Genomic DNA, 57,671 nt, shown 5'->3' on the forward strand with positions numbered 1-57,671 from the left:
GCGCCCCCCACCGCTCTCGTGTCCGCACCCCAGCCGTCCCGGGCAGGTCAAGCCCAGGGTTAAGAGGGTGAGAATCGGGTGAGAGGCGCCCTCGGATCCCCGTGAACCGGCCACCCCTTCGGGCTCCGGGTGGTGTGATGGCGGTGTCCCGGACGCGTGGCCGCCCGCCGTGCTCTCCGGTTCCGACGCCCTGTGCCACAAAGTCACTACACACAGTAGGCTTTGTTTCAACACGAAGAGCGACCAGGCGCGCACCCAATGGCATGAGCGCGAACGACCGACCCCCACTCCCGAAGGCCTCGCAGATGACGGAAACCCACGACGACACCCCCACCTCCCGGCCCACCGGCCGCTGGGAGACCGTCCAACCCTGGCTCACCCTCGCCTGCCGGGTCGGACTCGCCGCCGTCCTCATCACCGCGGCCGTCACCAAGTTCCCGCCCGCCCTCTCCGTGCAGGCGGTCGAGGCCTACGACCTCTTCCCCACCGAGATCGCCCAGTTCATCGGCCACGTCCTCCCGCTGTTCGAGCTCGCCCTCGCACTGCTCCTCCTCGTGGGCCTGGCCACCCGGCAGGTCGGAGCCGTCGGCGCCCTGCTGATGATCGTCTTCATCGCGGGAATCCTCTCCGCCATGGCCCGGGGCCTCAACATCGACTGCGGCTGCTTCGGCGGCGGCGGACAGGTCGACCCCGGCGAGACCACCTACGGGCTCTCCATCGCACGGGACATCGCCTTCGGGGCCATGGGCGCCTTCATCGCGCTCTGGCCCAGGTCCCCCTTCGCCCTCGACCGCGCCCTCGGGCTCTTCCGCTAGTCCCGGAACACGGTGCCCCGGCACCCCCGACGCGACGGTCGACCACCTCCAGAGAGCCAGAAACAGAGGAACACCATGGGGAGTGAAGCGCGCAAGCGCTCCCGCGAAAAGCTCAGGGAACAGCGGGAGAAGGAGAAGCGGGCCGCCAAACGCAACCGGACCCTCATCGTCGTCGGCGCCGCCGCGGCCGTGGTCCTGCTCGTCGTCGGGATCGGCTACGCCGTCCTCACCTCCGGCAGCAGCGACGGCTACGAGGGCCCGCTGGCCGCCCAGACCCTCCAGGACGACGGCAGTGTCGTCATGGCCGAGCCGGACGCCTCCGCCCCCGTCGTCGAGGTCTACGCCGACTACCAGTGCCCCGCCTGCCGCCAGTTCGAGCACTTCGGCGGCGACGTCCTCAAGGAACAGGCCGCCGCGGGCACGGCGATCGTCCACTACCGGCCGGTCAGCATCTTCGCCCAGCAGCCCGTGCCCATCAGCTCGAACTCACTGCGAGCCGGTTCCGCGGCCCGCGCAGCCGCCGACTACGGCGTCTTCGTCGAGTACAACGACACCCTCTTCGAGAACCAGCCCACCGAGGGCAAGGACGGCTTCACCGTCGACGAGCTCAAGCAGTGGTTCCGCGACACCGAGCCCTCCGACGAGGACGGGCAGGCCTTCGACGACCGCGTAGACGGCGAAGCGGAGATCGTCAAGGAGTTCACCGAGGAGTACCTGCCGGCCCTCACAGCCGACGCCACCGAGCAGATCGGCGAGGAGAACATCGGAACCATGGTCCTGTCCGACCTCATCAGCTGGGGAGCCAGCAACGGACACGACCCCGCCTTCCTGGAAGGCACCTACACGGGCGAGATCATCGACGCCACAGGGAAGGCCTACACTCGCTACAGCGGAGCCAACGAGTTCCGCGCCACGCCTTCCGTCTACATCAACGGCGAGTTGCTCGACGGCAACACCGCCATGTCCGCCAGGGGCCTGTCCGACGCCATCGCCGAGGCGGGCGACGGCGAGGTCAGCACCGAGCCGATGGACTCCGACGGCGGGGGTGACGCGGAGGAGAACCCCTGATCACCACCCCCGCACGCGGGGCGAACCCGAGAGCAGAGCAGTGACATTGTCGTCGACAGCTTCCGAGGGCGCGGCCGAGTTCGGCCGCGCCCTCGCGGCCATTCCCAGCCCTGAGATCAACTCGATCCCCATCGGGCCGTTCCAGATCCACTTCTACGCCCTGTGCATCCTCGCCGGGGTCATCGTCGCGGTCTACTGGAGCGAGCGCCGCTGGAAGGCGATGGGCGGTGAGCCCGGCACCATCATGGACATGGCCGTGTGGGCCGTGATCCTGGGTCTGGTCGGCGGACGCCTCTACCACGTCATCAGTGACGCCCACCTGTACTTCGGGCCGGACCGCGAGGCCATCCGGGCCCTCTACGTGTGGGAGGGCGGACTGGGCATCTGGGGCGCCATCCCGCTGGGCGCCGTGGGTGTGTGGCTGGTCGCCCGCAAGCGCGGGCTGTCCATGTCCAAGCTCTCCTTCGCGATCGCACCCACCATCCCGCTGGCCCAGGCCATCGGCCGCTGGGGCAACTACTTCAACCAGGAGCTCTTCGGGCGCCCCACCGACCTGCCCTGGGCGCTTGAGATCTACCCCACCCCCGAGGGCCACATGCGGGCGGGCATGGAGGTGGGAGTCACCACCTACCACCCGACCTTCCTCTACGAGTCCCTGTGGTGCCTGGTCCTGGCGGTCCTGCTGGCCTACCTCGGCCGCCGCTTCGAGAGCACTCTCCAGGGCGGACGCCTCTTCGCCGTCTACGTCATGGGCTACTGCGTCGGCCGCTTCTGGATCGAGTACCTGCGCGTCGACCCTGCCAACGACTTCTTCGGCATGCGCCTGAACAACTGGACCTCCATCGCGGTCCTCCTCGGAGCCCTGGCCTACTTCGTCTGGGCCGGTCGCCGCCTCGACTCCTTCTCCACCGCGGTCGTCCCCCACGGGCAGGACGCCGGGACCCAGGTGTTCGGCGACACATCCGCCGGCGAGAAGGCCGACGAAGGCACCGTCTACAGCGCCGTCGACAGCGACGACTCGGTGTTCGACCAGGCCACTGGTGGTTCCGAGGGAGCCGGGACGGAATACCACCCGAGCCCTGAGCGATCTAGTAGCGAGGGCTCGGCGGAGGACGGCGCCGACGGCGCGGAAGGCAACTCCGGGTCGAAGCCCGAGTAGAGCGGGACATTCCGAAAACCGGCGCACCGGCCCGTGGCCGTGCGCGCCGTACGACGAAGCCCGCAACAGTCGAGCAGACCACGGGTTGACGATTGAGAAAGACCGTGAGCAGAGCCGAGTCCGGTCACGGACGCAGACGTCGGCGCGGCGGATCCCGCCGTGCCGACAGCGCCCACACCGAAGAGCACGTCGAGGTACACGGCCCCGAGGACGGGTACGAGGAGCAGTACGACCCGGAGGAGGACTTCTCCGAGGAGTACGGCCACACCCAGGCCCGCCCGGACGCCGAGTACGACGACTACGACGACCCCGACACCGGGTACGAGGACGAGGAGGACCCGGAACACGGGGCCACTCGTGCCGAGGGCCGCAAGGGCCGACGCAAGGACAAGAAGGGCGTGGGACTCGTCTCCGCCTTCTCCGCGTCCGCGATCAAGAAGGTGTCGGTCCTGGGCGACAGGCCCAACCAGATCGTCTACACCCTTGCCGAACAGAGCAAGCGCAAGCGCGGCACCGCCGTGCTCGGAGTGCTCCTGGGCGCCTTCAGTATCGCCCTGGTCGCCCTTCTGGGACTGCTGACCTACCAGCTCGTCACCGGGACCGGCGGCAACACCGACCGGGGTGAGGAGACAATCGTCGCGCCGCCGGAGGGGCACAGCACCATCACTCCGGAGCTGTACCTGTCCGAGCCCGACCGGCCCGAGGTGTTCGGTTCCATCGAGAACCGTCCCGACGACGTCGAGCCCATGACCGACGAGTCCGTCTTCGGGCCCGTCGAGGAACTCGACATGGCCGGGATGAAGCTGGAACTCCAGGAGTCCGAGGTCACCGACTCCTGCACCTCACTGGTGTGGGGCGAACAGCTCGGCCAGAGCCTCCTGGACGCCAACTGCCTCAACGCGGCCTCCGGTGTGTACACCGACTCCGACGATGACTACGTCGCCCAGGTGACCCTGTTCGACCTCTCCGACAGCGCGGGCGCCACCGAGGTGGCCGCCGCCATGGACCCGACCAACGCGGAGACCGGGGCGGGCTTCCTGCTGTCCCGTGAACTCGACGGCGTCGAGGGACTCCAGGAGGGCTACAGCCAGGCCACCACCCAGGTCATGGGTCACTACCTGGCCGTCTACTGGGTCGCGCGCACCGACGGCTCCCTGCCGGGGGACGACTCCGGTCTGGCCACCGCGAGCGTGGTCTCGCAGAGCGCCTTCGGGTTCGTCTACGACGAGGTCGTCGCGCACAAGCCCGAGGAAGAGGAAGAGGGAGAGTAGGAGCGGATCTGTCCGGCCCCGTCGGGCGCCCCGATAGGATCTCGGACAGATCGATCCGCCCGCCGGGGTGTGTTCCACCGATTTATGGGAACACGGCCCCGGGGTCGACACCAGGCGGGAGGCGTCCCCCCGCCGTTCCCGAGCGCAACCGGGCCGGTCACCTCACGTGACCGGCCCGCATCCACGGAAAGGTCCTTTGGGTGTCCCCTTCTGAACCGTCGACGCCTGGCAGGCCGGGCCGCCGGAGGAAAAACAGCGAGCCAGCCGAACCCCCCGCCCAGGAGGACCAGAGCCGGTCCGAGAACCGCGAGGGCGGGCGCCGCAAGAGCGGCGGCCGACGCAAGAAGGAGCCCCGCCGCCTCGGCGGGATGCTGACCCTCCTGGTCGGCGCCCTCGTCGTCGCGCTCATCGCCCTGGGCACGGTGCTGTTCTTCCAGTTCTCCGGTGACGACGGCGAGGAACAGGCCGCCCAGGAGACCCGACCCGCCCTGTACAAGGTCCAGGACTCCCAGGACAGCAACATGAACGCGGTGCTGTCCTCCCGGGAGCAGGACACCCGGCCGCTCAACGAGGGCGAGCTCTTCGAGCGCCACAACTCCGAGATCTCCGGGCAGAGCCTGGGCTTCACCCTGCGCGACTCCGATCTGACCGAGGACTGCTCCGCGGCGGTCTGGGGCGAGCAGGTGGAGCAGGCCCTGGCCGACGCCGACTGCACGCAGGCGGGCCGCGCCACCTACCTGTCCGAGGACGACGTCTTCGGTGTGGTCGCGGTGTTCAACCTCGCGGACATCGAGGGCAGCCGTGCCGTGGCCGAGGCCATGGAACTGCCCGAGGCCGAGGAGGGCGAGGAGCCAGCCGACCCCGGTTTCGTGCTCTCCCCCTCCGGTGAGGACCCCCTCAACCGCCTCGGCGTCGGCTACAGCGCGGCCGACGCCATCATCACCGGCCACTACCTGGTCGTGGTGTGGGTCCAGCCCACCGACTCCGAGTCGGTCGACGAGCGGGTCAGCCTGGTCACACCGCTGGTGACCCTGGCCAACTTCCGCAACCCCTTCTTCCGCAGGATCGGTGAGCTCGGCGGCGACGCGCCCGCCGGTACCGAGGAGGGCACCGGTACGGAAGAGGGCACCGGTACTGAGGAGGTGCCCGGCGCGGGCGACGGCACGGGGGAGGGCGCCGGCCAGGAGACGGTCGAGGACCCGCCCCCGGCGGAGGGCGCGGTGGAGGCACCCGCGGTACCCGGCGAGTAGCGGCCTCACCCCTGGAACACACGGGCGGGGCCCGGTGGGAACGACCTCCCACCGGGCCCCGCCCGCGTTCGTGGAGACGGACCGATCCGGGTCAGTCCTCCCCCTCGGCCCGCGACTCCGTCGCGGCGGACTCCTCGACCCGGGCCAGGAGTTCCGAGGCCACCCCGCGCAGCTCCGCGAACCGGTGCTCGGGCAGGTCCAGCAGGGCGTGCCCCGCCACCCACTCGGGGGCCGAGGCCACCGCGTGCCGGGCCGTGCGCTTGTTGATCGGCCGCCCCAGCCGGGCCGCCGCCTCCACGAGCCCCGTACGCAGGGTCGCCGTCAGCGTCCCGTGCGCCCGCGCCCGCACGTGCGCCAGCACCTGGTCGGCGCCCTCGCCCGACTCCGGGTTCCGGGTGCACCGGATCGCGGTGAGGTCGGCGGCGCCCACCCCCCGCAGGAACCGGACCCGGCACCCGGGCTCCACCAGGGCACGGAACCCCTTCTGGCCCGCCTCGTCACGCACCCAGCGCGAGGACGAGGGCACCAGGACGAAGGTGTCGTCGGCGGTGGAGGCCAGCGCCACGCGGGGCGCCAACCGCTCCCACCCACCGGTGAGGTTGACCACGGCGTGCGCCCCCACGGCGGTGGGGGATTCCATCCAGGTGGACAGACGCACCCGGACCTCCCCCGACACCTCACGCGGCCAGTCACCGACGAGAGCGGGCGCGGGGCCGCCGGTGTCCGACCCGCTCAGCTCCGCGATCCGCGCCAGCACCGCGGCGGCCCGCTCCACGTCGAGACCCCCGCGCGCCTCCTTGGCGTTGACCCCCTGGCTGTACACCCGCGAGGCGTCACCGCCGGGGGAGGGCAGGGTGCGCGCGAGGGGACGCAGCACGTACAGGTCGCTGGCGGCACCGATCGACTCCGCCCCCAGATAGCGGTTGAAGTCCGGCCACACCGCCTCCAGGAGGAGTCCCGAGCGCACCATCCGCGCCTGGGTGGCGGCCGCGAGCTTCGGCGTGGTCTCGCTGGCTCCGTAGGCCACGAGCACCCGCCCGCGCCTGGGATCGGTCAGACCCTCCACGCCGCGTCGCACGAACAGGTCCACCCCGTCGGGGGTGTAGGGCGGATCGGTGAAGACCAGGTCGGCGCCCTCCCGCAGCGACGAGGGCAACCCCAGGCGCAGGTCGGCGGTGTGGGTGCGCACCGGCAGTCCCAGCCGCTCGGCCACCGCGTCGATGTGGGCCAGCACCCGCTCGTCGAGGTCGACCACCCGCACCCGGGCCTCCGGACGCACCAGCGCCAGTGCCAGGGACGTGAGGTCGTGATCGCCCACGCACAGGAGCGTGCGCTGGCGGAGGTCGAACCGCGTGGCCAGGAACAGGGCGCGGCGCAGCGCGGTCTCGGCGGTCGCGGACACGTGGTCCAGGTCCAGGTCGGAGGCGGGTCCCTCCGAGATCGCCCGCGCCAGCTCGGCGGTGGCCCAGGCGTGGGCGGGGAGCAGGTGGGCCACCGGGTCGGCCAGCGACGGCGCGGTCGCACTGTTGTACGGGGCGGGTCGTGACAGGCGGTGCCGCTCGCCAGCGGGCTCGCGCTCCAGTTCCCCAGCCGCCTCCAGGGCCCTGAACAGGGAAGCCACCACGGCGTGCGCCACGCCACTGGCGCGTACGAGTTCGTTGGCGCTCCACCAACGGCCGTCGGAGAGCAGCGCCAGGACCGTCCGGGGGCGCGTGGCGTCGGGCCCGTACTCGCGCAGGAAGTCCTCCACCGCCTCGGGGAGGGGCGGGGGGTCGTCGGGCCGAGAGGGTGTCTGAGTCTCCGGGGCGCCGGGTACGCGGGCGGCCTCGGGGGAGTCGGCGGCTCCGGGTTCGACCGGGCCGGGGGAAGTCGGGTGTCCTGCCATTCCGTGATCCTCCCACGTCGCGGACGCCCCGGCGGTGCCTCAGACGGGACCGTTCCCGCCGGATGAGGGGGATATCACTCCCCGGCGCGTTCCTCCCTCCCTTGGGAGTGGCGCCACCCCCGGGGTAACGTGGGAAGGCAGTGCTCAGCGCCCTCGCGCGATGGGTGAAGAACCGGCCAACGATCGGTCTTTCATCCCCTTTGGGAGGTTTAGCGGGTTTCCCTCGTGGAAAAACCCGCAAGGCCAGCCTTCATCGGACCCCGGGTCCGAGAGGGACCCACGCCACTCCCCAGGGAGCGGGCACACCACGGGCCACGGCGCACCGCGGCGCCTTCTGGTCTAGACCTCCGATTCGCATCGGGGCCCGACCAGCCTGTATAAGAGAACCTGCCCGACACGGGCCGCCCACCGGCACCGGCGACACGAGGACGTGTACGCGACACGGTGCCACGGAACGGGCGACCCACACCGTCGGGACCGCCCCAGGGCGGAACAACAGAATCACGCACGCAGCAGGGCCAACGTCGTCCCGGATGCGCTTTTCACGAAGCCGACGAGAGACGACTGGAGGGCAGATGCCCGCTGGAAACGTGCGGCGTTCGTCCGTCCGAACGAACGCAGACGCCACCCCCCAGGGCCTGTACGACCCCGCCTTCGAGCACGACGCCTGCGGAGTGGGCTTCGTGGCCGACCTCACCGGTCGTCAGAGCCACGACATCGTCAGCAAGGCGCTCACCGTCCTGCGCAACCTCGACCACCGGGGCGCCTCCGGAGCCGACCCCGACGACGGCGACGGCGCCGGCATCCTCACGCAGATCCCGCACGAGCTCTACACCGAGGTCTGCGACTTCCCGCTCCCCGCCGCGGGCGCGTACGCCACCGGCATCGGCTTCCTGCCCTCCGACGCCGCCGAGCGCGCCGCCGCCGTGCGGACCATCAACACCATCGTCGCCGACGAGGGCCTCACCCTCCTGGGCTGGCGCGAGGTCCCCTTCGAGCCCCAGTACAGCGGCCCCGCCGCCCGCGAGGCCATGCCCTACTTCGGGCAGCTCTTCGTCACCGGCACCCCCGGCACCGCCACCGAGGGCCTCACCGGGATCGACCTCGAACGCCACGCCTACTGCGTCCGCAAGCGCGCCGAGCACGAGGCCGACGTCTACTTCCCGAGCCTGTCCCCGCGCACCATCGCCTACAAGGGCATGCTCACCACCCCGCAGCTGGAGCCGTTCTTCCCGGACCTGTCCGACCGCCGCTACGCCTCCGGCCTGGCCCTGGTCCACTCCCGGTTCTCCACCAACACCTTCCCATCCTGGCCGCTCGCCCACCCGTTCCGCTACGTGGCCCACAACGGCGAGATCAACACGGTCAAGGGCAACCGCAACATGATGCGGTCCCGTGAGGCCAAGCTCGCCACCGAGCTCATCCCCGGCGACCTGTCCCGCGTGTTCCCGATCGTCGACCCCGACGACTCCGACACCGCGTCCTTCGACGACGCCCTCGAGCTGCTCCACCTGGGCGGGCGCTCGCTGCCGCACGCGGTCCTCATGATGATCCCGGAGCCCTGGGAGAACCACACCGAGATGGACCCGGCCGTCCGGGCCTTCTACGAGTACCACTCCACCCTCATGGAGCCCTGGGACGGCCCCGCCTCGGTGTCCTTCACCGACGGCACCGTCGTCGGCTCCGTCCTGGACCGCAACGGACTGCGCCCCGGGCGCTACTGGGTGACCGACGACGGCCTCGTCGTCCTCGCGTCCGAGGCCGGCGTCCTCGACATCGACCCCGCCACGGTCGTGCGCAAGGGACGGCTCCAGCCCGGCCGCATCTTCGTCGTCGACACCGCCCAGGGGCGGATCATCGAGGACGAGGAGATCAAGGCCGAGCTCGCCGCCGAACACCCCTACCAGGAGTGGATCGACTCCGGCGTCCTGCGCCTGGCCGACCTCCCCGCCGCCGAACCCACCCCGGTCACCGAACTCAACCTCGCCCAGCAGGTGTTCGGCTACACCGAGGAGGAACTGCGGATCATCCTCACGCCGATGGCCCGCACCGGCGCCGAACCCATCGGCTCCATGGGCACCGACACCCCGGTGGCCGCCCTGTCCGCGCGCTCGCGCCAGCTCTTCGACTACTTCTCGCAGAACTTCGCGCAGGTCACCAACCCGCCGCTGGACGCCATCCGTGAGGAGATGGTCACCAGCCTGTCCACCCTCCTCGGAGCCGAGGGCAACCTCCTCCAGGCGTCCCCGGGCGACACCCAGCGCCTGGTCCTGCCGACCCCGGTCGTCGACCAGGCCCAGCTCGCCGCGATCGTCGCCGCCGGGCGGGACAACCCCGCGCTGCGCACCTTCACCGTCGACGGCACCTACCCCGTCGACGGCGGCGGCGAGGCCCTCTCCGCCCGCCTGGACGAGATCAACACCGAGGTCTCCCGGGCGATCACCGACGGCGCCCACATCCTCGTGCTCAGCGACCGCCGCGCCGACGCCGAACGCGCGCCCGTCCCGTCACTGCTGCTCACCGGCTCCGTCCACCACCACCTGGTCCGCGAGAAGACCCGCACCGAGGTCGGCCTCCTCGTCGAGGCCGCCGACGTCCGCGAGTGCCACCACGTGGCCCTCCTCGTCGGCTACGGAGCCTCGGCGGTCAACCCGTACCTGGCCCTGGAGACCGTTCGCGACCTGGTCGAACGCGGCACCCTCGGCGGCGTGGAAGCCGACACGGCCGTCCGCAACACCGTCAAGGCGTTCGGCAAGGGCGTCCTGAAGGTCATGTCCAAGATCGGCGTGTCAACGGTCAGCTCCTACACCGGCGCCCAGATCTTCGAGGCCCTCGGCCTGGGCCAGGAGGTCATCGACCGCTGCTTCACCGGCACCACCTCCCGCCTGGGCGGCGTCGGCTTCGACATCCTCGCCGAGGAGGTCGCGCTCCGCCACCGCCGCGCCCACGCCGCCAACCCCAACGCCCACCGGCGCCTGGAGGTCGGCGGCGAGTACCAGTGGCGCCGTGAGGGCGAGCCCCACCTGTTCGACCCCGAGACGGTCTTCCGGCTCCAGCACTCCACCCGCGACCGCAAGTACGACATCTTCAAGGAGTACACGAACAGGGTCGACGACCAGTCCGCCCGGCTCATGACGCTCCGGGGACTGTTCCGCCTCAAGGAGGGCGTCCGCGAACCCGTCTCCATCGACGAGGTCGAGCCCGTCTCGGAGATCGTCAGGCGCTTCTCCACCGGCGCCATGTCCTACGGCTCCATCTCCGCTGAGGCACACGAGACCCTCGCCATCGCCATGAACCGCCTCGGCGGCAAGTCCAACACCGGTGAGGGCGGCGAGGACCCGGCCCGCTTCACCCCGGACGCCAACGGTGACCTGCGTCGCAGCGCCATCAAGCAGGTCGCCTCCGGCCGCTTCGGCGTCACCTCGCACTACCTCAGCAACGCCGACGACATCCAGATCAAGATGGCCCAGGGCGCCAAGCCCGGCGAGGGCGGCCAGCTGCCCGGCCACAAGGTCTACCCGTGGGTGGCCAACACCCGCCACTCCACCCCCGGCGTCGGCCTCATCTCGCCGCCGCCCCACCACGACATCTACTCCATCGAGGACCTCGCCCAGCTGATCCACGACCTCAAGAACGCGAACCCGTCCGCGCGGGTCCACGTCAAGCTGGTCTCCGAAGCCGGTGTGGGCACCGTCGCCACCGGCGTGTCCAAGGCGCACGCCGACGTCGTCCTCATCTCCGGCCACGACGGAGGCACCGGCGCCTCGCCGCTGACCTCCCTCAAGCACGCGGGCACCCCCTGGGAGCTCGGCCTCGCCGAGACCCAGCAGACCCTGCTGCTCAACGGACTGCGCGACCGCATCGTCGTCCAGGCCGACGGCCAGATGAAGACCGGCCGCGACGTCGTCGTCGCCGCCCTGCTCGGCGCCGAGGAGTACGGTTTCGCCACCGCGCCCCTCGTCGTCTCGGGCTGCGTCATGATGCGCGTCTGCCACCTCGACACCTGCCCCGTGGGCGTGGCCACCCAGAACCCCGCCCTGCGCGAGCGGTTCTCCGGCAAGGCCGAGTACGTCGTGAACTTCTTCGAGTTCATCGCCCAGGAGGTGCGCGAGTACCTCGCCCAGCTCGGCTTCCGCAGCCTCGACGAGGCCATCGGCTCCGTCGACCTGCTCGACACCGTCGAGGCCGTCGACCACTGGAAGGCCCAGGGCCTGGACCTGTCGCCGATCCTGCACGAGGTCGAGCCCATCGCCGGGGACCACCGCGCCCACCGGCGCATCCAGGACCACGGCCTGGAGAAGGCCCTGGACAACACCCTCATCCAGCTCAGTGAGGGAGCGCTCGACTTCGGCCAGCCGGTCCGCCTCGAACTGCCCGTGCGCAACGTCAACCGCACCGTGGGCACCATGCTCGGGCACGAGGTCACCAAGCGCTACGGTGCCGACGGCCTGCCCGCCGACACCATCGACGTGTCCTTCACCGGATCCGCCGGACAGTCCTTCGGCGCCTTCGTGCCCCAGGGCATCACCCTGCGGCTGTCCGGCGACGCCAACGACTACGTCGGCAAGGGCCTGTCCGGCGGCCGCGTCATCGTCCGCCCCGCGCAGGCCTCCACCCTGGCCGCCGAGGAACACATCATCGCCGGAAACGTCATCGGCTACGGCGCCACCTCCGGGGAGATCCTTCTCCGGGGCGTCGTCGGCGAACGCTTCTGCGTCCGCAACTCCGGCGCCACCGCGGTGGTCGAGGGCATCGGGGACCACGGCTGCGAGTACATGACCGGGGGGCGCGCCGTCATCCTCGGCCGCACCGGGCGCAACTTCGCGGCGGGCATGTCCGGCGGTATCGCCTACGTCCTCGACCTGGACACCCAACGCGTCAACCCCGAGATGGTCGAGGTCGAGGACCTCACCGACGAGGACCGCGAGTTCCTCACCGGCGTCCTCACCCGCCACCACGACGAGACCGGCTCCACCGTCGCCGAACGCCTCCTGGCCGAGGGCAGCAAGGGGCTCGACCGCGTCGCCAAGGTCATGCCGCGCGACTTCAAGCGCGTCCTGCTCGCCCAGGCCGAGGCCGAACGCGAGGGTCGCGACGTCAACGAGGCCGTCATGGCCTCCGCGCAGTCCTGAAGTCAGCACACGAGAGGAGGAGGAACCATGGCTGACCCCAAGGGTTTCCTGAAGATCACCGAGCGCGAGCTCCCCAAGCACCGCCCCGTCGACGTCCGCATCCAGGACTGGCGCGAGGTCCACGAGGACTTCGACCGAGGAACCGTCACCAAGCAGGCCTCGCGCTGCATGGACTGCGGCATCCCCTTCTGCCACAACGGATGCCCCCTCGGGAACCTGATCCCCGAGTGGAACCACCTCGTGTACACGCACGACTGGGCGGAGGCGATCGAACGGCTGCACGCCACCAACAACTTCCCCGAGTTCACCGGGCGCCTCTGCCCCGCGCCCTGTGAGTCCGCCTGCGTGCTCGGCATCAACCAGCCCGCCGTCACCATCAAGAACGTCGAGGTCTCCATCATCGACCGGGCGTGGGAGGAGGGCTGGGTCAAGCCCCTGCCCCCCACCCACCGCACCGGACGCAAGGTCGCCGTCGTCGGCTCCGGCCCCGCCGGACTGGCCGCCGCGCAGCAGCTCACCCGCGCCGGACACGACGTCACGCTCTACGAGCGCGCCGACCGCGTCGGCGGACTGCTCCGCTACGGCATCCCCGAGTTCAAGATGGAGAAGCGGCACATCGACCGCCGCCTCGCCCAGATGACCGCCGAGGGCACCACCTTCCGCACTGGCGTCAACGTCGGCGTGGACGTCACGGGCGACCAGCTCAGGGCCGACCACGACGCCGTGGTCCTCACCGGTGGCGCCACCAAGTGGCGCGACCTGCCCGCCACCGGCCGCGAACTCAGCGGCATCCACCAGGCCATGGAGTACCTGCCCCTGGCCAACCGGGTGCAGGAGGGCGACCTCGACCGGGCGCCCATCCACGCCGAGGGCAAGCACGTCGTCGTCATCGGCGGCGGCGACACCGGCGCGGACTGCGTCGGCACCGCGCACCGGCAGGGGGCCGCCTCGGTCACCCAGCTGGAGATCATGCCCAAGCCCCCCACCACGCGCCCCGACAACCAGCCCTGGCCCACCATGCCGATGCTGTACAAGGTCACCAGCGCACACGAGGAGGGCGGCAAGCGGATCTACTCCGTCAACACCCTGGAGTTCCTCGGGGACGAGGAGGGCAACGTCCGCGCCCTGAAGCTGGTCGAGGTCAAGCGCGGCCCCAACGGCTTCGAGCCCGTCGAGGGAACCGAGCGCGAGATCCCCGCGGACCTCGTCACCCTCGCCATGGGCTTCGTCGGCCCCGAGAAGGAGGGCCTGCTCGACCAGCTGGGCGTCGAGCTCGACGGCCGCGGCAACGTGGTCCGTGACGCCGACTACCGGACCACCGTCGACGGCGTCTTCTGCGCCGGGGACATGGGCCGGGGCCAGTCGCTCATCGTCTGGGCCATCGCCGAGGGCCGCTCGGCCGCAGCCGGGGTGGACCGCCACCTCACCCGGGACACCGTCCTGCCCGTGGCCATCCCGCCCACCGAGCGCCCGCTCGTGTAGGAGACCACCGCCCGGGCGCGGGGGTCTGTCCCCGCGCCCGGCCCCGCCCTACCATCGACCCATGGTGTACCGCGTCATCGGTGAGGGGGCCATGGTCCTGCACCTGGTCTTCCTCGCCTACGTCGCGCTGGGCGGCTTCCCGGCCTGGCGCTGGCCCCGCCTGTTCTGGCCCCACCTGGCCATCGCCCTCTACGGCCTGGGCATCACCGTCATCGGCTGGCAGTGCCCCCTCACCCACGTGGAGGACTGGGGCCGCCAGAACGCCGGACAGGCCGGGCTCCCGCCCGAGGGGTTCATCGCGCACTACCTCACCGGTGTCATCTACCCCGCCGAGCACCTCCTCACGGCGCAGCTCCTGGTGGCCCTGAGCGTCGCCGTGTCCTGGGCCGGGGCGCTTTACCTGCACCGCCAACGCAAGCGCCCCGAGAACGCCGCGTAAAGATCGCGAATGGATCAGGGCGAGGCTGTTCTCCCTGCCCGGACCCCGCCGTACCGTCGAATCATGACCGTTGTGACCTGGGATTCGTACCGCGCAGCAGAACACTTCACCATGCGCAGCGCCCGGCTCGTCGACCGGCACCGCTTCGCCTACCTCTTCCAGAGCGGACCGGCCGAACCGGTCCGCGCCACACTCTCCGCCTACCGCAACCTCGACGGCGGCTACGGCAACGGACTCGACCCCGACCTGCGGGGCCACGCCAGCCAGCCCGTGGCCACCGAGATCGCCCTGCGCTACCTCGACGAACTCGGACCTGTCCCCGCCCAGATCGGTGCCGGCGTCTGCCGGTACCTCTCCACCGTCAGCAACGACGACGGCGGGCTCCCGACCTCGCTCCCCAGCGCCCGCTACACCGAATCCGCGCCCTGGTACCGCCACAACCACGACTTCGGCAGTCGCCTCGACATCACCGCGATGATCACCGGGCTCCTGCACAAGAACAACATCACCCACCCCTGGCGCGACCTCGCCACGGCCTTCTGCTGGAAGCACGTCGACTCGCTCAAGTGGACCAACCCGCACGAGGCCATCGGCATCTGCTCCTTCCTCCAGCACGTCCCGGACCGCCCCCGTGCCATCGTCGCGATGAACCACCTCTCCCACATGATCCGCGCCGTCATCGACGTCCACCCCCGTGCCACCGGGCACGTCCACACGCCGCTGGACCTGGCCCCGGACCCCGGCCACATCGCCCGGCCGCTCTTCACCGACCAGGAGATCGAACGCAACCTCCAGGCCTTCGAGGACCAGCAGCGCCCCGACGGGGGCTGGGACGCGTGCTGGGACGACTGGGACACCGTCGCCACCCTCGAACGCGAGGGCATGCGCACCATCCAGCGGCTGCGCATCCTGCGGGCCTACGGGCACGTGCAGCCCGACCTGCCCCGACCCCGCCGCGCAGGCTGAGCGCAACGCTCGGCGAGCGGCCGAACCGGGGGAGAGGGCGAACAGGGCAGGGGCGGCGGTCAGCCGGAGCGGACCGCCGCCCACGGCGACGCGATCCCGCTCAGCCCAGAGCCAGCAGGCGCACCCCGGCCGCCGTCAGCACCGCCCGGTCCACCTCGGAGCCCGACCGCCCGGTCACCGCGCGCACCGCCGCCAACGACGGCCCCCGCTGACCCACCTCCTGCGGCAGCACCCGCCGCAGCTCCTCCGGGTCCGCCGACCCGAACAGCACCCCACGGACCACGTCCAGCGCGGCCCCCGACGTCCACGGCTCCCGACCGAGCGCGTCCGCCAGGTCCAACCCGTGCAGCACCAGCTCCACCACCCGGGTCACCAGGTAGTCCGTCAGCAGCATCGGGTCCCCGTGCCGCGTCACGATCCGCCGGTCCACCGGCTCACCCGGAAGACGCCCCGCCAACGCGTCCCAGGTCCCGCGCAGCACCCGGCCCGGCTCCGCCGCGTCCTCACGCCGCGAGGCCCGCTCCACCGCGCCCGCCACCCGCGCCGCGTTCACCTCCGGCGAGAACCGCACCTCCGGCACGTAGTACCCCGCCGCGGAGACCGACCCCTCCGACACGCCCGGCCGACCCTGGTCCAGAGCCACCAACACCTGGTTCAACGAACCCACCGTGTGCACCGACAACGCCGCCACGTCCCACGGAGCGCATCGTGTTGGCAACATCACCTCGGACTCCGACAGGCCCAGCAGGACCTCCTCCAGCGCCGTGACCTCAGCGCCCAGAGCGGGCTCCACCACAGAACGATCGAACACCGACAACCCCTCCGCCAGACACCGAACACGGCCCCACGGCCGCGCCCACATCCAACACCCCTTACGCAGGGTCACCACGTTCGCCCCAACTCCACCTCAGATACGTGTATTCGCAACCTGGTTTAGACCACTCCATCCCCCAGACGCTCTAAAGTGATAGTCGTGACACGTCGAGCAAAAATCGTTGCGACCCTTGGCCCCGCCACATCGAGCCCGGAGACCCTCCGGCGCCTCGTCGACGCGGGCCTCGACGTCGCCCGTCTCAATCTCAGCCACGGAACCCACGACGACCACCGCGCCAGCCTCGTCAATCTCAGGCAGGCCGCGGCGGACGCCAAACGAGCAGTGGGGGTCCTCGCGGACCTCCAAGGACCCAAGATCCGCGTGGGAACCTTCCCCGACGGACCCGTCGAACTCGCCGCCGACGACGAGTTCACCATCACCATCGAGGACGTGCCCGGCGACCGCCAGCGCGTCTCCACCACCTACAAGGGCCTCCCCGGCGACGTCCGCCCCGGCGACCGCGTCCTCATCGACGACGGCCGCGTCGTGCTGGAGTGCACCAAGACCACCAGCACCGAGGTCCACACGCGCGTCATCTTCGGCGGCACCGTCTCCAACCACAAGGGACTCAACCTCCCCGGAGTCGCCGTCAGCGTGCCCGCCCTCACCGACAAGGACGAGGCCGACCTGCGCTGGGCCCTCGCCCAGGGCGTCGACATGGTCGCCCTCTCCTTCGTCCGCAGCCCCGCGGACGCCGAGGAGTGCCACCGCATCATGGACGAGGAGGGCGTCACCGTCCCCCTCATCGCCAAGATCGAGAAGCCCCAGGCGGTCGAGCGCCTCCAGGACATCATCGAGGTCTTCGACGGCGTCATGGTCGCCCGAGGCGACCTCGGTGTCGAGCTGCCCCTGGAGAACGTTCCGATGGTGCAAAAGCGCGCCGTCGAACGCTGCCGCGACAAGGCCAAGCCGGTCATCGTCGCCACGCAGATGCTCGAGTCCATGATCAGCGCGCCCCGACCCACCCGGGCCGAGACCTCCGACGTCGCCAACGCCGTCCTGGACGGTGCGGACGCCGTCATGCTCTCCGGCGAGACCAGCGTCGGCCAGTACCCCATCGAGACCGTCGAGACCATGGCGCGCATCGTCAGCGCCGCCGAGCAGGAGTCCCTGCGCGCCTCGCACATCCTCAACCGGGTGCCGGAGACCACCGGCGGGGCCATCGCCCGCGCCGCCGCCGAGATCGGCGCCACCGTCGGCGCCAAGGCCCTGGTCGCCTTCACCATGTCCGGTGAGACCGCCCGGCGCCTGGCCCGCTACCGTTCACCCATCCCGCTCCTGGCCTTCACCACCGAGGATGAGACCCGGGGCAGGCTCTGCCTGACCTGGGGCACCGAGAGCAACCAGGTCCCGTGGGTCGACAACACCGACGACATGGTCCGCCAGGTCGAGAACGAGCTCCTTCAGCTCGGCGACTACCACAAGGGTGACAAGGTCGTCATCGTCGCCGGCAGCCCGCCCGGAACCACCGGTTCCACCAACTCCCTGCGCGTCCACCGACTCGGCGACGCCGTCGCCCTCGGTACCAGCTGAACCAGCTGACGCGTGAACGGGCGCCCCGACCGGGCGCCACCTGACGGGCCGCATCAGGTCCGGCCCGGAGGAAGGCGTACTGAGCCGCGCCGACCTCTCCGGGCCGACCGGTGCGGCCGATGTCATGTCCGGGGTCGGGCCCCACACGGGGCTGGGGCGCCCACCGGAGCGCGCGGGAGCGCCACCGCGGCTCTCCGGGTTCGCGCTCCCGGGTCACTGCTCCTGGTTGGAGGAGACCCCGCCCTCGAAGGTCACCCGGTCCAACGGCATGTCCCAGGGCAACAGGTTCCAGGGGCTCCTCGGGTCCTCGTCCAACAGACCCAGCGCCACCCACACACGGTCGGCGTCCGGCCGGTCGACCTCCACCGGGTCGCCGTCCACGCCCTTGTCCGGCCAGAGCAGGTAACCGGCGTGGAAGGCCGTGGACAGCTGGCCCCACGACGAGTAACGGCGCTGGAGGTCGGAGGCCACCCGCCGCAGCAGCGTCTGCGTCTCCACCGGGCTCAGCCAGTCCAGGGACGCCCCGCCGCACACCAGCCGGATGACGTGCACCGACTTCCACCACTGGTAGGCGCCGATGATCACCGTCTCGTCGGCCTCGGTCACGCGCGTGACCGCCCGCAGGCGGGCCACCTGGTCCGGGGACAGCTCCACCGTCTCGCCGGTGTCCAGTCCGCCCTGGTCCAGTGGCAGTCGGGACCGGGCCGTGCCCGCGCGCAGGTCCACCGCCAGGTCCAGGCTCGGTCCCTGGTGCAGACCGGCCAACAGAGTGTCGACCGCGGTCAGCAGGGACTCCCGGTCCACCACCGACCACTGGCGCTCCAGCATCCGCCGGTACCGGCGTCGCAGGCTCGGCCGCGCCACCACGTCCCAGGGCTCGGCCAGTGCCACACGGAACGGGGCCGCCGCCGCGGCGGCCCACCGTTCGGTGCTCAACGGGGCCTCGGGGTCCTTGGTCCGGATCGTCGGCGACTCATGCGAGCCCACCACCAACTCGGCGAACGAACCCGCGGCCAGGACCAGCAGGGGCAGGAACGACCAGCCGGGCAGGTCCACGGCGACGAGCAGGACCGCGGACAGGGCCACCGGGGTCCACAACCACGGCTGCCGCCGCCGGGAGCCCCAGGCCACCACGACCCAGGCCCCGATCACCAGCGCGCCGATCAACCCGGCCACCGCGGTCAACAACCGTCGCCCCTCCCTCGCTGCGTGCCCGATCCGACCGGGCTTTCCGCCATCAAGGATCAGGGACGCGGCGGCTCCCGGGCGACCGAACCCACGGGTTGTGCTCAGGTTGTGGCCGTGATGTGACCGGTTCAGCCCGCTTGTAGCTACATAAAGTGACAAAAGGCCTATTTAGGGTCGAATGGGTCGGGTAGTTACAGAGGTTCTGGCCAGTCTGTCCCGACCTGGCCAGAACCCCCGCCCCACCAGCCGAAACTCCTAGCCCAGGGCCTCCACGACCACCTCGGTCGCCTCCGCGATCAGCGCGTCGTCGTGCTCCGCGTCCTCCACGCCCACGCTGGACATCACGGCAAGCACGATCGGGTCGCCCTCCTCGGGCCACAGCACCGCGATGTCGTTGCGCGTCCCGTAACCGCCGTTGCCGGTTTTGTCACCGACGACCCAGCCCTCGGGCACGCCCGCCCGGATCAGGTCGTCACCCGTCGTGTTCCGCACCAACAGGTCCACCAGCACCTCGCGACGGTCCTCCGGCAACACGTCCCCCAGCGTGAACGCCTCCAGGCTCGACGCCATCGCCTCCGGAGTGCTCGTGTCCCGCACCTCGCCCGGGACGGCCGAGCTCATCTCCACCTCGTACCGCTCCAGCACCGTCACGTCGTCGCCGGTCAGCTCACCCAGCCGCTCCGTGAACCCCGCCGGACCGCCGATCTCGTCCAACAACAGGTTCGCCGCCGCGTTGTCGCTGAACCGCACCGTCGCGTCGCACAGCTCCAGCAGCGACATCCCCGAGTCCAGGTGCTCCTCCACGACCGGTGAGTGCGGGACCAGCACCTCCTCGTCGAAGGTCACCACCCGCTCCATCTCCTCCAGCGAGTTCTCCGACAACACCACCCCGGCCAGCAGTGCCTTGAACGTGGAGGCGAACGCGAAGCGCTCGCCCTCCTGGAACGCCACCTCGTCACCCGACCCCGTGTCCAGCGCGTACACGCCCAACGTGGACCCGTACTCCTGCTCCAGGGCCTCGAACTCCGCCGCGAAGTCCACCGTCACCGAAGCGGACTCCGCGGGCTGCCCCGCGTCCCCCGCGCCCTCGGAGGCGCCACAGCCGACCAGAGGCACCAACGCCACCGACGCAACGAAACCGCGCCACCACACACCGCGCACAGCAAACCCCACGAAAACCCCCATAAGCACAGGAATCAGAAGAGAGGCGAACCAGAACCGGCCCGCCACCGCAGTCTCACCAACCGCGACCCATGCTGTCCAAGACACAAACAGCCACACCCATGCGGATTCGACATAACCTCAGACCATGGACCTCGTCGGAGCCTGCACCGCCTTCATCCACGTCAGCGACCGAGGCAGCTTCACCCTTGGAGCCGCCGCCGCGCGCATCCCCCAACCCGTCGCCAGCCGTCGCATCGCCGCCCTGGAGAAACACCTCGGCGCACCCCTCTTCGACCGCACCACACGACGCGCCACCCTCACCCAGTTCGGCCACACCGTCCTGCCCACCGCACGACGCCTCGTCAACCTCGCCCACACCCTCGAACACGACGCCGCCCAGGCCCGCCACACTCCACTGCGCCTCGCCGTCCCCGCCACCTGCACCACCCACGACCTCGCCCACCTCACGGCCCAGGCCCGCCACCACGGCCTCCACCTCGACCCCCACCCCGCACCACCCGCCCAACGGGAGGAACTCCTCCACGCCCGGCAGGTCCGCACGGCGATCACGGCCGTGCCACCCGACCAGGCACACTGGACCGTTCCCCTCGGCCTCGCCACCCACCAGCCACCCCAGGCCAACACCCACTACCTCGAGAGCCTGCGCCCCCACCGGGACGACACCGACCCACCCCGCCGCCTCTGGATCCAACCCGAGGACGACACCCCCCACATCCGCGACCCCCTCACCCACACGGGCGACACCGTCGGCCTCCATCCCACCCAGATCACCCGAGCCACCACCCTCACCACCGCCACCGCCGAAGTCCTCACCACCCACGATCTGCTCCTCTGCTCCCCCCGACAGGCAGACGACCTCAACCTCCACTGGCGCCCCATCGGCGAGATCCAACCCGCACGCACCTACACCGCCACGGGAGAACAGTCCGAGACCCTGCGCACCCACCTCCACCCACACATCGCCCACTGCCTCGGAGCACCCACCCCGTGATCACCCAACGACTCCGGACCGAACTCGAACAGGCCGGGCTCCACGCCTCCCTCCTCGTCCGCGACCTCAACACCGGCCACGAGATCGGCATCGACCCCGACACCCCCTACGCCACCTCCTCCCTCGTCAAACTCCCCCTCGCCCTCGCCACCCTCCAACGCCTCCAACAGGGCGAACTCGACGGCGCCACCCCTGTCCGCGTGGAACCCGGCGGCCCCACCACCGGGCCCCTCGGGCTCGGCCGCTTCCGCCACCCCGCCACCGTCGCTGTCGACGACCTCCTCTACCTGGCCATGTGCGTCAGTGACAACGTCGCCGCCGACATCCTGTTCGGCCTCACCCCACCCGCCCGGGTCACCGACACCCTCCGCGAACACGACATCCACGGGATCGCCGTCCGGCACATCGTCCGCGACCTCAACCAGACCCCCGCCGAACGCCTCGCTCCGGACGAGACCCACCTCGCCCACACCCTCGCCATCCAGGCCGCCAGCGCCGGACGCGGCCACCGCATCCCCCAACTCGACGTCACCCGCGCCAACTCGGGCTCCGCCCGCGCCCACGTCGACCTCCTCCAGGCCATCTGGCGACCCACCACCATCCACCCCGACACCGCGGCCCGCCTGCGCTCCCTCATGGCCGACAACGTCATCCGCCACCGCCTGGCCCCCGAGTTCAGCACCGACGCCAGCACCTGGTCCTCCAAGACCGGCAGTGTCCTCAACCACCGCCACGAGGTCGGCGTCGTCGAACACAGGGGCGGCGAGGCCTACGCCATCGCCGCCCTCACCGCCTCCTCCGTCCCCGCCCGCCACCAACCCGCGGCCGAGGCCCTCATCGGCCGCGTGGCCCGTTCGCTGCGGGACCACCTCCGGGCGTCCTGACCACACCCTGACGTGGCGTAGAGGGACGCAAGACCAGGTCAGACGTAGCGTTGGAGCATGCTCACACAGATCGCCATCCACTCCGTGACCGTGCTCGACCAGGACGAGGCCCTCGACTTCTACGTCGGCAAACTCGGCTTCGAGGTCGGCGACGACGTCGACATGGGGTTCATGCGGTGGCTCACCATCACCCTGCCCGCCGACCCGGACCGCCACATCCTCCTGGAGGTGCCCTCCCAGGACGAGAACGGCGCCCAGGTTCGCGAACTCCTCACCAAGGGCGCCCTCGGCGTCGCCGCCATCATCAACACCGACGACTGCCAGGCCACCTACGACACCCTGCGCGCGCGAGGAGTCCAGTTCACCGAGGAACCGACCCAGCAGCCCTACGGCATCGACTGCGCCCTGCGCGACCCCTTCGGCAACCACCTCCGCATCACACAGCCCGCACCCATGCAGGAGATCACCGAGGAGGACCTCAGGCGCTGGCGGGGCGAGGGCTAGGCCGCGCCGCCCGCACACGCGTCCGCCGCGTGGGCGTCCTCAGTACTTGGGCCCCACGAACGCGTCCATCCGCGCCACCGCGTCCCGCTGGGACACCGACACGACGTGTTTGTCCCGGTAGCGCGGTTCCCGCCTGCTCACGTGGACCTTCCAGGCGATGTCCAACCGGTCCAGGGCCTCGGTGAACAGTCCGACGATGTCGGTGGAGACGTTGGTGAAGTGGTAGCGCGGGTACTCGTAGAACCTCACCCCTCCGTCGGGCAGTGTCCTCCTGATCCGGTTGAGCACCCTGCTCCCGTCGGAGTGGATCAGGCCGCGTACGAACTGCTCGGGGTGCTCCTCGACGACGGCCCGCTGCCAGGGTTCCAGGAGGATGGCCCTGTCGTGCTTCCTGCCCGGCCCGTGCTGGGGGAAGAGGCACGGCCAGTGCTTCCAGTTGCTGTGGACCTCGGTGCACCCGGTGGAGGGGACCCGGGAGACCCTGTGGTCGGGGCGGATCGCGGTCATACTCCCCGCGCAGAGTTCTATGAGTCCGGGCCAGGTGTCGGAACACATGACGCGCAGCCGCCAGACCCCCTTCGTGGGGTCTCCGGCGGGGGTGAGACACCCGTCGCCGAGGTAGAGGCCCAGGAGGTACCCGTACGCATCGGTTCGTCGGGGTGGGACGGGTACCGGTTCACACCGGGGACACAGGTCGGTGCCGACGTACCTGTCCACGAGTGAACGGTCGAGGATCCACGTCCGAAGCGTGGACCGGTTGATGCCGGTCCGACGGCTGACCTCCGCGCAGGAGATCCCGGAATCGATGAGGGAGACGGCCTCGCGCCTGACATGCGGTGAGTACATACGGTGCATGTTCGCTCACGCCTCGGACATTCCCGGATGGCCTCGAACGCAGAAAAGCCACCCGTGGGGGTGGCTGCTGGTGCCCCGAGTGGGATTCGAACCCACACTTGATGGTGTTTGAGACCATTGACTCTGCCGGTTGGTCTATCGGGGCGTTTGAGTTATTGGTTCCGATTGTCCGTTTTGCCTGCTCGGCGTCCCGGGAGCGACGCTCCGTCAACGGTGCAGTCACGATTGACGCGCATTGCCGGGGCCAACGGTCAGCATACTAGCGGATCTCGGTAACCTCGTGTACGTGACGAGGACGCAGAGCCGTGTGGTGATCGCGGAAGACGAGGCCCTGATTCGCCTGGATCTCAAGGAGATGCTCGAAGAGGACGGTTACGCCGTCGTCGGGGAGGCTGGCGACGGTGAGGCCGCCATCCGGCTTGCCCAGGAGCTCAAACCCGACCTGGTGATCACCGACATCAAGATGCCGGTGCTCGACGGCCTGTCGGCCGCCGAGCGCATCGCCGGGGAGCGCATCGCCCCGGTCGTGATCCTGACCGCCTTCTCCCAGCGGGAGCTGGTGGAGCGGGCACGCGAGGCCGGGGCCATGGCCTACCTGGTCAAGCCGTTCAGCAAGTCGGACCTGGTGCCGGCGATCGAGATGGCCACCTCGCGCTACGCCGAGTTGGCCGCACTGGAGGCCGAGGTCGGCAGCCTCCAGGAGCGACTGGAGACCCGAAAGCTCGTGGAGCAGGCCAAGGGCCTGCTCCAGAGCCGCCACGGGATGAGTGAGCCCGAGGCGTTCCGGTGGATCCAGAAGAACTCCATGGACCGCCGGCTGACCATGCGCAAGGTCGCCGAGACCGTCGTCGAGACGCTCGGGGGAGGACAGTCCTCCTGACGGACCGCCCACCCCAGCGCTGAACCGGGGCCGTACCCGAACGGGTGCGGCCCCTTCGTGTGTCCCGGGGGTTCGGCCCGAGAAAACTAACAGATTGGCAGGTTCCGGCTCCGGAACGTGTCCGGGTGTTCAGGGTCAACGCGCATCCAGCACCAGTTTGATCTCGGTTGCACACGATGGGGTGACGGTTGGGTCACGTGGTTTAAGTGACACTGAATGCCCGGCATAAATCGGGCTAAACTCACCGCACCGAACAGCTAAAGGACAGCGGCGCTCGAATGCCTCCCATTCGGGTGCCGCCAACCTCAGATGCGCAAGGAGCGCGCGTGCGCACACGCCTCGTGACCGTGTTGCTCGCCCTGATCACCGCATTCCTGGTGATCCCCGGGGCGGCGGCGACGGCAGACGAACAGGGCGGTGAGACGCTGCACGGTCAGATCGGTCAGCCGGACGACCGGGACCAGGGTGTCGAGGGCATCCTGATCACGGTCCTCCAGGGTGACGACGAGATCGATGCGGTGGAAACCGACTCTGATGGAATTTGGGAAGTGGAGTTGCCCGGACCGGGTGACTACCGCGTAGTGGTGGACCAGGAGTCCGTCCCCAGCGAGTTCGCCGTACGCGAGACGTCCCTCATGGCAGAGGGTGAGGCCCAGGTCGAGGTCGAGACCGGCCAGCAGCGACTGCTCCTCATCGGGTTGGAGAACCCGGGCGAATCCGCAGGCGGCCAGGACGAGAGCTCCCCCTCCCCGGACGCCGAGGCGACCGAGGACGCCGAGGGGGACACGGCCGCCGAGGACGAGTCCGTGGCGGTCGAGGGCGTCAGTGGCGGGTTCGGTGAGCGCTTCGCGCAGCTCACCGCGGCCGGTCTGCTGTTCGGCCTGGTCATCGCGATCTCCGCGATCGGCCTCTCACTGATCTTCGGTACGACGCAGGTCATCAACTTCTCGCACGGTGACATGGTCACCTTCGGCGCGATGATGGCCCTGCTGTTCAGTACCGGCGCCGCGGGACTGGGCAACTCCCTGCTGGCGATCTTCGCCGGTCTGGGGATCGCCGTCCTGCTGGGCGCCTTCCTGGAGCACCGGCTCAACCGGACGACGCTGATCGTCCTCCAGTGGTCCTCGGTCTTCGGCGGTATCGCGCTGGCGACGCTGATGGGCGTGCTCGGTGACGACCTCGGCTGGCAGGTGCCGCTGTGGGCGGCGGCCGGCATCGCGGTGGTCATGGGCGGTGTGCTGGGCAGCACCATGGAGCGCTACCTGTGGCGTCCGCTGCGCAGGCGCAACGTCGCCCTGATCCAGATGTTCATCGTCTCCATCGGCCTGGCCCTGGTGCTGCGGCACGTGCTGCTGGTGCTCTTCGGCGCCAACCGGCGCCGCTACGCCGGGTTCCAGGTGCAGGAGATGGTGCACTTCGGCCCTATCTCCATGCCCCCGCGCGACCTGGTGATCATGGCCGTCGCGATCGTGGTGCTGGTGCTCGTGGCCTGCATGCTCCAGTTCACCCGTATCGGCAAGGCGATGCGCGCGGTCTCGGACAACCGGGACCTCGCGGAGTCGTCGGGCATCGACGTCGACCGGGTGACGCTGTACGTGTGGTTCCTCGGCGGCGGCCTGGCGTCCCTGGGCGGTGTGCTCTTCGGCCTGAACCAGGTCGTGGACTACGAGATGGGCTTCCGTCTGCTGCTGCTCATGTTCGCCGCGGTGATCCTGGGTGGCCTGGGCACGGCCTACGGCGCGATGGTCGGCGGCATCGCCGTGGGCCTGGTGGCGATGCTGTCCACCCTGTGGTTCCCCGCACAGCTCATGCAAGCGTGGGCTCTGGCCCTGATGATCCTCATGCTGCTGATCAGGCCCCAGGGCTTGCTCGGTCGGCGCGAGCGGGTCGGCTAGGAGAGGTAGACGATGGATATTTTCTTGATCCTCGCCGAGTCCGCCCGATCCGCGGTGGGACCGGTGGCCGCGATCTACGCGCTGGCCGCGATCGGCCTGAACATGCACTTCGGTTACGCGGGGTTGCTGAACTTCGGTCAGGTCGGCTTCATGCTGGTGGGCGCCTACGGCGTCGGTATCAGCGTCGCGGTGTTCGAGTTGCCGTTGCTGGTCGGGTTCCTGGTGGGCCTGGCCTGCGCGGTGGTGTTGGCGTTGTTGTTGGGTATCCCGACGCTCCGGTTGCGGGCGGACTACCTGTCGATCACGACGATCGCCGCGGCCGAGGTGCTGCGGTTGGTCTACCGGGCGGGCTTCGCCGAGCCGGTGACCAACGGCGTGTACGGGTTGCAGAACCTGTCCACCGAGTTCCGTGAGTGGAACGAGGCGTTGGGGCTGTTCGACCCGGCCGGCCGTTACGGGATCGGTTCGTTCTCGTTCAGCGGCAACCACATGTGGATGATGACGGTGACGTGGGGTCTGGTGGCGCTGATGGCGGCACTGACCTGGGCGCTGATCCACAGCCCGTGGGGCCGTGTGGTGAAGGGCATCCGCGAGGACGAGGACGCGGTTCGCAGCCTCGGCAAGAACGTCTTCGCGTACAAGATGCAGGCGCTGGTCCTGGGCGGCCTGATCGGTTCGCTGGCCGGTTGCATGATGGCGGTGCACCAGGGTGCGATCGCGCCTGACCAGTTCAAGCCGCAGGTGACGTTCTTCCTGTGGGTGATCCTGCTGCTGGGCGGTGCGGGCCGTGTTCTGGGTCCGATCGTCGGGTCGATGGTGTTCTGGTTCCTGATGAACTTCACGGACAAGCTGCTGCGCGGGTTGGGCAGTGAGGGTTACCTGCCGTTCCTGTCGGGTCCGGACTTCGGCGCCATCCAGTTGGCGTTCGTCGGTGTGCTGCTGGTGCTGCTGATCGTCTTCCGGCCGCAGGGTCTGATCGGTGACCGCAAGGAGATGTTGATCAATGTCAAGTGACGAGGTGAACGCCTCCGGGGCGTATGTCGAGGTCGACCGGATGGCCGGGGCGGTCCCGGAGCCGGGTTCGGCCAAGCCGGATCCGATCCTGGTGGCTGACGGGGTGAAGCGTTCGTTCGGCGGTCTGACCGCAGTGGACGTGGAGCACCTGGAGGTGCAGCGGGGGACGATCACGGCGCTGATCGGTCCGAACGGCGCGGGCAAGTCCACGCTGTTCAACCTGCTGACGGGGTTCGACCGGGTCGACGGCGGCCAGTGGTCGTTCGAGGGCCGCGGCATCAACGGTCGTCGGGGTCACCAGGTGGCCCGGGCCGGGATGGTGCGGACCTTCCAGCTGACCAAGGCGCTCACGCGGATGACGGTGCTCGACAACATGTTGTTGGGCGCTCCGGGTCAGACGGGTGAGCGCATGGCGGGGTCGTTCCTGCGTCCGGTGTGGGGCCGTCAGGAGAAGGCCAACACCGTGAAGGCCCTGGACCTGCTGGAGCGGTTCAAGCTGATCGACAAGCGCCAGGACATGGCGGGCGCGTTGTCGGGTGGTCAGCGCAAGCTGTTGGAGATGGCTCGCGCGCTGATGACCGATCCGAGCATGATCATGCTGGACGAGCCGATGGCGGGTGTGAACCCGGCGTTGGTGCAGTCCCTGTTGCACCACATCACGTCGTTGCGTGACGAGGGCAAGACGGTCCTGTTCGTGGAGCACGACATGGACGTGATCATGGGCATCAGTGACTGGATCGTGGTGCTGGCCCAGGGTCAGGTGATCGCGGAGGGGCGTCCTTCGGACATCCGGTCCAACCAACAGGTGATCGACGCCTACCTGGGTGCCCAGGAGGTCGAGGGTGAGACCCAGGGGAGTGGCGATGAGTGAGGAGAACGGCGGGGTCCGTCCGGAGCCGGAGGAGGTCCCGGAGGAGGCTGAGGAGGCCGCGGCCGTGCAGGAGCACCGCGAGGAGGTGCTGGAGCAGGCCCAGGCGGAGTCGCTTGAGGTGGGTGGTCCGGACGACTACCTGCTGTTGGCCAAGGACCTGGTGGCCGGTTACGTGCCCGGGGTGAACATCCTGAACGGGTGCACGCTGACCCTCACCGAGGGTGAGGTCGTGGCGATCATCGGTCCGAACGGCGCGGGCAAGTCGACGTTGATCAAGACGATCTTCGGTCTGATCCCGGTGCGTGAGGGCGGTCTGACGCTGCGGGGTTCGAGCATCGCGGGGTTGGCAGCGCACTCGTTGGTGGAGCGGGGCGTTGGTTACGTTCCGCAGACGCGCAACGTGTTCCCGTCCCTGACGATCGAGGAGAACCTCCAGATGGGGGCGTTCCTGCGGCCGAGGTCGTTCTCGGAGCGGTTCGAGGTGGTGGCGGGTCTGTTCCCGTTGCTCGCGGACCGGCGTCGGGCGAAGGCGGGTTCGCTGTCGGGTGGTCAGCGTCAGATGGTGGCCATGGGCCGGGCGCTGATGATGGACCCGTCGGTGCTGCTGCTGGACGAGCCGACCGCCGGGTTGTCGCCGATCTACCAGGAGGAGGTCTTCCAGCGGGTGAAGGAGGTCAACGCCGCCGGGGTCTCGGTCGTCATGGTCGAGCAGAACGCGCGGCGGTGTCTCCAGATCTGTGACCGCGGTTACGTGCTGGACCAGGGCCGGAACGCGTACACGGGTTCGGGTCGGGACCTGCTGAACGATCCGAACGTGATCGAGCTGTACCTGGGGACGCTCGCCAAGGGCTGATCCGGACGTGTGTGGGGGGCGGGACCCGTCGAGGGTCCCGCCCCCTTTTCGTGTGTCCGGAGTGTGCGGTGCCCGGTGTGGTGGGCGCGGGGTCAGTCGTTGGTGTACTCGACGTATTCGAGGATCTCGTAGCCGTCGTCGCCGAAGTGGAAGATCTCGAAGGTGGCGGAGGTGGGGTCGCCGTTGTCGTCGAGGTCGATGTTGCCGCTCATCCCCTGGTAGTCGATGGACCGGCCGTCGTTGAGGAGGTCGCGGCACTCCGCGAACGAGCTGCACTCGGTGCCTTCGGGGCGGGTGACCTCGGCGACGTGGTCCACGTACCGGGTGGGGTCCGTGGAGCCCGCGGACTCGGCGGCCAGGGCGATGGTGGTGACGCAGTCGAAGATGTGCGGGGCGAACTGGAAGGCGTCGAGTTCGGGGTCGAAGGCGCGCAGGTCCTCGCTGAACTGGGGGTTGTCGGCGCTGGGGGCGACGCCGGTGGTGCCGGTGATGGCGTTGGTGGAGGCGGCTCCGATGGTCGCCTCCAGGTCGGGGTCGTTGAGGCCGTCCGTGAGGTAGAACTGGCTCTCGGTGCCGCTCTCGATGAGGGCGGCCATGAGCTGGGTGCCCTCCTGGAAGGAGATGAGGGCGACGGCGTCGGCCCCGGAGGTGACGGTGGAGCTGATGACCGCGCCGAAGTTGGTGGCGTCGGGGTCGTAGGTCTCGGTGAGGACGACGTCGGCGCCGAGGGCGTGGAGTTCGGCCTCGACGGCGTTGAGGTAGCCGTTGCCGTAGTCGTCGGCGCGGGCGATGACGGCGACGTCGAGGTGGCCGTCGTCGACGATGCGCTGGGCGAGTACGGGTCCGGCGAGGAGGTCGCTGGGGGCGGTGCGGAAGAAGTAGCCGTTGTCGTCGACGCTGGTGAGGTCGGGCGCGGTGCTGGAACCGGAGCACTGGGCGATCCCCGCGCCCGTGATGGTGGCGTAGCTGGCCTGGGTCATCACGGAGGCGGCGGCGCCGATGACGGCGTTGACGTCGGCGGAGACGAGGTCGTTGGCGGCCTGGTTGGCCTGGGCGGCGTCTCCGGCCTCGTCGGCCACGACCGGTGGTGGGACGGTGGTGCCGAGGATGCCGCCCGCGTCGTTGATCTGGTCGATGGCGTAGTCGACGGCGGCGGTCTGGGGTCGGCCGAGGAAGCTCAGGTTGCCGGTCTGCGGGTAGAGGAGGCCGAACGTGAACCCGGTGTCGTCCGCGGTGTCGTCGCCGAGGTCCAGGGTGCCGCCGCAGGCGGTGAGTGCGAGGCTGACGGTGAGGGCGGCCGCCGAGAGGGAGAGGGCCCTGTGGGTGGGCATGGCGTGGTCGTCCGTTCAGGTGGCGTGGTGCGTCCGGGGGTGGGGACGCGTGGGCGTCGGGCCCCGGTGCGTGCGGTGCCGCTGTGCGGCCGCCTGGCCCGTGTACGACGAGGCACGGCGCGCGGGGTGCGGCCGTGCCGGGGTCTCGCGGTGGTCGTGTTCGGACGGTTCGCGTGGTGTGTGGCGGACGGCGCCTCCGCCCAGGGGTCGTGGTGTGGCCCCCTGGGAGGAGACGGGGTCATCCGTCGTTACTCGTCGACGGAGTACTCCTCGAAGCCGAGGGTCTCGTAGCCGTCGTCACCGAAGTGGAAGACCTCGAAGGTGGCGGAGGTGGGGTCGCCGTTGTCGTCGAAGTCGATGTTGCCGCTGGTGCCCTGGAAGTCGATCTCCTCGCCGTCGTTGAGGAGGTCGCGGCACTCCTCGAAGCTGCCGCACTCGGTGCCGTCGGGGCGGCTGATCTCGGGGAGGTGCTCGACGTAGTCGGCGGGGGAGACGGACCCGGCGGACTCGGCGGCCAGGGCGATCGCCGTGACGCAGTCGAAGACCTGCGGGGCGAACTGGAAGACGTCGAGCTCGGAGTCGAAGGCGCGCAGGCCCTCGTTGAACTCGGGGTTGTCAGCACCGGGGGCGACGCCGGTGACGCCGGTGACGACGTCGGGGTCGTCCGAGTTGACGGTGTCGCCGAGCTCGGGGTCGTTGAGACCGTCGGTGATGTAGAGCTGGTCGCCCGAGATGCCGGACTCGATGAGTTCGGCGATGACCTGGGCGCCCTCCTGGAAGGAGATCAGGGCGACGGCGTCGGGGTCGGCGCTGGACACGGAGTTGACGACGGAGTCGAAGTTGGTGGCGTCGGGGTCGTAGTTCTCGGTCGCGACCACGTTCGCGCCGAGGGCCTCGAGCTCGGCCTCCACGGCGCTGCGGTAGCCGTCGCCGTAGTCGTCGGCGCGGGCCACCACGGCGACGTCGAAGGCGCCGTCGTCGACCATCTGGCGGGCCAGGACCGGTCCGGAGAGGAGGTCGCTGGGGGCGGTGCGGAAGAAGTAGCCGTTGTCGTCGATCTCGCTCAGGTCGGGCGCCGTGTTGGAGCCGGAGCACTGCACGATGCTGGCGGCTGTGACGGTGTCGTAGCTGGCCTGCGTCATGGCGGAGGCGGCGGCGCCGATGACGGCGTTGACGTCGGCGGAGACGAGGTCGTTGGCGGCCTGGTTGGCCTGGGCGGCGTCACCGGCCTCGTCGGCCTCGACGATGGCGGGGACGTCGGTGCCGAGGATGCCACCGGCCTTGTTGATCTCGTCGATGGCGTACTTCGCCGCGGTGACCTGGGGCGGACCGAGGAAGGCCAGGCTGCCGGTCTGGGGGTAGAGGATGCCGAAGGTGAACTCCTCGCCGGAGCCCTCACCTCCGTCGGCGCTGTCGCCGCCGTCCCCGTTGCCACACGCGGTCAGTCCGAGCACGAGGGCCGCGGTTGCGGCAGTGAGGCTCAGGAACTTCTTGCTTGCCATGTTCGTGGTCACTCCGTTCAACCGGCTGATCTTGCGCAGCCGTGCCGATAGCTCTGTTGCATCCTGTTGCCCGTTATGTGTGGCATGACTTAATCAGGAGCGTTAGCGGAGCTTAATCCGGTATCGGGTTCCGGCGGAAGCGGCAGGGGGCGGTTGCGTCTCAGTCGCCTTCTGCTCGTTATGACTCTGTAGCCGTGTGGCCGGGTGTGACTGGACGGATGCACGGTGTCGCGGGGGGATGTTGTGACTGGTTGTCGTGGTGTGAGGGCGTGGCGTGCCCGTTCGTCCAGTGTTCGGAAATGGCGGAGCCGTCGTTAGCCGGGCTTCGTTCCCGGTGGTGGGGGGCCCAACAGCGGGGCGCGGGGCCCCGCCGCTGGAGTTCCCTACTGGGGGGCGTCGCGCAGCATGCAGGTCAGACGCGAGGTGCAGACCTTCCGCCCCTGGTCGTCGGTGATGGTGATGTCCCAGGTGGCGAGGGTGCGGCCCAGGTGGACCGGGGTGGCCACCCCGGTGACGTGCCCATCGGTGGCGGACCGGTGATGGGTCGCGTTGATCTCGATGCCCACGGCGACGCGGCCGAACCCCTGTGCGTGGATGGTGGAGCCGATGGACCCCAGGGACTCGGCGAGCACGCACGAGGCGCCGCCGTGCAGCAGCCCGAAGGGCTGGCGGTTGCCCTCGACCGGCATACGGCCCACGACGCGTTCGGCGGAGGCCTCGGTGATCTCGATGCCCATGCTCTGGCCCAGACCGCCGGAGAGCGCCCCGGAGTCCATGAGTTCGCGCAGGCCCTCGGCGTCTGTGGTCATGGTGTTGCCTTCCGATCCGGTCAGGTGGCCCCGTAACCGGTCGAACCGACCGGTGTGGGGAGGTGTTCCCGTGGTGATGGCCGCGGGCTGTCCGTAGCGCATCCTAGGATTCGTTCTGTGGTGACCAAGCGAGAGACCCCTGAACAGACATCCCAGGCCGACGGCGGGCGCGCCCGGCTGCTCCTCCTGGACGGCCACTCGATGGCCTTCCGCGCGTTCTTCGCGCTCCCCGTGGAGAAGTTCGGTACGAGTACCGGGCAGTCCACCAACGCCGTGTACGGCTTCGCCTCCATGCTGGTGAAGCTGCTGCGCGACGAGGAGCCCACGCACGTCGCGGTGGCGTGGGACCTCTCGGGCCCCACCTTCAGGGACGAGGAGTACGACGGGTACAAGGGCGGCCGGTCGGAGACCCCGCCGGAGTTCCCCTCCCAGGTGCCGCTGACCCAGGACCTCATGCGCCTGATCGGGGTCGCGAACCTGTCGGCGCCCGGCTTCGAGGCCGACGACGTGATCGCCACCCTCGCGCACCAGGGCTGCGAGGCGGGCATGGAGGTGCTGATCGCCTCCGGTGACCGGGACGCCTTCCAGCTGGTGAACGAGGACTGCACGGTCCTGTACCCGGGCAAGAGCCTCTCGGACATGCGCCGGATGGACCCGGAGGCCGTCGAGGACAAGTACGGGGTCACCCCGGAGCGGTACCGCGACCTCGCGGCCCTGGTGGGGGAGAAGGCCGACAACCTTCCCGGGGTGCCGGGGGTGGGTCCCAAGACAGCCGCCAAGTGGATCACGAAGTTCGGGTCCCTGGAGGAGCTGGTGGCCCGCGCGGACGAGGTCCCCGGCAAGGCGGGGCAGAACTTCCGCGACCACCTCGACGACGTGCTGCGCAACCAGAGGCTCAACAAACTGGTCACCGACGTGGAGCTGGACACGGCCGTGCGGGACCTGGGGCTGGGCGAGGCCGACCGGGCCGGGGTCGACGCGCTCTTCGACAACCTGGAGTTCGCCTCCAACCTGCGTGAGCGCCTCTACGCGGTGATCCGTGCGGACGACGGCGAGGAGAGCGCCGAGGCGGGCGGGGCCGTCGAGGGCTTCACCGTGGACGTGACCGTGGCGGCGACCGGGGGTGTGGCGGCCTGGATCACCGAGCACGCCTCCGCTGAGTCACTCACGGACCAGGCCCCGGCGGGGCTGGCGGTCGACGGTACCTGGGGAGCGGGGACCGGACGGGTGGACGCCCTGGCCGTCACGGTGCCGGGCGGGGCCTCGCTGTACGTGGATCCCACCGTGCTGGACACCGCCGACACCGAGGCGCTGGCGGCCTTCCTCGCGGACGCCGGGCGTCCCAAGGCCGTGCACGAGTACAAGGGCGCGCTGCTCGCGCTGGGCGCACACGGGTGGGACCTGAACGGTGTGGTCAGCGACACCGCCCTGGCGGCCTACCTGGCGCAGCCGGGGCAGCGCCGCTTCGACCTGGCCGACCTGTGCCGCAAGTACCTGGGCCGGGAGCTGGAGGTGGACACCGACGGCGACCAGATGGCCCTGGACCTCGGGGAGCAGGGCGGCAGCGGGCGCGGTCACGGTCTGGCCGTGCGGGCCGCCGCCACCCGCGACCTGGCCGCCGTGCTGGTGGCGGAGCTCGACAAGCGAGGCGGCACGCACCTGCTGCACGAGGTGGAACTGCCGTTGGTCGACGTGTTGGCGCGCCTGGAGCGGGCCGGGATCGCCGCGGACCGCGAGTACCTGGAGGGTCTCCAGGGGGAGTTCGCCTCGGCGGCGCGCGGCGCGGTGGAGCGGGCGCACGAGATCGTGGGCCGGGAGTTCAACCTGGGCTCGCCCAAGCAGTTGCAGCAGGTGCTGTTCGAGGACCTGGAGCTGCCCAGGACGAAGAAGATCAAGACGGGATTCACGACGGACGCGGACGCGCTGGCGTGGTTGGCGGCCCGGACCGAGAACGAGTTGCCGGGCGTGCTGCTGCACCACCGGGACCAGACGAAGCTGCGCACGACGGTCGAGGGGCTGATCAAGACGGTCGCCGATGACGGCCGCATCCACACCACCTTCAACCAGACGGTCGCGGCGACGGGGCGGCTGAGCTCCACGGAACCCAACCTCCAGAACATCCCGGTGCGCACGGACGTGGGCCGAAGGATCAGGCGCGCGTTCGTGGTCGGTGAGGGCTACGAGGAGCTGCTCACCGCGGACTACAGCCAGATCGAGCTGCGCATCATGGCGCACCTGTCGGGTGAGCGGGCGCTGATCGACGCGTTCAACAGCGGGTACGACTTCCACGCGCACATGGCGGCGCAGGTCTTCGACATCGAGGTCGGGGAGGTCGACGGCGAGGCCCGGTCCAAGATCAAGGCGATGAGCTACGGGCTGGCCTACGGGCTGAGTGCCTACGGACTGTCCCAGCAGCTGGCGATCACCCCGGAGGAGGCGAAGAGGCTGATGGAGGACTACTTCGCCAGCTTCGGCGGGGTGCGCGACTACCTCAACCAGGTGGTGGACGAGGCCCGCAAGGTGGGGTACACCGAGACCATCCTGGGTCGGCGGCGCTACCTGCCGGACCTGACGAGCGACAACCGCCAGCGCCGCGAGATGGCGGAGCGGATGGCGTTGAACGCGCCGATCCAGGGGTCGGCCGCCGACATCATCAAGGTGGCGATGCTCCAGGTGGACGCGGCGCTGACCGAGGGAGGATTCCGCTCCCGGGTGCTGTTGCAGGTGCACGACGAGCTCGTGGTGGAGGTCTCCCCGGGTGAGCGCGAGGCGGTCGAAAACCTCGTGACGCACGAGATGGGCTCCGCCTATGATCTGCGTGTCCCGCTGGGCGTCTCGGTCGGCAGCGGGCAGAACTGGCATGACGCCGCGCACTAGGGCGCGGCGCTGATCTCGGAGGTGGGAACGGTGACGGGGCAGGAAGAGACCACGGGCGGACTGGCCGTGGGACCCGTGACCGTTCCCGCCGACGCGTTGACGTGGCGGTTCTCACGGTCCTCGGGGCCGGGCGGGCAGCACGTGAACACGTCGGACACGCGGGTGTCGCTGTCGTTGGACGTGGCGTCGTGCCGGGCGCTGGGAGCCACGCGGCGGGCCCGCGCCCTGGAACGGCTGTCCGGGCGCCTCGTGGACGGGGTGCTCACGGTGTCGGCGCAGACTCACCGTTCCCAGGTGCGCAACCGGGCCGAGGCGCGGGAGAGGCTGGCCGCGATCCTCGCGGAGGCCATCGCGCCACCGCCGCCCGAGCGGCGCAGTACACGGCCCAGCCGGGCCTCGAAGCGGCGTCGGCTGGACGCCAAGCGTCGGCGGAGTGACGTGAAGAAGTCGCGTTCGCGGCCTCCGATGGACTGACGAGCGTCGGATGAACCACGCGTTCCGGACTTTTTTCGGAACGTCTCGCCCCGGCCCCGTGCGGATGGCGTTCGGGGTGCGTCAGCCCCTGGCAGACATGGCTGAAGAGCTAGTTGATCTTCCCCACCCCGCTCGGGTAAATTGCGGCCACGACAGCCTTGTACGGTGCCCTCTTCCCGGATTCCGATTGACCTGCGCGCTCACGTCTCATATTCTGGCGTCAGCGTTGTGGGTTCGTGCGGGCGTCCGCTGTCTCCGATAGGGGGGCAGGAGGGTTGCACCGTCTCGGTCTCCACTCTGGACCGGCGGCTGGCGGTCACGGACGGCTCGTTCCGTACATGTGACCTTCGCTTCTTACTTCTGGACTGCGGATCGACGGGCTCGAACCTGCGGCGTGCCCATTTCCTGTTCCTGTCCGTATCCGGAGTCCACCCACAAATGACGAGCAGCACCGAGGCCACCTCGACACCCCAGGTAGCGGTCAACGACATCGGGTCCGAGGAAGCCTTCCTCGCGGCGATCGACGAGACCATCAAGTACTTCAACGACGGTGACATCGTCGAGGGCACCATCGTGAAGGTCGATCGAGACGAGGTCTTGCTCGACATCGGCTACAAGACCGAGGGTGTCATCCCCTCTCGGGAACTGTCGATCAAGCACGACGTCGACCCCGGTGAGGTCGTTGCCGTCGGCGACCAGGTCGAAGCCCTCGTTCTCCAGAAGGAGGACAAGGAAGGCCGTCTGATCCTGTCCAAGAAGCGCGCTCAGTACGAGCGGGCCTGGGGCACGATCGAGAAGATCAAGGAAGAGGACGGCGTCGTCACCGGCACCGTCATCGAGGTCGTCAAGGGTGGTCTCATCCTCGACATCGGCCTGCGCGGCTTCCTTCCGGCGTCCCTGGTCGAGATGCGTCGCGTCCGCGACCTTCAGCCCTACGTCGGCCGCGAGCTCGAGGCGAAGATCATCGAGCTGGACAAGAACCGCAACAACGTGGTCCTGTCCCGTCGCGCCTGGCTGGAGCAGACCCAGTCCGAGGTCCGTCAGACGTTCCTCAACACCCTCCAGAAGGGTCAGATCCGCAAGGGCGTCGTCTCCTCGATCGTCAACTTCGGTGCCTTCGTGGACCTGGGTGGCGTCGACGGTCTGGTGCACGTCTCCGAGCTGTCCTGGAAGCACATCGACCACCCGAGCGAGGTTGTCGAGGTCGGCCAGGAGGTCACGGTCGAGGTCCTCGACGTCGACATGGAGCGCGAGCGCGTCTCCCTGTCGCTCAAGGCGACCCAGGAAGACCCGTGGCAGCAGTTCGCCCGGACCCACCAGATCGGGCAGGTCGTTCCCGGCAAGGTCACCAAGCTCGTCCCGTTCGGTGCGTTCGTGCGCGTCGAGGAGGGCATCGAGGGCCTGGTCCACATCTCCGAGCTGGCCGAGCGCCACGTCGAGGTGCCGGAGCAGGTCGTCCAGGTCGGCACCGAGATCTTCGTCAAGATCATCGACATCGACCTCGACCGCCGTCGCATCAGCCTCTCGCTGAAGCAGGCCAACGAGAGCGTCTCGCCCGACCAGGTGGACTTCGACCCCACCCTGTACGGCATGGCCGCCGACTACGACGAGCAGGGCAACTACAAGTACCCCGAGGGCTTCGACGCGGACAGCGGCGAGTGGCTCGAGGGCTTCGAGGCCCAGCGCGACGAGTGGGAGCGCAGCTACGCCGAGGCGCAGGCCCGCTTCGAGGCTCACCGCAAGCAGGTCGAGGAGGCGCGTGCGGCCGAGGCCGACGCCGCCAACGCTCCTGCCGTGGAGGAGGACGAGGAGGACTACACCGGTGGTGCGCAGAGCGCCGGCGGTTCGTCGTCCGGCTCCGAGACCACCAGCGGTGCGCTCGCCTCTGACGAGGCTCTGGCCGCCCTCCGCGAGAAGCTCGCGGGCGGCGAGGCCTGAGGGTCTCCTCGCCGGGCTCCGGCCCGAGTGATGGCTGAGTGAAGGGCCGTCCCCACCCACGGGTGGGGGCGGCCCTTCCGCGTGTCAGCGGTTCGGTCCCCGCGTGGCGGCCACGGTCCGCAGCAGGTCCCGAACCAGGTCGAGGTCGACGGCCCCGGGAGAGCGGAAACGCAGGCATCCCCTGCCCATGTCCTGGCCCGCGAGCCGCTCGGCGTGGGCCGCGGCGACGTCCTCACGCATCAGGTAGACCGAGACGTGGCGCTTCTGACGGGCGAAGGCGACCTCCGGGACCCCGTCCCTGCGGTACGCGGGCATCCCGTACGCCATGACCTCCTCGAACCCCGGGAGTTCGGCGCGGAACAGGTCCCGGAGCCCGCTCAGCGCGGACCGGTCGGCCTCGGGAAGTTCCGCCAGATAGGCGTCGACATCGACTGCGTTGCTGCTCACCATGGGTCAAGGCTACGTACCGGCGGCTAGGGTTGCCTGGTACCCGCCGAGGGCGGGGACCAGTTGAGGAGGCGACGTGTTCGACATCCACCCGGCCACCCCCGACGACGCCGGTGAGATCTTCACCCTGCAACGGGCCGCCTACGTGGACGAGGCCCAGGCCTACGGGGACCCGTTCATCCTGCCGCTCACCGAGGGGCTGTCACGGATCCAGGGGTTGCTCGCCGACGGAGACGCCCTCGTGCTCAAGGCCGTGGTCGGGCACCGTCTGGTCGGTGCGGTCCGCGCCGGAGTCACTGAGACCACCGGGGTGGTGGGGCGCCTCGTCGTGGCCCCGGACATGCGTCGCCGGGGGATCGCCGGGGCGCTGCTGGCCCGGGTCGAGGACGACCTGCGCGAGCGCAGGCCGGAACTGACGGCGCTCACCCTGTTCACGGGGGCACAGAGTCCGAAGAACCAGCGACTGTACCGGACCCTGGGGTACGCCGAGACGCACCGGGAGCGGGTCGCGGACCACCTCGTGATGGTGCACATGCGCAAGGAACTGGCCCGGGTGGGCGCGGGGTCGGCGTGACGCCCGCCCGTCGCGCCCCCTAGGGTGTGGCCCATGCTGAAAGTGGGTCTCACCGGCGGGATCGGTTCGGGCAAGAGCGCGGTCTCGTCCGCGTTGTCCTCCTACGGCGCGGTGGTGGTCGACGCGGACGCCATCGCCCGTGAGGTGGTCGCGTCCGGCACACCGGGACTGGCCGAGGTGGTCGCCGAGTTCGGCGAGGGGGTGCTCGCCCCCGACGGGAGCCTGGACCGGCCCGCGCTGGGGGAGATCGTCTTCGCCGACGAGGCCCGTCTGGCCAGGCTCAACGCGATCGTCCACCCCCGGGTGGCCGAGCGCAGCGGCGAGCTCATGGCGGAGGCCGAGGCCGCCGGGGCCAGCGTGGTGGTGTACGACGTGCCGCTGCTGGTGGAGAACGGGCTGGAGTCGCTCTACGACGTGGTGGTCGTGGTGGACACCCCCGACGAACTCAGGGTGGAGCGGGTGTCCCGTGACCGGGACATGCCGCCCGAGCAGGTGCGGGCCCGGATCGCGGCTCAGGCCGACCGGCCGACCCGTCTGGCCGCGGCCGACCTGGTGGTGGACAACTCCGGTACCCGTGAGGACCTCGCCGACCGCGTCGCCGAACTGTGGGGCGAACTCCTGGCACGGGCGGCCTAGGGCGTTGATGGCAGATCCCTGAATCCCTTGCGGGCAGGACGAAGGGCGTCGAGGATCAGAGTGTGCCCCAGGGACCTTGACGCCCTTTCGTCAGCGCTCCACGTCCAACCGGACGATGAGGTGATCCCTCCCCACGAGCCGCGCCACTGGGCCGGGGCGCCCCGCCCGCTCAACGACTCCGGACTCGTCTGCGTCGCCCTGGCCCGAGTGCTGTTGCGCCATGATGCAGAACGCCACTGGACGCGTGCCGCCCCGCACCGGATCGGGCACCTGTTCCCCCGCCTGCCCGGCCAGTCCGAACGCGACCGCCACTGCGCTCGGCGGCCCCGGCCCTGTTCAGGGTCGCGATGTGGCTGGTGACCTGGCACAACCGGATGATCGGTGCCCCAGTCAAGCGGTCGTTGGTCGCTGACGACCCCTGACCAGGGCACATCGTCCCATCAACGGTCTAGGGGCCCTTCGACCCGTCAGTGCCGCGGAAGAGGTCGGCCGTGGCCCGGACGGTCTCCCGGATCATCTCCTCCCGTACCGCCCGGGCGGCCTCGGCTCCGTGGAGGCTGTCGTCAAGGGCGTTCGGCGTACCCGGGTCCGCCGTCGGTGTCCTGGCCGCGAGGTCGGCGAAGTCGCCCGCCTGGTCGGCGACGCGTTGGAGCCTGACCCACTCCTTGTGGGTCTCCACAGCCGTCTGGATCCTCTTGCCGTAGGCGTCCAGCCGGTCGACCTCCTCGGTCAGGCGTTCCGTCGCCTCCTCCAGGACACTCCACTGCGGAGCGAGCGCCTCCCTGAGCGGTGCGCTGTTGCCCTCCCTCTGGCTGTCGACCAGCCTTCCGCGCAACTGGTCGAGGTGCAGGCACTCCCTGGCCAGGCGCCACTCCTCCGAGCGCAGCAGGGGCAGGGCATGGTCCAGACCCACCGGTGTGCCGAGGACCAGGTGCGCGTGCTCGGCGCGCGCGGTCACACGCTGGAGCCTGTCCAGCAGCTGGGCGCTCAGGGTGAACCGGAGGTCCGCGCGGATGACGTAGTCGTCACGGTGCCGAGCGGCGAGGTCGGCGGTGTCCCAGGGGCGCCGGACGACGAGGAACACGACCAGGGTGACCACGGGAAGGAACCAGAGCACGACCGCGCCCGGTGTGCCCGGCATCAGGGGCTCCGTGACGGATGGCTCCTCCGCCGCGATCACCTCGGCGATGAGCAGGATCCACCACATGGGGAACACGAAGCCGACCAGGGGGGCGCCCAGGACGAAGAGCCACATGAAGAACCCCTCGTCCTCGAGGTCCAGCATGTCGTGCACCACGAACCTCAGGCAGAGGAAGGCGCAGCAGAGCCCGGTCACGAGGATGAGCGGCGTGAGCACCACGAAGCCGGATGCTCCGGGAGTCAGGACCAGAGGTGCTCCGAGGACGGCAGGTGCCATCGCGGCGAGGGCGATCAGGGACCAACGCGGCAGGGGGAGCCTGATCGGGTTCGGGTGTCTGAGGCCTTCGGGGGAGGCCTTCAGGCGCCTGAGGGTCCCGGACCGCAGGTTCGGGTCGAAGGTCGCCTGTGTGCTGGGGGTCACGGTGCACATCACCCTTCTTCGGGGATCGGACGTCGGTGAGATGCCGCCGGGTCCCCACCGGTTCCCGACGCCTTCGGGAAGTCGTGCGCCGTGGTCGTCGTGCCGCGGGGACGGTGCGCCCGGCGGCGGTGACGACCCGTTCGGGGGCCTATGAGGAGGTGTCCGGAGGCTCCGGGATGTCGTGGGCGGTCTGTAGCGTTGGAGAGAGGGACACGTGGGCGAGGGGCGGCCCGACGTTCGTAGGGAGAAGAGGGCAAGTGCGACCGGTCAGTGACATCAAGCGCAGTGAGGCACCCTTCGAGGTCGTCTCGGAGATGACCCCCGCCGGGGACCAGCCAAGGGCCATCGAGCAGATCACCAGGCGGGTGCGGGAGGGCGACCAGCACACGGTGCTGCTGGGCGCGACCGGTACGGGCAAGACGGCCACGGTGGCGTGGACGGTGGAGCAGCTCCAGCGGCCCACGCTCGTGATGCAGCCCAACAAGACCCTGGCGGCGCAGTTCGCGAACGAGCTGAGGCAGATGCTGCCGAACAACGCCGTCGAGTACTTCGTCTCCTACTACGACTACTACCAGCCCGAGGCCTACGTCCCGCAGAGTGACACCTACATCGAGAAGGACTCCTCGATCAACGACGAGGTGGAGCGGCTGCGGCACTCGGCGACCAACTCGCTGCTCACGCGGCGGGACACGATCGTGGTGGCGTCCGTCTCCTGCATCTACGGCCTGGGCACCCCGCAGGAGTACGTGGACCGCATGGCCCAGCTGTCGGTGGGCATGGAGGTGGACCGCGACGACCTGCTGCGCCGCCTGGTGGAGATGCAGTACGCGCGCAACGACATGGCGTTCACGCGGGGGACGTTCCGGGTGCGCGGGGACACGATCGAGATCATCCCGGTCTACGAGGAGCTGGCGATCCGCATCGAGATGTTCGGTGACGAGATCGAGCGGCTGCTGACCCTGCACCCCCTGACCGGCGAGGTGCTGGGGGAGAGCCAGGAGATGTTCATCTTCCCGGCCTCCCACTACGTGGCCGGTGAGGAGCGCACCGAGCGGGCGATCGGCACGATCGAGGCGGAGCTGGGCGAACGGCTGGCCGAGCTGGAGGGCCAGGGCAAGCTCCTGGAGGCGCAGCGACTGCGGATGCGCACCACCCACGACCTGGAGATGATGCGCCAGCTCGGCACCTGCTCGGGGATCGAGAACTACTCGCGGCACTTCGACGGGCGTGAGCCCGGCAGCGCCCCCAACACGCTGTTGGACTACTTCCCCGAGGACTTCCTGCTGGTCCTGGACGAGTCGCACGTGACGGTCCCGCAGATCGGTGCCATGTACGAGGGTGACGCGGCGCGCAAGCGGACCCTGGTCGACCACGGTTTCCGGCTGCCCTCGGCGCTGGACAACCGGCCGCTGAAGTGGGAGGAGTTCACGAAGCGGATCGGGCAGTCGGTGTACCTGTCGGCGACGCCGGGCAAGTACGAGCTGCGTCAGGCCGGTGGCGACGTGGTCGAGCAGGTCATCCGGCCGACCGGCCTGGTGGACCCCCAGGTGGTGGTCAAGCCGACCGAGGGCCAGATCGACGACCTGGTGCACGAGATCACCGAGCGCGCGGAGCGCTCGGAGCGGGTGCTGGTGACCACGCTGACCAAGAAGATGGCCGAGGACCTCACGGACTACTTCGCGGAGCTGGGTATCCGGGTGCGGTACCTGCACAGCGAGGTGGACACGCTGCGCCGGGTGGAGCTGCTGCGGGAGCTGCGGGTGGGGGAGTTCGACGTGCTGGTGGGCATCAACCTGCTGCGTGAGGGCCTGGACCTGCCCGAGGTGTCGTTGGTGGCGATCCTGGACGCGGACAAGGAGGGCTTCCTGCGTTCGGAGACCTCGCTGATCCAGACCATCGGCCGCGCGGCGCGCAACGTGGACGGTCAGGTGCACATGTACGCCGACAACGTCACGGACTCGATGCGCGCGGCGATCGACGAGACCACGAGACGCCGGGACAAGCAGCTGGCCTACAACGCCGAGCACGGGATCGATCCGACGCCGCTGCGCAAGCAGATCGCGGACATCCTGGACACCCTGAACCGTGAGGACGTGGACACCGAGGAGCTCATGTCGACGGGGTACCGCCAGGGCGGCAAGGCGGGCCGGGCTCCGGTGCCCGCGTTGGGCGAGCGCGCGGACGTGGCGAACATGCCGCGCGCGGAGCTTGCCGGGCTGATCGACCAGCTGAGCGAGCAGATGCACCAGGCCGCGACCGACCTCCAGTTCGAGCTCGCCGCCAGGCTGAGGGACGAGATCGGCGAGCTGAAGCGCGAGCTTCGCGGCATGGACGCGGCCGGGTTGAAGTGATCCTGGCGGCACCCGGTAGGGTGCCTCCAGGCTAGTCGGCGCGGGGGTTCCACACCGGGAATCCCCGCGGTGACCGCCGTTCCCGTCTCGAATCGAGCACGATCCCAGTACGGTTGGGTCGCATAGTTACCTCCACGTGACATATTCTTGTGCTTTGCGTAAGTCGAATGTCGCTTTTGCCTTTTTCGGGTGTGGGGGAGTTCATGGTCGGTCGGGTTCTTGGTATCGCGTTCGTCGCGGTGCTGACGGGTCTCCTGGTGGCCGGGTGCGGGCTCGACCGGGGCGGTGACGACCCGGAGGAGATCGCCCCCACCCCCGACGTCGGTCAGGGGCCGGAGGACGAGCCGGTGGACGGAGTCTCCAACGACCAGGTCATCGTGGTGGTCGACGACGGTGCCGAGGTGCACGAGGACTGCGCCAACCGCGAGGTCGTGGTCAAGGCGGACGACGCCGTCGTGATACTGGACGGTGACTGCGGGCTGGTCCGCGCCACCGGGCGCAACTCCGTCGTGGAGGTGGGCACGGCGAGGAAGATCGTCCTCGTGGGCGTGGACAACCAGATCTCCTTCGCCTCCGGCGACCCCGAAGTGATCAACCACGGACGCAACACCACCGTCTCCGAGGGCGGCACCGCCAGCCCCGAGGTCGAATAGCCCCTCGCCGAGGAGCCCCGCCCTCCGTGCGCGACCCCTCCATCCGTTACCGTGGTGCGCGTTCGCGCGCGCCGTCTCGGCGTGGTCGGGCAGGGGCTCGCCGAGGTCCTCTCCGGAGAGAAGGACGGGCCCGTGTTCTCCGGCTTTCGGTCACCTGTACCGCTTCGAGGAGGTACGGTCGATCCTGTCCCGACACGTCGGTTGGTTCGGACGACGGCCCGGTGCCCGTGAAGGGCACCGCGACGCGACCGCACCCGTCAGTCCGGTCGGGGCACGCTCTTGACGAATGGAGGGGTGGGGCGGGTGAGTGGTTATGTCGCTCGGGTGCGGCATGATGAGTCGCCTGGCGGCGACATCGGACTCGATCCGCTGGTGCACTCCGTTGCCCAGCGCTGGGCGGAGTCGGACCCCCTGCTGCCCGAACCCGTGGGGTTCGCGGCCAACTCCTACCCCCTGCTGACGGTCAGCGACGAGGAGAGCCGAACCGTCGCCGCGGGCAGCATGCACTACACCTGGTACCAGCCGGGCGAGGTGGGCCGCATCTGGGGCGTGCCCGACCAGCACTGGCTCACCCCCATCGTCGGTGGTCCCGAACCCGCCCGCGCGCTGGACTCCCTGCTCACCAGCTGGCGCGACCAGATCGAGGACCTGCCCACGGGCACCGGCTCGGAGTCGGCGGCCCTCGTGAGCTGGCCCGCGCGCGACGTCGCGGGGATCATCCCGCTGCAACGCCACGGCCTCCAGCCCTACACCGTGCTCGCCGCCCGCCAGCGCCGCCGAGGCGTGCCGCCCTCCCTGCCCCCGCGTGACGTGGTCATCCGGCTGGCCGACACCAGCGACCTCACCCAGGTGGTGGGTCTGTTGATGGAGGAGCACCGGTACGAACAGCACTTCGGCGGGGTCTTCCTCCAGCCCGACACCGCCGAGCAGACCCGCAAGGTCGCCGCTCGGGCGCTCAACCGTTCGCGTTCGTGGATCTGGTTGGCCGAGCGCCGGGGCCGGGCCGTGGGGCTGTTGTGGGTGTCGCCGCCCGAACGCTCCCGCTGGGCGAAGTCCCTGGTCCGGGCGCGGCCGATCGCGCACATCGGCTACGGGGTGGTCTCGGGGGCCGAGCGCGGCCACGGGATCGGCACCGCCCTGGTGAGCCAGGCGCACCAGGCACTGGACAGCCACGGTGTGGGGGTGTCGGTGCTCAACTACGCCGCCATGAACCCGCTCTCCGGACCGTTCTGGCACCGGATGGGCTACCGCCCGGTGTGGACGACCTGGGAGGTCCGTCCCGCCCTCGCGCTGCGCTGACCTCGGCGCGCACCGCGACGGTCCGGCGCCCCGGTGACGGAGTTCACGGGGCGGGCTGGTTAGCCTGGGCGCGCAAGCGCAGTGTGGCGTGGAGAGGTGGAGTCGATGAGCGCGGACGACCGTGGGCCCGAGGGTGCCGAGCACGTGGAGATCGTGGAGGTGGGGCCGCGTGACGGCCTCCAGAACGAGTCCACCGTGCTGTCGGTCGAGGACCGGGTGGAGCTGATCGACCGTGCGGTGGCCGCCGGGGTGCGGCGGATCGAGGCGGTCAGCTTCGTCAACCCCAAGCGGGTGCCGCAGATGGCCGGGGCCGAGGAGGTCATGGCCGGGGTCACGCGGGTGCCCGGTGTCTCCTTCATCGGTCTGGCCCTCAACCGGCGCGGCCTGGACCGGGCGCTGGAGGCCGGGGTGTCCGAGGTCAACGTGGCGGTTCCGGCCACGGACGGCTTCAGCACCCGCAACCAGGGCACCACCGTCGAGGCGATGCTGGACTCCCTGGTGGAGATGGACCGGGCCCTGGAGGGCACCGGGGTGCCGTTGAGCGTCACCGTCTCCACGGCCTTCGGTTGCCCGTTCGACGGAGAGGTCGCGCCGGAACGCGTGATGGAGGTCGTGCGGCGGATCGCGGACACCGGAGCCGTGGAGATCGCCCTGGCCGACACGATCGGGGTGGGCGTCCCCGCGCAGGTGCGCGATCTCCTGCGCCGCACCGCCGAGGTGGCGGGCGGTCGGACCCTGCGCTGCCACTTCCACAACACCCGCAACACGGGTTACGCGAACGCCCTGGCCGCGGTGGAGGAGGGCGTCCGGGTCCTGGACTCCAGCCTGGGCGGTTTCGGCGGCTGCCCGTTCGCTCCGGCCGCCACCGGCAACATCGGCACCGAGGACCTCCTGTACATGCTGCACCGCAGCGGTCTGCGCACGGGAGTGAGCCTGTCCGAGGCGGCCGAGCTGGGCGACTGGATGGGCGAGCGGCTCGGCAAGCAGCCGCCCGCCTACCTCGGCCGCGCCGGGGGCTTCCCCGCCTGACCCATGGCACGGGCTCCGGGCCGGTGAGTGGTGGTCCGGAGCCGTCACGGGCTCTTCGAGGGGGTTCGGAACGGTGTTGCCTTCGCCACCCGACGGGCGGTGGTTCGCACGGGAGGCCCACGCCACCAGGGGTTCGCGGCAACCGCGCAGGTGGGGATGGGGAACACCGGGGGCAGGGCGGACGTTCCCAGGTGTGGACGAACGGAGGGCCTGTTATTCTGGTGCCCCGTGGAGTCCGACGCGCTGGAACGGCATCGCCGCCGCTCGGAACCGGACCGCCGCACGGCAGCCAAGCTCGCCCGAGCCAGCCGTAGCCACTCAAACCACGGGAGCAACACTTTGGCATCCGCCGCGAGTACCAAGCACCTTTTCGTTACTGGCGGCGTCGCCTCCAGTCTTGGCAAGGGCCTGACCGCCTCCAGCCTGGGACGGCTCCTGAAGTCACGCGGACTTCGGGTCACCATGCAGAAGCTGGACCCCTACCTCAACGTCGACCCCGGAACGATGAACCCGTTCCAGCACGGTGAGGTCTTCGTGACCGACGACGGCGCCGAGACCGACCTGGACGTCGGTCACTACGAGCGCTTCCTCGACGTCGAGCTCTCCGCCTCGGCCAACGTCACCACCGGCCAGATCTACTCCAGCGTCATCGCCAAGGAGCGCCAGGGCGCCTACCTCGGTGACACCGTGCAGGTCATCCCGCACATCACCAACGAGATCAAGTCGCGCATCTACGCGATGGACGCTCCCGACGTCGACATCGTCATCACCGAGATCGGCGGCACCGTCGGCGACATCGAGTCGCAGCCCTTCCTCGAGGCCGTCCGCCAGATCCGGCACGAGATGGGCCGGGAGAACTGCTTCTTCCTGCACGTCTCCCTCATCCCCTTCCTCGGCCCGTCCGGCGAGATGAAGACCAAGCCGACCCAGCACTCGGTCGCCGCCCTGCGCAGCATCGGGATCCAGCCCGACGCCATCGTGTGCCGCTCGGACCGGCCCATCACGCAGAGCCTGAAGTCCAAGATCAGCCTCATGTGCGACGTGGACGAGGCCGGCGTGGTCTCCACCCCCGACGCCCCCTCCATCTACGACATCCCCAAGGTCCTGCACCGCGAGGGCCTGGACGCCTACGTCGTCCGCCGCCTGGGCATGCCCTTCCGTGACGTGGACTGGACCGAGTGGGACGAGCTGCTGCGCCGCGTGCACCAGCCCGACCACGAGGTCACCATCGCCATGGTGGGCAAGTACATCGACCTGCCCGACGCCTACCTCTCGGTCAGCGAGGCCCTGCGCGCCGGCGGCTTCGCCACGGACACCCGCGTGAACATCCGATGGGTGGCCAGCGACAACTGCGCCAGCCCCTCGGGTGCGGCCGCCGAGCTCGACGGCGCCGACGGCGTCCTCATCCCGGGCGGCTTCGGCGTGCGCGGCATCGAGGGCAAGCTCGGCGCGATCCGCTACGCCCGTGAGAAGGGCGTGCCGCTGCTCGGCATCTGCCTGGGCCTCCAGGGCATGGTCATCGAGTACGCGCGCAACGTGCTCGGCCTGGAGGGCGCCAACAGCCTCGAGTTCGACGACAAGGCCGTCGACCCGGTGATCGCGACCATGGCCGACCAGGAGGACGTCGTCGCGGGCGACCGCGACATGGGCGGCACCATGCGTCTGGGCCTGTACCCGGCGGACCTGGGCGAGGGCACCCTGGCCCGCGACCTGTACGACGGGGCCGACCAGGTCACCGAGCGCCACCGCCACCGGTACGAGGTCAACAACGCCTACCGGCCCAAGCTGGAGGAGGCGGGTCTGGTGTTCTCCGGCCTCTCCCCGGATGGCAAGCTGGTGGAGTACGTGGAACTGCCCCGGGACGCGCACCCGTTCTTCATCGCGACGCAGGCGCACCCGGAGCTGCGCTCCCGCCCGACCAACGCGAACCCGCTCTTCCGCGGCCTGATCTCCGCCTCGCTGGAGCACAAGGTCTCCTAGCGGCGACGACCAGGTGGGTGGGGCCCGAGCCTGAGAGGGGCCGCATGGCCAACCACACCCGCCCGGTCGAGGACGAGACGACGGGGGCGTTCGCGAAGGTCGCGGACGCCCCCGAGTCGTGGCCGGTGGAGCGGTCCGAGGAGCGGTACCGGGGCGCCAAGTGCTCGATGCGCACGGACTGGGTGGAGATGCCCGGAGCCAACGGCCAGGGCCGGGCCGTCGCGGCCCGCGACTACATGGTCCACCCGGGTGCCTCCGCGATCCTGGCCCTCGACTCCCGTGGCCGGGTACTGCTGCAACGCCAGTACCGGCACCCCACCCAGCACACGCTCTGGGAGCTGCCCGCCGGTCTGATCGACGGTGACGGCGAGGGGCCGCTGGCCACCGCCCGCCGTGAACTGGTGGAGGAGGCCTCGCTGCGCGCCGCCTCATGGCACAGACTTCCGGACTTCTACCCGAGCACGGGTTTCTCCAACGAGCGCATCCACGTCTTCCTCGCCCGTGACCTCACCGAGGTACCGGAGGAGGAGATCGACTTCGTGCGCGAACACGAGGAGACCGACCTGGCCAGCGAGTGGCTCCCGCTGGCGGAGGCCGTGCGCGCGGTCATGGAGGGGCGGCTGCACAACGGGGCGACGGTCATCGGCGTGCTCGCCGCGCACGCGGCTTCGCAGGACGGGTTCGCCTCCCTGCCCGTGGCCTCGGACGACTGAACCGCACGTGGGAACCGAAGCAGCGGAGAACGGGCCGGGGCGGACCGAACTCGACGAGGGCCCCCTGGGCCGGGTCCGGTCCGCGTTCCTCGACCACCTGAGCGCCGAGCGGGCGCTGGCCGACAACACCCTGCTGGCCTACCGACGTGACCTGTGGCGTTACGTCGAGTACCTGGACGCCCAAGGGGTCACCGACCTCGCCGGGGCTTCCACCGGGCACGTGGGAGCGTTCCTGGGGGCGCTGCGCGACGGCGATGACGTCCACGCGCCGCTGAGTGCCTCCTCCGCCGGGCGCACCCTGGCCGCGGTGCGGGGGCTGCACCGGTTCGCGGTGCGAGAGGGGTGGGCGGCCAACGACCCCGCCGCCGAGGTGACTCCGCCGTCCCCGCCCATGCGCCTGCCCAAGGCCGTGCCCCTGGACCAGGTGGAGCGGCTGCTGGAATCGGCCGGGCCGGTGGCGGCGCCGGCCTCGGACGCACGCGTCGACCTGCTCGCCCAGCGCGACCGCGCGCTGCTGGAGGTGCTGTACGGCACGGGGGCGCGGGTGTCGGAGGCGGTGGGCCTGGACGTGGACGACGTCGCGGACGCGGTGGACGCGGGCGGGCCGGTCGGCCTGGTGCGTTTCAGGGGCAAGGGCGGCAAGGAGAGGCTCGTACCGTTGGGCTCCTACGCCCGTCGCGCCTTGGCCGGTTACCTCACCCTGGTGCGGCCGGTACTGGCCGCGTCGGGGCGGGGCGGCCCGGCGCTGTTCCTCAACACCCGGGGCGGACGCCTGACCCGGCAGGGCGGGTGGGTGCTGCTGTCGGCCGTGGCGGAACGAGCCGGGGTGGAGGGAGTCTCGCCGCACACCCTGAGGCACTCCTTCGCCACCCATCTGATCGACGGTGGCGCGGACATCCGTGTCGTCCAGGAGTTGCTGGGGCACAGTTCGGTCACCACCACGCAGGTCTACACGCTGGTGACCGTGGAGCGGCTGCGCGAGGTGTACGCGTCGAGTCACCCCAGGGCGCGGCGCGGGGCGGATCCGGGTGGCCCGCCGTGAGGGCTGGGACCGCCGCGGAGGGGGCGGAACCGCGTTCGGGACGAGTCCGACGTGCGTCGTGTGTACCCTTCTCCTACGAGAGAAATGGGTACGACCGTGCGGTTCCTCCCGGTTGCAGAGGGTGGGGAATCCTCGTCGGATCATGTTGAAGTGCGCCGTGTCGTCGTTCTAGAGTCGCCGCACAGAGGTACGTTGCTGTCGACATATTGAGTTTCCGACGGCGGCCAGTCGTGGGAGACGTCAAGAGTCCCATCGGGCCGTGGCCGGTCCGTAGGGGAGGTCAAGGGTTGTGAACTGGTCGGACAACGACGAGGCGGCGAACACCGCACCCGTCGGCAAGGAGGGCTTCGCCGACCCGGTGAGCAACCCGTGGGGGACGACACGCAACACGGGGGCGGATCTGCACACCAAGAGACCCGTGCGTACATATCCGGAGCCTGCGCCGCTTGACGAACACGGTCCGGCACGGATTGTAGCACTCTGTAACCAGAAGGGTGGGGTCGGTAAGACCACCACCACCATCAACCTCGGTGCAGCCATCGCGGAGTACGGCAGACGGGTACTGCTGGTCGACTTCGACCCGCAGGGCGCGCTGTCGGTGGGCCTGGGGCGGCTGGACCCGCGCGAGCTGGACCTGACCGTCTACAACCTGCTCATGCAGCGCGACGTGACGGTCGAGGACGTCCTGCTCAAGACTGACGTCGACGGCCTGGACCTCATTCCGAGCAACATCGACCTGTCGGCCGCAGAGGTGCAGCTGGTCGGCGAGGTGGCCCGTGAGCAGATGCTGGGGCGCGCGCTGCGCCCGGTCATCAACGACTACGACGTCATCCTCATCGACTGCCAGCCTTCGCTGGGCCTGCTGACCGTCAACGCGCTGACCGCGGCGGACGGGGTCATCGTGCCGCTGGAGTGCGAGTTCTTCGCGCTGCGCGGTGTCGCTCTGCTGATGGACACCATCCAGAAGGTGCAGGAGCGCCTGAACGAGGACCTCGTCATCGACGGTTTCCTCGGCACTATGTACGACCCGCGCACCCTGCACGCCCGCGAGGTGCTGTCCACGATCGTGGACGGCTTCGGCGACAAGGTGTACGGCACGGTGATCAACCGAACCGTGCGCTTCCCGGACGCCACCGTGGCCGGCGAACCCATCACGAGGTTCGACTCGTCCTCGGCCGGGGCCAACGCCTACCGGTCGCTGGCCAAGGAGGTGCTGGCGAGGTGGCCTCTCAGCGGTCACGACGTGTGACGCTACCCGGGGCGGACGAGCTGTTCTTCCGCCCCTCCGGTCCCGAAGAGGAACCGGTCGAGACCGAACGCCAGTACCAGGTACCGGAACAGGATCGACAGAGCACCACCGAGGCCTCGTCGGAGCGGCCCGCGCGCAAGTCGAACGGCAGGGGGCGGAGCAAGGTACGCCGCGCTCCGAAGCCGAGCGGGCGCCAACGCCACGACGAGAAGATCACCGTCTACGTCTCCGGGGCCGAGCTGCTGGCCCTGGAACAGACCCGGCTCTCGCTGCGCGCGGAGCACGGGTTGTCGGCCGACCGCGGCCGCCTCGTTCGCGAGGCCGTCGCCATGTTGCTCGCCGACTTCGAGGAGCACGGCTCCAGCAGCATGCTGGTGCGCCGGCTGACCGAGGACTGACGTCCCCGGGCCGACCGCTGGGGGAGCGGACGGCGACCGGGAACACGGGAGTGAGGGTGTCACCGGCTGGTCCCAGCCGGTGACACCCTTGTGTCATGAGCGAGAAGACGTGGACCCTTCATGGTGACTGACCAGAAGGGCGCACCGCCGGGGGCGGACGGCGCCGACGAGGTCGACGAGAACGCCTTCCAGGTGCACCTGGACAACTTCGAGGGCCCCTTCGACCTGCTCCTCGGGCTGATCTCCAAGCACAAGCTGGACATCACCGAGGTGTCGCTGTCGAAGGTCACCGACGAGTTCATCGCGCACATCCGCAGATTCGGCGACGACTGGGACCTGGACCAGGCCAGCAACTTCCTGCTGGTCGCGGCCACCCTGCTCGATCTCAAGGCCGCCCGCCTGCTGCCGCGCGGTGACGTGGAGGACGAGGCGGACCTGGCGCTGCTGGAGGCGCGCGACCTGTTGTTCGCCCGGCTGCTCCAGTACCGCGCCTACAAGGAGGTCGCCTCCTTCATGCGCGAGCGCCTGGCCACGCAGGGCCGCAGGTACGCGCGGGCGGTTCCGTTGGAGGAGCGGTTCGCGGGAATGCGGCCGGACGTGCTGTTCAGGCTCGGCCCCGAGGAGTTCGCGGCGCTGGCCGGCCTGGTGTTCACCCCGAGGGAACCGCCGAGCGTCTCGGTCACCCACATCCACCTCACCAAGACCTCCGTCAAGGAGCAGGGCGAGCTGATGGTGGCCGAACTCCGGGAGCACGGGCAGCTGACGTTCGCCCAGCTGACGGCCGAGTGCGACGGTACCTTCGAGGTCGTCGCCCGCTTCCTGGCCCTGTTGGAGCTCTACCGCGCCGCGAACGTGGGCTTCGACCAGCCCGTTCCGCTGGAGCAGCTGACCGTCACCTGGACCGGCGGCGACGAGGACGTCGAGCTGGAGTCCGACTACGACGAGGCGGAACCGACCGCCGAGACGACACCGGGGGAGCAGTGATGACCGCAGAGCACACCGCCGGGGCCGAGGAGCTCTCCACGCCCCCGGCCCTGCGCCGCGACCTGGAGGCCGTGCTGATGGTGGTCGACCAGCCGGTGTCCGAGTACGACCTGGCCCGCGCCATGGACGTGCCGCTTGAGCTGGTGACCCGTACCCTGGAGGAACTCTCCCGGGAATACACCGAACAGGGCCGTGGTTTCGACCTACGGGCGGTGGCCGACGGGTGGCGTGTTTACACGCGCCCGGAGTGCGCCGACATCGTCGAGCACTTCCTCAGGGAGGGGCAGGAGGTGCGGCTCACACAGGCCGCGCTGGAGACGATGGCCGTCGTCGCCTACCGCCAGCCGGTCTCACGTGGCAGGGTCTCCGCCGTTCGCGGGGTCAACTGCGACGGGGTTATGCGTACCCTCGTACTGAGGGGCCTGATCGAAGAGGCCGGACACGATCCCGAGTCCGGTGCGCTGCTGTATCGGACCACTTCCTATTTCCTGGAACGGCTGGGCCTGCGTGGCCTGGACGAACTGCCTGATCTGGCGCCGTTCCTCCCCGACGACATCGAAGGTCTTGACGACACCGGTGAGCACACCTAACAGAGAACGTTCCCGTGGTGAGCGGGACGGACACGCCCCGCGCGGTGAGCGCGGCGACTATGACAACCGCGGCGGCCGAGGCCCCCGCGACGACCGAGGCGGGAACGACCGCAGCGGTGGCGGACGCTACGACCGGGACGACCGTCCCCGCCGTGACGACCGTGACCGTGGTGGTCAGCAGGGCCGGGACGACCGGCGTGGCGGCTACCAGGGTCGCGATGACCGTGGGGGTCGCTCCTACGACCGTCGTGACGACGACCGTGGCCGTGGCGGGTACCAGAACCGCGATGACCGAGGCCGCGACGACAGCCGTGGTGGTCAGCAGGGCCGCGATGACCGGCGTGGCGGCTACCAGGGTCGCGATGACCGTGGGGGTCGCTCCTACGACCGTCGTGACGACAACCGTGGTGGTCGCTTCGACCGTGACGACCGTGGCCGTGGCGGGTACCAGAGCCGTGACGACCGTGGTGGCCGTCCGCAGGGCCGTGACGACCGTGGCCGTGGCGGGTACCAGAGCCGTGACGACCGTGGCCGTGGCGGGTACCAGAGCCGCGACGACCGTGGTGGCCGTCCGCAGGGCCGTGACGACCGTGGCCGTGGCGGCTACCAGAACCGTGACGACCGCGGTGGCCGTCCGCAGGGCCGTGACGACCGCCCCCGCCGCGACGACCGGAGCCGGGACGACCGCCGTGGCGGTGGCCGGTTCGAGCGCGACGACCGCCGTCCGCAGGGCCGGGACGACCGTGGTGGTCGTTCCTTCGAACGTCGTGACGACAACCGTGGTGGTCGCTTCGACCGTGACGACCGCCGCCCGCAGGGCCGCGACCAGCGGCGCGACGACCGTGGTGGTCGTTCCTTCGAGCGTCGTGACGACAACCGTGGCGGCCGTCCGCAGGGCCGCGACGACCGTCCCCGCCGTGACGACAAGCGTGGTGGCGGCTATCAGGGCCGTGACGACAACCGTGGCGGTCACCGCGACGAGCGTCCCCGCCGTGACGCCCAGGGGCGTCGCCTCCCGGGCCGTGACGACAAGCGCGGTGGTGGCTACCAGCGCCGTGACGACAACCGTGGCGGGCGTCCGCAGGTTCGGGACGACCGTCCCAGCCGTGACCCCGACCAGCGTCCGGCCCGTCGCGACCACGCGCCCGTCAGCGACGGCAAGAGCGAGAACCAGCTCTCCAAGGCGGCGCGTGAGCGGCTCAGCGCCCTGCGCGCGGACTACAACCCGCGTGACGAGGACCGCCACGAGGGCGACTCCCGTGACACCTACACGGACGTCCCCAACGGCATCCGGCTCCAGAAGGCGCTGGCCGCGGCCGGTGTCGCCAGCCGTCGGGCCAGCGAGGAGATGATCGCGGCCGGTCGGGTCAGTGTCGACGGTCAGATCGTCAAGCGCTTCGGTGCCCGGGTCGACCCCGAGGCCTCCGAGATCCGTGTCGACGACATGCGCGTGGTCACCGCCCCGGACAAGCTGTACTTCGCGCTGAACAAGCCGCGCGGCGTGGTCAGCACCATGTGGGACCCGGAGGGTCGCCCGACCCTGGCCGACTACGCCGGTCAGACCGCCGAGCGCATCTTCCACGTGGGTCGGCTGGACACCGAGACCGAGGGTCTCATCCTGCTGACCAACGACGGTGACCTGGCCAACCGCCTCACGCACCCGCGCTACAAGGTCGTCAAGACCTACCTCGCGAAGGTGCCCGGCCCGGTGCCGCACCGCGTGGTGCGCGAGATCCAGAAGGGCGTGGAGCTGGAGGACGGGCCGGTCCAGGTCGACTCCTTCCGCGTGGTCGACAACGACGACGCCCAGGCCATGGTGGAGATCCGTCTGCACGAGGGACGCAAGCACATCGTGCGTCGCCTCATGGAGGCGGTGGGTCACCCGGTCGCGGACCTGGCCCGCACCCAGGTCGGTCCGATCGACCTCAACACCCTGCGTCTGGGCACCATGCGTGCGCTCAGCTCGCGTGAGGTCGGCGAACTCTACAAGGCCGCGGGTCTCTGACCCGGAGGTCTGTCGATACAGTTGACGGCGGTCGCGCCCCACTCTCGGGGGGCGGCCGCCGTCTCCTGTGTCCCCCAAGGCGACGGCACCACCGACGAGGACGAAAGCGGGATCGAACGTGGCGGTACGGGCCATTCGCGGTGCGGTGCAGGTCGACGCGGACGAACGCGAGCAGGTACTGGAGGCCACCACCGAACTGGTCTCCGAGGTGATGCGGCGCAACGGGCTCACCACCGACGACGTGATCAGTGTGTTGTTCACTGCCACCACTGACCTGAACAGCGAGTTCCCCGCGCTGGCGGCGCGCGGTGTGGGCTTCACCGACGTTCCTCTGATGTGCGCGTCCGAGATCGACGTCCCCGGCGCCCTGCCGCGCGTGGTGCGGCTGATGGCCCACGTGGAGACCGACCTCCCGCGCTCCGAGGTCCAGCACGTCTACCTGCGCGGTGCCCAGGCCCTGCGCCTGGACATCGCCCAGTAGCAGACCCGGCGCCGCCGCCCCTCCCGACCGGGGACTCCACCGGAACCGCGGGCGGGAGGCCTGGTCAGGAGGTCGTACCCTTGGACCGTGCCCGCGACAGGCGTGGGCACGGTGAAGCGGGGGAGTGCTGTGGGCGAGGAAGCGGCCGGGACGCGCCGGACGGAGCCGCGTCGGGTCACCGTGGTCGGGACCGGTCTGATCGGTACGTCGATCGCCCTGGCTCTGCGTGCGCGCGACGTCGACGTCACCCTCAGCGACCCGGACCCCGCCTCCCTGAACCTGGCCTGCGACCTCGGAGCGGGGCGTCCGCTGGAGGAGGCCGGGCACGGCGCCCCCGTGGACCTCGCCGTGATCGCCGCCCCGCCCGCCGTCGTCCCGGCGGTGCTGCGCGACGCCCAGCAGCGGAAGCTGGCCCAGGTGTACACCGACGTGGCCAGTGTGAAGACGAGTGTGCTCGAGGGTGCGGAGCGGCTCGGCTGCGACATGGCGACCTTCGTGCCCGGACACCCCATGGGCGGCAGGGAGAAGCACGGTCCGGGCGCCGCCCGCGCCGACCTGTTCCTCGGCCGCTCCTGGGCGCTGTGCCCCACTCCGGAGGCCGACCAGGCGTCCGTCGAGGCGGTGGCCGGCCTGGCCCGCGCGTGCGGCGCGGACCCGCTGGTGCTGGACGCCCGGGCGCACGACCGCGCGGTGGCGCTGGTCTCGCACGCCCCGCACGTGGCCTCCTCCGCGGTGGCCGCCCGGCTGCTGTCCGGAGACGACGACGCGCTGACCCTGGCGGGCCAGGGGGTGCGCGACGTCACCCGGATCGCCGGGGGCGATCCGGCCATGTGGGAGGAGATCCTCACCCACAACGCGGGTCCGGTGGCCGAGGTGCTGCGCGGGGTGGCCGCGGACCTGGCCGTCACCGCCGACGCCCTGCGCTCCTGGAGCCAGGCCGGGCCCGGGACCCCGCTTCGGGACGACCTGGAGCCCGTCCGCGACCTGCTGGCGCGCGGGCGTTCGGGGCAGGCGCGCATCCCCGGCAAGCACGGGTCGGTCCGGCGCCCCGAGTACACCGTGATCCCCGTGGTCATCCCGGACGAGCCCGGAGCCCTGGGGCGCCTGTTCGCGGCGGCCGCCACTGCTGGAGTCAACATCGAGGACGTGCGGATCGAGCACAGCCCCGGCCTGCCGCTGGGTGTGGCCGAGCTGTACCTGCTCCCTGAGGCGGTCGACACCCTCGCCGCCGCGCTTTCCGCCGACGGCTGGTCGGTGCACCCGGGCCTGTGAATCCACGGCCGGTGCCCGTGGTGCCGGGCGTCTCGGCGCGAAGGTAGGCTGAGGCGTCGGCGACACCAGACGCCGACGCAGGCACAGTGATCTCGGGAGTCAGCAGCAGTGAGCGCGCAGGACAAGGGCATCGTCATCGCCATCGACGGTCCCTCCGGGTCGGGCAAGTCCAGCACGGCCAGGGGTGTCGCCAGGGCGCGGGAGCTGCGCTACCTCGACACCGGGGCCATGTACCGGGCCCTGACCTGGTGGATGCTGGACAACGGCGTGGACGTCGACGACGCCGCCGCGGTGGCCGCCAACGTCGGCCGCCCCGTGATCTCGATGGGCACCGACCCGTCCGCTCCGTCCGTGACGGTGGACGGCCGCGACGTGGCCGCCGAGATCCGCGGCAAGGAGGTCACCACCAGCGTCAGCGCCGTCTCGGCCGTGCCCGAGGCCCGTGAGCTGCTGGTGCGGACCCAGCGCGAGGTCATCGAGAC

General features: G+C 70.1%; 48 protein-coding genes and 1 tRNA gene (1 of these 49 running past the window's edge). 38 read left to right on the plus strand and 11 right to left on the minus strand.

The window, feature by feature from the left end:
• Window positions 1-305 precede the first annotated feature (305 nt).
• The 5 genes from KBX21_RS16145 (at window position 306) to KBX21_RS16165 (ending at window position 5,563) form a co-directional block, all read left to right on the plus strand.
• Window positions 306-815 carry a MauE/DoxX family redox-associated membrane protein gene (locus KBX21_RS16145; protein WP_049578043.1) on the plus strand — a complete coding sequence of 170 codons (510 nt, stop codon included), beginning with the start codon at window positions 306-308 and terminating at the stop codon, window positions 813-815.
• A 75-nt stretch (window positions 816-890) separates the two neighbouring features.
• Entirely contained in the window at window positions 891-1,883 is a 993-nt protein-coding gene (locus KBX21_RS16150; RefSeq protein WP_210842406.1) for a thioredoxin domain-containing protein, read from the plus strand.
• 46 nt (window positions 1,884-1,929) lie between these two features.
• Window positions 1,930-3,042 carry a prolipoprotein diacylglyceryl transferase gene (gene lgt, locus KBX21_RS16155; protein ID WP_049578006.1) on the plus strand — a complete coding sequence of 371 codons (1,113 nt, stop codon included), beginning with the start codon at window positions 1,930-1,932 and terminating at the stop codon, window positions 3,040-3,042.
• A gap of 104 nt (window positions 3,043-3,146) precedes the next feature.
• On the plus strand, window positions 3,147-4,313 hold the full coding sequence (locus KBX21_RS16160; protein ID WP_210842407.1) for a hypothetical protein: 1,167 nt from the start codon (window positions 3,147-3,149) through the stop codon (window positions 4,311-4,313).
• 368 nt (window positions 4,314-4,681) lie between these two features.
• Complete coding sequence (locus KBX21_RS16165) at window positions 4,682-5,563, plus strand: hypothetical protein (protein WP_210842484.1); 882 nt, start codon at window positions 4,682-4,684, stop codon at window positions 5,561-5,563.
• Window positions 5,564-5,654: 91 nt separating this feature from the next.
• Here the strand turns inward: KBX21_RS16165 and KBX21_RS16170 are convergent, their stop codons facing one another.
• Window positions 5,655-7,448 carry a bis-aminopropyl spermidine synthase family protein gene (locus KBX21_RS16170; RefSeq protein WP_210842408.1) on the minus strand — a complete coding sequence of 598 codons (1,794 nt, stop codon included), beginning with the start codon at window positions 7,446-7,448 and terminating at the stop codon, window positions 5,655-5,657.
• A 575-nt stretch (window positions 7,449-8,023) separates the two neighbouring features.
• Between KBX21_RS16170 and gltB the strand changes: the two genes are divergently transcribed.
• The 4 genes from gltB to KBX21_RS16190 all read left to right on the plus strand — a co-directional run bounded on the left by gltB (window position 8,024) and on the right by KBX21_RS16190 (window position 15,467).
• A complete protein-coding gene (gltB, locus tag KBX21_RS16175; RefSeq protein ID WP_049578021.1) occupies window positions 8,024-12,580 on the plus strand; it encodes a glutamate synthase large subunit in 4,557 nt (1,518 codons plus the stop codon).
• A gap of 27 nt (window positions 12,581-12,607) precedes the next feature.
• Window positions 12,608-14,062: a glutamate synthase subunit beta gene (locus tag KBX21_RS16180; protein ID WP_210842409.1), complete on the plus strand. Its 1,455-nt coding sequence runs from the start codon at window positions 12,608-12,610 to the stop codon at window positions 14,060-14,062.
• 61 nt (window positions 14,063-14,123) lie between these two features.
• Window positions 14,124-14,501: a DUF2784 domain-containing protein gene (locus KBX21_RS16185; RefSeq protein WP_049578026.1), complete on the plus strand. Its 378-nt coding sequence runs from the start codon at window positions 14,124-14,126 to the stop codon at window positions 14,499-14,501.
• 72 nt (window positions 14,502-14,573) lie between these two features.
• Complete coding sequence (locus tag KBX21_RS16190) at window positions 14,574-15,467, plus strand: prenyltransferase (protein ID WP_210842485.1); 894 nt, start codon at window positions 14,574-14,576, stop codon at window positions 15,465-15,467.
• A 100-nt stretch (window positions 15,468-15,567) separates the two neighbouring features.
• Here KBX21_RS16190 and KBX21_RS16195 read toward each other — a convergent pair whose 3' ends face one another.
• Window positions 15,568-16,278 carry a maleylpyruvate isomerase family mycothiol-dependent enzyme gene (locus tag KBX21_RS16195; protein WP_049578031.1) on the minus strand — a complete coding sequence of 237 codons (711 nt, stop codon included), beginning with the start codon at window positions 16,276-16,278 and terminating at the stop codon, window positions 15,568-15,570.
• 162 nt (window positions 16,279-16,440) lie between these two features.
• Here KBX21_RS16195 and pyk point away from each other — a divergent pair, with 162 nt between their 5' ends.
• Window positions 16,441-17,874, plus strand: a complete 1,434-nt coding sequence (gene pyk, locus KBX21_RS16200) for a pyruvate kinase (RefSeq protein WP_210842410.1) — start codon at window positions 16,441-16,443, stop codon at window positions 17,872-17,874.
• A gap of 213 nt (window positions 17,875-18,087) precedes the next feature.
• On the opposite strand, the gene KBX21_RS16205 is transcribed toward pyk, so the two are convergent.
• Both KBX21_RS16205 and bla read right to left on the minus strand, forming a co-directional pair.
• Window positions 18,088-19,062, minus strand: a complete 975-nt coding sequence (locus KBX21_RS16205) for a DUF1266 domain-containing protein (protein ID WP_210842411.1) — start codon at window positions 19,060-19,062, stop codon at window positions 18,088-18,090.
• Window positions 19,063-19,317: 255 nt separating this feature from the next.
• The gene (bla, locus tag KBX21_RS16210) at window positions 19,318-20,247 is read right to left on the minus strand and encodes a class A beta-lactamase (RefSeq protein WP_049578038.1); all 930 of its coding nucleotides are present in this window, start codon (window positions 20,245-20,247) and stop codon (window positions 19,318-19,320) included.
• Window positions 20,248-20,371: 124 nt separating this feature from the next.
• Between bla and KBX21_RS16215 the strand changes: the two genes are divergently transcribed.
• Genes KBX21_RS16215 through KBX21_RS16225 form a run of 3 tightly spaced genes read left to right on the plus strand, consistent with a single transcriptional unit; the run spans window position 20,372 to window position 22,626 of the window.
• Window positions 20,372-21,238, plus strand: a complete 867-nt coding sequence (locus tag KBX21_RS16215; protein ID WP_210842412.1) for a LysR family transcriptional regulator — start codon at window positions 20,372-20,374, stop codon at window positions 21,236-21,238.
• The gene (locus KBX21_RS16220; protein ID WP_210842413.1) at window positions 21,235-22,122 is read left to right on the plus strand and encodes a serine hydrolase; all 888 of its coding nucleotides are present in this window, start codon (window positions 21,235-21,237) and stop codon (window positions 22,120-22,122) included. Before KBX21_RS16215 ends, KBX21_RS16220 begins: the two co-directional genes overlap by 4 nt.
• A gap of 57 nt (window positions 22,123-22,179) precedes the next feature.
• On the plus strand, window positions 22,180-22,626 hold the full coding sequence (locus KBX21_RS16225; protein ID WP_210842414.1) for a VOC family protein: 447 nt from the start codon (window positions 22,180-22,182) through the stop codon (window positions 22,624-22,626).
• A 39-nt stretch (window positions 22,627-22,665) separates the two neighbouring features.
• On the opposite strand, the gene KBX21_RS16230 is transcribed toward KBX21_RS16225, so the two are convergent.
• A complete protein-coding gene (locus KBX21_RS16230) occupies window positions 22,666-23,472 on the minus strand; it encodes a transposase (RefSeq protein WP_210842415.1) in 807 nt (268 codons plus the stop codon).
• A gap of 77 nt (window positions 23,473-23,549) precedes the next feature.
• Window positions 23,550-23,626: transfer RNA gene (locus tag KBX21_RS16235), tRNA-Leu, on the minus strand.
• A 162-nt stretch (window positions 23,627-23,788) separates the two neighbouring features.
• Between KBX21_RS16235 and KBX21_RS16240 the strand changes: the two genes are divergently transcribed.
• From KBX21_RS16240 to KBX21_RS16260, 5 genes are all read left to right on the plus strand, one after another.
• Window positions 23,789-24,361, plus strand: coding sequence for an ANTAR domain-containing response regulator (locus KBX21_RS16240; RefSeq protein WP_049567985.1), 573 nt, complete (start codon window positions 23,789-23,791; stop codon window positions 24,359-24,361).
• A 326-nt stretch (window positions 24,362-24,687) separates the two neighbouring features.
• Complete coding sequence (locus KBX21_RS16245; protein ID WP_049567982.1) at window positions 24,688-26,256, plus strand: branched-chain amino acid ABC transporter permease; 1,569 nt, start codon at window positions 24,688-24,690, stop codon at window positions 26,254-26,256.
• 12 nt (window positions 26,257-26,268) lie between these two features.
• Window positions 26,269-27,270, plus strand: coding sequence for a branched-chain amino acid ABC transporter permease (locus KBX21_RS16250; RefSeq protein WP_049567980.1), 1,002 nt, complete (start codon window positions 26,269-26,271; stop codon window positions 27,268-27,270).
• Entirely contained in the window at window positions 27,260-28,141 is an 882-nt protein-coding gene (locus tag KBX21_RS16255; protein ID WP_210842416.1) for an ABC transporter ATP-binding protein, read from the plus strand. Before KBX21_RS16250 ends, KBX21_RS16255 begins: the two co-directional genes overlap by 11 nt.
• On the plus strand, window positions 28,134-28,994 hold the full coding sequence (locus KBX21_RS16260) for an ABC transporter ATP-binding protein (RefSeq protein ID WP_049568028.1): 861 nt from the start codon (window positions 28,134-28,136) through the stop codon (window positions 28,992-28,994). Before KBX21_RS16255 ends, KBX21_RS16260 begins: the two co-directional genes overlap by 8 nt.
• Before the next feature lie 92 nt (window positions 28,995-29,086).
• On the opposite strand, the gene KBX21_RS16265 is transcribed toward KBX21_RS16260, so the two are convergent.
• From KBX21_RS16265 to KBX21_RS16275, 3 genes are all read right to left on the minus strand, one after another.
• On the minus strand, window positions 29,087-30,325 hold the full coding sequence (locus KBX21_RS16265) for an ABC transporter substrate-binding protein (RefSeq protein WP_210842417.1): 1,239 nt from the start codon (window positions 30,323-30,325) through the stop codon (window positions 29,087-29,089).
• 248 nt (window positions 30,326-30,573) lie between these two features.
• Entirely contained in the window at window positions 30,574-31,827 is a 1,254-nt protein-coding gene (locus KBX21_RS16270) for an ABC transporter substrate-binding protein (RefSeq protein ID WP_049568024.1), read from the minus strand.
• A gap of 383 nt (window positions 31,828-32,210) precedes the next feature.
• On the minus strand, window positions 32,211-32,636 hold the full coding sequence (locus tag KBX21_RS16275; protein ID WP_210842418.1) for a PaaI family thioesterase: 426 nt from the start codon (window positions 32,634-32,636) through the stop codon (window positions 32,211-32,213).
• 117 nt (window positions 32,637-32,753) lie between these two features.
• Here KBX21_RS16275 and polA point away from each other — a divergent pair, with 117 nt between their 5' ends.
• From polA to rpsA, 3 genes are all read left to right on the plus strand, one after another.
• Window positions 32,754-35,513 carry a DNA polymerase I gene (gene polA, locus KBX21_RS16280; protein WP_049567970.1) on the plus strand — a complete coding sequence of 920 codons (2,760 nt, stop codon included), beginning with the start codon at window positions 32,754-32,756 and terminating at the stop codon, window positions 35,511-35,513.
• A 30-nt stretch (window positions 35,514-35,543) separates the two neighbouring features.
• The gene (gene arfB, locus KBX21_RS16285; RefSeq protein ID WP_049567966.1) at window positions 35,544-35,987 is read left to right on the plus strand and encodes an alternative ribosome rescue aminoacyl-tRNA hydrolase ArfB; all 444 of its coding nucleotides are present in this window, start codon (window positions 35,544-35,546) and stop codon (window positions 35,985-35,987) included.
• 438 nt (window positions 35,988-36,425) lie between these two features.
• On the plus strand, window positions 36,426-37,925 hold the full coding sequence (rpsA, locus tag KBX21_RS16290; protein WP_049567964.1) for a 30S ribosomal protein S1: 1,500 nt from the start codon (window positions 36,426-36,428) through the stop codon (window positions 37,923-37,925).
• 84 nt (window positions 37,926-38,009) lie between these two features.
• Here the strand turns inward: rpsA and KBX21_RS16295 are convergent, their stop codons facing one another.
• Window positions 38,010-38,375: an iron chaperone gene (locus tag KBX21_RS16295; RefSeq protein ID WP_210842419.1), complete on the minus strand. Its 366-nt coding sequence runs from the start codon at window positions 38,373-38,375 to the stop codon at window positions 38,010-38,012.
• A 73-nt stretch (window positions 38,376-38,448) separates the two neighbouring features.
• Between KBX21_RS16295 and KBX21_RS16300 the strand changes: the two genes are divergently transcribed.
• Both KBX21_RS16300 and coaE read left to right on the plus strand, forming a co-directional pair.
• Complete coding sequence (locus tag KBX21_RS16300; protein ID WP_049567958.1) at window positions 38,449-38,946, plus strand: GNAT family N-acetyltransferase; 498 nt, start codon at window positions 38,449-38,451, stop codon at window positions 38,944-38,946.
• 33 nt (window positions 38,947-38,979) lie between these two features.
• Window positions 38,980-39,582 carry a dephospho-CoA kinase gene (coaE, locus tag KBX21_RS16305; protein ID WP_210842420.1) on the plus strand — a complete coding sequence of 201 codons (603 nt, stop codon included), beginning with the start codon at window positions 38,980-38,982 and terminating at the stop codon, window positions 39,580-39,582.
• Between the two features lie 448 nt (window positions 39,583-40,030).
• Here the strand turns inward: coaE and KBX21_RS16310 are convergent, their stop codons facing one another.
• Window positions 40,031-41,143 carry a hypothetical protein gene (locus KBX21_RS16310; RefSeq protein WP_156208023.1) on the minus strand — a complete coding sequence of 371 codons (1,113 nt, stop codon included), beginning with the start codon at window positions 41,141-41,143 and terminating at the stop codon, window positions 40,031-40,033.
• A gap of 257 nt (window positions 41,144-41,400) precedes the next feature.
• Here KBX21_RS16310 and uvrB point away from each other — a divergent pair, with 257 nt between their 5' ends.
• From uvrB to cmk, 15 genes are all read left to right on the plus strand, one after another.
• Window positions 41,401-43,494, plus strand: a complete 2,094-nt coding sequence (gene uvrB / locus KBX21_RS16315) for an excinuclease ABC subunit UvrB (protein WP_049567949.1) — start codon at window positions 41,401-41,403, stop codon at window positions 43,492-43,494.
• Between the two features lie 203 nt (window positions 43,495-43,697).
• The gene (locus KBX21_RS16320; RefSeq protein WP_234003839.1) at window positions 43,698-44,147 is read left to right on the plus strand and encodes a DUF3060 domain-containing protein; all 450 of its coding nucleotides are present in this window, start codon (window positions 43,698-43,700) and stop codon (window positions 44,145-44,147) included.
• 303 nt (window positions 44,148-44,450) lie between these two features.
• A complete protein-coding gene (locus KBX21_RS16325) occupies window positions 44,451-45,446 on the plus strand; it encodes a GNAT family N-acetyltransferase (protein ID WP_049567943.1) in 996 nt (331 codons plus the stop codon).
• A 105-nt stretch (window positions 45,447-45,551) separates the two neighbouring features.
• Window positions 45,552-46,475 (plus strand): hydroxymethylglutaryl-CoA lyase, encoded by a 924-nt coding sequence (locus KBX21_RS16330; protein ID WP_210842421.1) that lies wholly within the window; start codon window positions 45,552-45,554, stop codon window positions 46,473-46,475.
• Between the two features lie 339 nt (window positions 46,476-46,814).
• Complete coding sequence (locus KBX21_RS16335; RefSeq protein WP_082206291.1) at window positions 46,815-48,455, plus strand: CTP synthase; 1,641 nt, start codon at window positions 46,815-46,817, stop codon at window positions 48,453-48,455.
• A gap of 44 nt (window positions 48,456-48,499) precedes the next feature.
• Entirely contained in the window at window positions 48,500-49,168 is a 669-nt protein-coding gene (locus tag KBX21_RS16340) for an NUDIX hydrolase (RefSeq protein WP_210842422.1), read from the plus strand.
• 7 nt (window positions 49,169-49,175) lie between these two features.
• Window positions 49,176-50,210, plus strand: a complete 1,035-nt coding sequence (locus tag KBX21_RS16345; protein ID WP_210842423.1) for a site-specific tyrosine recombinase XerD — start codon at window positions 49,176-49,178, stop codon at window positions 50,208-50,210.
• A gap of 289 nt (window positions 50,211-50,499) precedes the next feature.
• Window positions 50,500-51,459, plus strand: coding sequence for a ParA family protein (locus tag KBX21_RS16350; protein ID WP_049567931.1), 960 nt, complete (start codon window positions 50,500-50,502; stop codon window positions 51,457-51,459).
• Window positions 51,456-51,857, plus strand: a complete 402-nt coding sequence (locus KBX21_RS16355) for a hypothetical protein (protein ID WP_049567928.1) — start codon at window positions 51,456-51,458, stop codon at window positions 51,855-51,857. The genes KBX21_RS16350 and KBX21_RS16355 overlap by 4 nt, the downstream gene beginning before the upstream one ends.
• 120 nt (window positions 51,858-51,977) lie before the next feature.
• Window positions 51,978-52,841: a ScpA family protein gene (locus KBX21_RS16360; protein ID WP_049567926.1), complete on the plus strand. Its 864-nt coding sequence runs from the start codon at window positions 51,978-51,980 to the stop codon at window positions 52,839-52,841.
• Window positions 52,841-53,431: an SMC-Scp complex subunit ScpB gene (scpB, locus tag KBX21_RS16365; protein ID WP_017544594.1), complete on the plus strand. Its 591-nt coding sequence runs from the start codon at window positions 52,841-52,843 to the stop codon at window positions 53,429-53,431. Before KBX21_RS16360 ends, scpB begins: the two co-directional genes overlap by 1 nt.
• The gene (locus KBX21_RS16370) at window positions 53,418-55,436 is read left to right on the plus strand and encodes a pseudouridine synthase (protein ID WP_210842424.1); all 2,019 of its coding nucleotides are present in this window, start codon (window positions 53,418-53,420) and stop codon (window positions 55,434-55,436) included. Before scpB ends, KBX21_RS16370 begins: the two co-directional genes overlap by 14 nt.
• A 118-nt stretch (window positions 55,437-55,554) precedes the next feature.
• The gene (aroH, locus tag KBX21_RS16375) at window positions 55,555-55,917 is read left to right on the plus strand and encodes a chorismate mutase (RefSeq protein WP_049567923.1); all 363 of its coding nucleotides are present in this window, start codon (window positions 55,555-55,557) and stop codon (window positions 55,915-55,917) included.
• A gap of 129 nt (window positions 55,918-56,046) precedes the next feature.
• Window positions 56,047-57,189, plus strand: a complete 1,143-nt coding sequence (locus KBX21_RS16380; RefSeq protein ID WP_049567920.1) for a prephenate dehydrogenase — start codon at window positions 56,047-56,049, stop codon at window positions 57,187-57,189.
• Between the two features lie 108 nt (window positions 57,190-57,297).
• Window positions 57,298-57,671: the 5' portion of a (d)CMP kinase gene (gene cmk / locus KBX21_RS16385; protein ID WP_049567918.1), read on the plus strand. The gene runs 316 nt beyond the window's last position; only the first 374 of its 690 coding nucleotides appear in the window; its start codon is at window positions 57,298-57,300; its stop codon lies off the right edge, out of view.

Source organism: Nocardiopsis sp. B62 (assembly GCF_018070675.1).
GTDB lineage: Bacteria > Actinomycetota > Actinomycetes > Streptosporangiales > Streptosporangiaceae > Nocardiopsis > Nocardiopsis prasina.

Excerpts from the sequence above, each read along its gene's own strand:
- KBX21_RS16145 (WP_049578043.1), top strand. The coding sequence starts at position 306 with ATGACGGAAACCCACGACGACACCCCCACCTCCCGGCCCACCGGCCGC.
- KBX21_RS16150 (WP_210842406.1), top strand. The coding sequence starts at position 891 with ATGGGGAGTGAAGCGCGCAAGCGCTCCCGCGAAAAGCTCAGGGAACAG.
- KBX21_RS16165 (WP_210842484.1), top strand. The coding sequence starts at position 4,682 with ATGCTGACCCTCCTGGTCGGCGCCCTCGTCGTCGCGCTCATCGCCCTG.
- KBX21_RS16170 (WP_210842408.1), bottom strand. The coding sequence starts at position 7,448 with ATGGCAGGACACCCGACTTCCCCCGGCCCGGTCGAACCCGGAGCCGCC.
- gltB (WP_049578021.1), top strand. The coding sequence starts at position 8,024 with ATGCCCGCTGGAAACGTGCGGCGTTCGTCCGTCCGAACGAACGCAGAC.
- KBX21_RS16180 (WP_210842409.1), top strand. The coding sequence starts at position 12,608 with ATGGCTGACCCCAAGGGTTTCCTGAAGATCACCGAGCGCGAGCTCCCC.
- KBX21_RS16185 (WP_049578026.1), top strand. The coding sequence starts at position 14,124 with ATGGTGTACCGCGTCATCGGTGAGGGGGCCATGGTCCTGCACCTGGTC.
- bla (WP_049578038.1), bottom strand. The coding sequence starts at position 20,247 with ATGGGGGTTTTCGTGGGGTTTGCTGTGCGCGGTGTGTGGTGGCGCGGT.
- KBX21_RS16215 (WP_210842412.1), top strand. The coding sequence starts at position 20,372 with ATGGACCTCGTCGGAGCCTGCACCGCCTTCATCCACGTCAGCGACCGA.
- KBX21_RS16225 (WP_210842414.1), top strand. The coding sequence starts at position 22,180 with ATGCTCACACAGATCGCCATCCACTCCGTGACCGTGCTCGACCAGGAC.
- KBX21_RS16230 (WP_210842415.1), bottom strand. The coding sequence starts at position 23,472 with ATGTACTCACCGCATGTCAGGCGCGAGGCCGTCTCCCTCATCGATTCC.
- KBX21_RS16250 (WP_049567980.1), top strand. The coding sequence starts at position 26,269 with ATGGATATTTTCTTGATCCTCGCCGAGTCCGCCCGATCCGCGGTGGGA.
- KBX21_RS16255 (WP_210842416.1), top strand. The coding sequence starts at position 27,260 with ATGTCAAGTGACGAGGTGAACGCCTCCGGGGCGTATGTCGAGGTCGAC.
- KBX21_RS16260 (WP_049568028.1), top strand. The coding sequence starts at position 28,134 with ATGAGTGAGGAGAACGGCGGGGTCCGTCCGGAGCCGGAGGAGGTCCCG.
- KBX21_RS16265 (WP_210842417.1), bottom strand. The coding sequence starts at position 30,325 with ATGCCCACCCACAGGGCCCTCTCCCTCTCGGCGGCCGCCCTCACCGTC.
- KBX21_RS16270 (WP_049568024.1), bottom strand. The coding sequence starts at position 31,827 with ATGGCAAGCAAGAAGTTCCTGAGCCTCACTGCCGCAACCGCGGCCCTC.
- KBX21_RS16275 (WP_210842418.1), bottom strand. The coding sequence starts at position 32,636 with ATGACCACAGACGCCGAGGGCCTGCGCGAACTCATGGACTCCGGGGCG.
- rpsA (WP_049567964.1), top strand. The coding sequence starts at position 36,426 with ATGACGAGCAGCACCGAGGCCACCTCGACACCCCAGGTAGCGGTCAAC.
- KBX21_RS16295 (WP_210842419.1), bottom strand. The coding sequence starts at position 38,375 with ATGGTGAGCAGCAACGCAGTCGATGTCGACGCCTATCTGGCGGAACTT.
- coaE (WP_210842420.1), top strand. The coding sequence starts at position 38,980 with ATGCTGAAAGTGGGTCTCACCGGCGGGATCGGTTCGGGCAAGAGCGCG.
- KBX21_RS16320 (WP_234003839.1), top strand. The coding sequence starts at position 43,698 with ATGGTCGGTCGGGTTCTTGGTATCGCGTTCGTCGCGGTGCTGACGGGT.
- KBX21_RS16330 (WP_210842421.1), top strand. The coding sequence starts at position 45,552 with ATGAGCGCGGACGACCGTGGGCCCGAGGGTGCCGAGCACGTGGAGATC.
- KBX21_RS16340 (WP_210842422.1), top strand. The coding sequence starts at position 48,500 with ATGGCCAACCACACCCGCCCGGTCGAGGACGAGACGACGGGGGCGTTC.
- KBX21_RS16360 (WP_049567926.1), top strand. The coding sequence starts at position 51,978 with ATGGTGACTGACCAGAAGGGCGCACCGCCGGGGGCGGACGGCGCCGAC.
- scpB (WP_017544594.1), top strand. The coding sequence starts at position 52,841 with ATGACCGCAGAGCACACCGCCGGGGCCGAGGAGCTCTCCACGCCCCCG.